Genomic DNA, 55,837 nt, shown 5'->3' with positions numbered 1-55,837 from the left:
TGTAGTGCTGCTGGGCGAGCAGGGTGGTCGGCACCAGCACCGCCACCTGGCGGCCGCTGTGCACGGCGATAAAGGCTGCGCGCATGGCCACTTCGGTCTTGCCGAAGCCGACGTCGCCGCACACCAGGCGGTCCATCGGCTTGGGTGCCAGCATGTCGACGCGCACTGCCTCGATTGCGGCTTGCTGGTCGGGGGTTTCCTCGAACGGGAAGCCCGCGCTGAACGTGGCGTAGTCGGCGGCCGGGTCGGCAAACGCATAGCCCTTGCGCGCGGCGCGGCGGGCATAGATGTCGAGCAGCTCGGCAGCCACGTCGCGAACCTGTTCGGCGGCTTTGCGCTTGGCTTTCTGCCAGGCTTCGGAGCCCAGCCGGTGCAGCGGCGCCAGGGCGTCATCGCTGCCGGTGTAGCGGGCGATCAGGTGCAGGTTGGCCACCGGCACATACAGCTTGGCGCCCTCGGCGTATTCCAGGGTGAGGAATTCGGCTGCCTGGCCGTCGATCTCCAGGGTGGCCAGGCCCAGGTAGCGGCCCACACCATGGTCGATGTGCACCACCGGCGCGCCTTCGCGCAGCTCGGTGAGGTTCTTGATGACCGCGTCGTTGGCAGCCTCGCCGCGTTTTTCGCGGCGCCGGCGCTGCATCACGCGCTGGCCGAACAGGGGGCTCTCGGCGACCAGGGCGACGGCCGGGTCATCCAGCAGCAGGCCGTCGTCGAGCGGGGCGATGGTGATCGCCAGGCGCTCGCGGCCGGTAATGAAGTCGGCCCAGCTGTCGACCGTCTGCGGGCGAAGCTTGAGGCGTTCGAGCAGCTCCAGCAGCACCTCGCGGCGGCCCGCCGATTCGGCGGTGAACAGCACGCGGCCGCTGAACTGGTCGAGGAACCCGGCCAGCGCCGCCAGCGGCTGGTTGGCCTTGGCTTCGATAGCCAGGTTGGGCAGGGCGCGTGCCGGGAAGCGTTCGCGGCCGGCCCCGGCTTCGATGTCGTCGGCACTGACCACCACCCGTGGCCACTGCTTGAGCTGGGCGAAGCAGTCTTCCACGGGCAGGAACAGTTCGGCCGGCGGCAGCAGTGGGCGTGTCAGGTCGCCACGGCGTTCTTCATAGCGCCCGCGTACGTCGTTCCAGAAGTGCTCGGCTGCCTGCTCGACGCCCGGCAGCGAGAACACCTGGGTGTCGGCGGGCAGGTAGTCGAACAGGGTCGAGGTTTCTTCGAAGAACAGCGGCAGGTAGTACTCGATGCCGGCGGGAATGATGCCGCTGGCCAGGTCCTGGAAGATCGCGCTGCGGCGGAAGTCGACATCGAAGCGCTCACGGAAGCGCGCCTTGAAGCGGGTGACCTCTTCCTTCTGCATGGGGAACTCGCGCGCCGGCAGCAGGCGGATCGAATCGACCTTGTCGATCGAGCGCTGGGTCTCCGGGTCGAATGTGCGCAGGGTCTCGATCTCGTCATCGAACAGGTCGATGCGATAGGGCAGTTTGCTGCCCATCGGGAACAGGTCGATCAGTGCGCCACGCACAGCGAATTCACCATGCTCGTAGACCGTGTCGACGCAGCGGTAGCCGGTGGCTTCCAGGCGCGTGCGCATCTGTTCGACGTCGATGGTCTGGCCTACGTCCAGCACCAGGCTGCTGCCCAGCAGAAAGCGCGTAGGAGCCAGGCGGTGCAGGGCGGTGGTGATCGGCACTACCAGAATGCCGTGGCTCAGCTCCGGCAGCCGGTAGAGGCTGGCGATACGCTGGGAAATGATGTCCTGGTGCGGCGAGAACAGGTCGTAGGGCAGGGTTTCCCAATCGGGAAACGGCAGCACCGGCAGTTGCGGAGCAAAGAAGCGCAGCTCCTGCTCCAGACGATCGGCCGCCTGGCTGTCGGCGGTCAGCAGCAGGGTGAAGCGGCCCGCGCTGCTGGCGGCCTCGGCGATGGCCAGGCTGAGGGCGGCACCGGGCAGGTTGCCCCAGGTTTGTTTGCCGGCCGTGGCCGACATTTGCGGAAGGCGCAGAACTGACACGGGAGATTGCACTCCAAGCGTTGCGGCAAAGAGGTCGATTGTACCGGTGACGGTGCCTGCTGTCAGGCTCGACAGGCCATGAACTGCGGGCTTTGCCATCGGCGACAGGCGCTCATTGCCGGTTACGCGCAGGGGCGTCATAATGTAGCCCCTTTTTTCTGTCCCTACATGTGGAAGGTTCCCGTGACTCAGAAGCCCGACCAGTGTCTTGGTGAGTGGATTGATCGTGAAGCTCTGGCTGAAGCGATGATCCCGCTTATCGGTCAGCTCTACCGCAACAACAACGTGGTGAGCTCGATTTATGGCCGCAGCCTGATCAACCGTTCGGTTATCTCGATCCTCAAAGCCCACCGCTTTGCGCGTCACCGTCAGACCGACGAGACCGAACTGTCCGTACACGAGACATTCCCCCTGCTCAAGGCCATGAGCGAGCTGAAACTGGGCGCCGCTTCGGTCGACCTGGGCAAGCTGGCCAACAAATTCAAGCAGGAAGGCAATGGCCGCACTGCCGAGCAGTTTGTCCGTGAAGAACTGGCCGACGTGGTTGGCCAGCAGAACGCTTCGGCCCGCAAGGGTACCGATGTTGTTCTGTACGGCTTCGGCCGCATCGGCCGACTGCTGGCGCGCATCCTGATCGAGAAGACCGGTGGCGGCGACGGCCTGCGCCTGCGTGCCATCGTCGTGCGCAAAGGCGCCGAGAACGACCTGGTCAAGCGTGCCAGCCTGCTGCGCCGTGACTCGGTGCATGGCCCGTTCGATGGCACCATCACCATCGACGAAGCCAACAACACCCTCACTGCCAACGGCAACCTGATCCAGATCATTTACGCCAAGAGCCCGAGCGAAGTCGACTACACCCAGTACGGCATCGACAACGCGCTGATCGTCGACAACACCGGCGTGTGGCGTGACGCCGACGGCCTGGGCCAGCACCTGGCCTGCCCGGGCGCAGCCCGCGTGATCCTCACCGCACCTGGCAAGGGCGCGCTGAAGAACATCGTGCACGGCATCAACCACGGCGACATCACTGCCGATGACAAGATCATCTCGGCAGCCTCCTGCACCACCAACGCCATCGTGCCGGTGCTCAAGGCCATCAACGACCAGTACGGCATCGTCAACGGCCACGTCGAAACCGTTCACTCGTTCACCAACGACCAGAACCTGATCGACAACTTCCACAAGGGCAGCCGCCGTGGCCGTGCCGCCCCGCTGAACATGGTCATCACCGAAACCGGCGCCGCCACCGCTGCCGCCAAGGCACTGCCAGTGCTGAAGGGCAAGCTGACCGGCAACGCCATTCGCGTTCCGACGCCGAACGTTTCGATGGCCATTCTCAACCTGAACCTCGAGAAGCCGACCACCCGCGACGAGATCAACGAGTACCTGCGCCAGACCGCCATGCACTCGGAACTGCACAAGCAGATCGACTACGTCAGCTCGCAGGAAGTGGTTTCGACCGACTTCGTCGGTTCGCGCCACGCCGGTGTGGTGGATGCCGAGGCGACCATCGCCAACGACAACCGCGTTGTCCTGTACGTCTGGTACGACAACGAATTCGGCTACAGCTGCCAGGTCGTTCGCGTGATGGAAGAGATGTCGGGTGTGAACCCGCCAGCGTTTCCACGCTGATTCGCTTGTAAGCGCATGAAAAAACGGGAACCTTCGGGTTCCCGTTTTTTTTGCCTGCATTTTTTAATGCTGATGCGATCATTGTAGGAGCGGCCTTCTGTCGCGAAAGGGCCGCAAAGCGGCCCCAGGATTGCAGCAGCGATGCATAAATTTCTGGGGCCGCCGTGCGGCCCTTTCGCGACACAAGGCCGCTCCTACAACGACCGTGTTGGCATGCAAAACCGAGATAACCCGATTGCGCACAGCCCTCCTGTTCATCCTGATGCTCCTCACCGCCTGCAACCAGGGCCCGACCCTGGAGCGCCTTGGCGGCCCGACCATGGGCAGCAGCTACAGCATCCAGTACGTCCGCGAACCCGGCGGCCCGGCACCGGTCCAGGTCCAGGCAGCGGTCGAGACTATCCTCAACGATATCGACCAGCATTACTCGACCTACCGCGGCGACTCCACGGTCAGCCAGTTCAACCTGCTGCCCGCCAACCAGTGCATGGCCTTGCCGCCCGACATGCTCGAACTGGTCGCCTTCGGCCAGCACCTGGCCGAGCTGAGCGACGGCGCTTTCGACCTCACCGTCGAGCCGCTGCTCGACCTCTGGGGCTTCGGCCCGCAGGCCCGCCACGAACAGGTGCCCGACCCACGGTCCCTGGCCCAGGCTCGCCAGCGTGTCGGCTATCACCATCTGCGTGTCGACGGCCAGGCGCTGTGCAAGGACGCCCTGGCACAACTGGACTTCAACAGCATCGCCGCTGGCCACGCCGTCGACCTGATCGCCGAGCGCCTGCGCGCCATGGGCGTGGCCAGTTTCCTCGCCGAAGCCACCGGCGAGCTCAAGGCCGTGGGCCGCAAGCCCGATGGCAGCCCCTGGCGCATCGCCCTGGAACTGCCCCGCGAAGACCGCCAGATCGCCCGCCAGATCATTCCGGTCAATGGCCTGGGGGTATCGACCTCGGGTGACTATCGCCACTATTTCGAGGAGAATGGCCGGCGCTACTCACACACCTTCGATGCCCGCCTGGGGCGCCCGGTCGACCACGACCTGGCCGCAGTCACCGTGCTCGATGCCTCGGCGCTGCAGGCCGATGGCTATTCGACCCTGCTGTTGATCCTGGGGCCGGAGCGCGGCTGGGACTTCGCCGTGGCCCATGATCTGGCGGCGGTTTTCGTGACTCGGGCCGAGGGTGGCTTCGTCTCCCGAGCGACCCCTGCATTCGAGCAGGCGCTGAAAGGCGATTGAAAGCGTTGGCAGGGATGATCGCCGCCAGGGATCGGTGAATGACATGTAGTGCAGGCAAAATTGGCCTACGACGCGACCAAGGGTTAATGTGCGCGGCGTTCACGCTTGATTAGACTGCACTCGAATTTTCTCATGACGCCCCGGCGGCATGATCGAGTCCCGCGGGTAACCGTAACCCCGGGCCAGTTCTGAAGGAGTACGCATGGCTGTCTACAACTACGACGTAGTGGTGCTGGGTTCCGGCCCGGCCGGTGAAGGCGCGGCAATGAACGCCGCCAAAGCGGGGCGCAAGGTGGCAATGGTCGACAGCCGCCGTCAGGTCGGCGGCAACTGCACCCACCTGGGCACCATCCCGTCCAAGGCGCTGCGTCACTCGGTGCGGCAGATCATGCAGTTCAACACCAACCCGATGTTCAGGGCCATCGGTGAGCCGCGCTGGTTCTCCTTCCCCGACGTGCTCAAGAGCGCCGAGAAGGTCATCGCCAAACAGGTTGCGTCGCGTACCGGCTACTATGCCCGTAACCGCGTCGATGTGTTCTTCGGCACCGGCAGCTTCGCCGACGAGCAGACCGTCGAAGTGGTCTGCCCGAATGGCGTGGTCGAAAAGCTCAACGCCAAGCACATCATCATTGCCACCGGCTCGCGCCCGTACCGCCCGGCCGACATCGATTTCCACCACCCGCGCGTCTACGACAGCGACACCATCCTCAGCCTCAGCCACACCCCGCGCAAGCTGATCGTCTACGGCGCCGGCGTGATCGGTTGCGAATACGCCTCGATCTTCAGCGGCCTGGGCGTGCTGGTAGAGCTGGTCGACAACCGCGGCCAGCTGCTGAGCTTCCTGGATTCGGAAATTTCCCAGGCGCTGAGCTACCACTTCAGCAATAACAACATCACCGTGCGCCACAACGAAGAGTATGAGCGCGTTGAAGGCCTGGAAAACGGGGTGATCCTGCACCTGAAGTCGGGCAAGAAGATCAAGGCCGACGCCTTGCTGTGGTGTAACGGCCGTACCGGCAACACCGACAAGCTGGGCCTGGAAAACATCGGCATCAAGGTCAACAGCCGTGGCCAGATCGAGGTCGACGAGGCCTACCGTACCACCGTGCCGAACATTTACGGCGCCGGTGACGTGATCGGCTGGCCGAGCCTGGCCAGTGCTGCTCACGACCAGGGCCGTTCGGCCTCCGGCAGCATCGTCGACAATGGTAGCTGGCGCTTCGTCAACGACGTGCCGACCGGCATCTACACCATCCCGGAGATCAGCTCGATCGGCAAGAACGAGCAAGAGCTGACCCAGGCCAAGGTGCCGTACGAAGTGGGCAAGGCGTTTTTCAAGGGCATGGCGCGCGCGCAGATCGCCGGCGAGCCGCAAGGCATGCTGAAGATCCTGTTCCACCGCGAAACCCTGGAAATCCTCGGCGTGCACTGCTTCGGCTACCAGGCTTCGGAAATCGTTCACATCGGCCAGGCGATCATGAACCAGCCGGGTGAGCAGAACAATCTGAAGTACTTCGTCAACACCACGTTCAACTACCCGACCATGGCCGAAGCCTATCGGGTAGCTGCCTACGACGGCCTGAACCGGCTTTTTTGAGCGGCTCCGGCCGGTGGCCTGAGCCGGTCGGGGAGACCGATTTCAGCCCTACCCGAGGGTGGTCTTGGCCAAACCGGGAAAGTCTGTAATCAGGCTGTCCACGCCAAAATCAGCGAGCCGGCGCATCAGTGCCGGTTCGTTGACCGTCCACACCGACACATGCAGACCCTGGCCCTGGGCTTTGAGCAGGCGCTCGGGGGTGCACAGAGTCCAGTTCAAAGCCAGCAGTTCGCAGCCATAGTTCTGCGCGACCTTCAACGGGTCGAGCCAGGCGTACTCGGCAACCAGTCCGCGTTTCACATCGGGTACCAGTTCCTGGGCCGCGCCCAGCACTTCCCGCGAACTGGAGGTGATGGTCACCTTGTCCAGCAGGCCGTATTGCTGCGCCAGTTCGCGAATCGCCAGCACAGTGGTGGCGGCGCGGGTGCGCGAGGCACTCTTGACCTCCAGCTGCCAATGCTCGAACGGGCACTTCTCGAACAGCTCTTCAAGCTTCGGAATAGGGCAGGGCTGCACGTGGCCCGGGCCACCCTTACGCGCATCGATCTTGATCAATTCGGCAGCCGGGTGCTCGACCACCTTGCCGCGCCGGCCGGTGGTGCGCTTGAGGGTGGGGTCGTGGATCACCATCAGCTCGTTGTCGGCCGACAGGTGCAGGTCCAGTTCGCAGCGGTTCACGCCGTGGGACAGGCACTGCTGAAAACTCTTCAGGGTATTTTCGGGGGCTTCGCCCTTGGCGCCGCGGTGGCCGTAGATCAGGGTCACGTTCGTTCCTTCAAATCAGGGGAATAGGGCTCAGGAGGCGGGGCCGTCTTGTTCCAGCTGCTGGCGCCGTTGTTGCTGTTGGCGTTGCAGGATGTAGCGGGCCAGCAGTTGCCGTTGGGCATCGGTCATGTCGGTGAATTCCGTGCCGACCTCGAAATCGCCTTCCGGGCGCGGGTCGCAGTGGGTGACCTTGCCGCGCAGCAGCAGGCCGTGGGCGCGCGGCATCAGCACCATCTTCACCTTCACCCGGGTGCCGGGGGCGATCTGCTGAGGTTGCGCGAACTCGATGCCGCCTTCGGAAATGATCACCCGCTGGGGTTGGCCGATTTCACCGAGCAGGGTTTGCGCGACCACTGCGCTGAGCAGGTCGAGGCGCTTGTTCTGCGCCCGCAGGAACGCTGCCAGGGTGCGGTCCTTCTCGCTCAGCTGGCGCAGCAGGTGCTGCGACTCGAAGTCGGACAGGTGCAGCTCGCTGAGCAGGTTGAACAGCGGTGAATCATCCTGCAACAGTTCTGCTTCAAGGGCTTCGGCCGCGCTGAGGGGGCTGATTTCCAGTGCGATCCGATCTTCGATGCGGTAGTATTCGCGGCGATCTTCTTCGTCTAATGTCGTCATGGCGAACCCATGGTTGCGGCGGTGGTCCGAGTGTAAAGCCGCCGTAGGCGCCTCGCCACAAGGACGTTCCCTTTCATCCGAACAAGCCCCGACATGTTCAGACCTCTTTTCGCATTCATCGGTACGCGTTACACCCGTGCCAAGCGCCGTAACCACTTCGTCTCGTTCATTTCCCTGACCTCGATGATCGGCCTCGCCCTGGGCGTGGTGGTGATGATCGTGGTGCTCTCGGTCATGAACGGTTTCGACCACGAGATGCGTACCCGCGTGCTGGGGATGATCCCCCACGCCACGCTTGAGAGCGGCCAGCCGATCAACGACTGGTCTGCCCTTGCCCAACAAGTAAAGCAGAATCCGCAAGTGCTGGCGGTTGCCCCGTACACACAGATGCAGGGCCTGCTGACCCATGACGGCAAGGTGCAGAAAGTGTTGCTCAACGGCATCGACCCGGCGCGCGAGCGCGAGGTGTCGATCATCGACAACTTCATCCAGCAAGGCAGCCTCGACAAGCTGGCGCCCGGCGAGTGGGGCATCATGATCGGCGACAAGGCGGCGGCGAAGCTGGGCGTCGCCATCGGCGACAAGCTGACCTTCGTCGCCCCCGAGGTCAGCGTGACCCCGGCCGGCATGTTCCCGCGCATGAAGCGCTTTACCGTGGTCGGCACCTTCCACGTTGGCGCGGGCGAGATCGACGGTTACCTGGGCCTGACCAACATCACTGACCTGTCCCGCCTGCACCGCTGGAAGCCGGACCAGGTGCAGGGCCTGCGCCTGAAGTTCGACGACCTGTTCCAGGCGCCGCGAGTGGCCTGGAGCATCGCCCAGCAGCTGGGCGACCAGGAGTACTACAGCCGCGACTGGACCCGTACCCACGGCAACCTGTACCAGGCGATCCGCATGGAAAAGGCCATGATCGGCCTGCTGTTGCTGCTGATCGTCGCGGTGGCGGCATTCAACATCATTTCCACCCTGGTGATGGTAGTCAACGACAAGCGCGGTGACATCGCCATTCTCCGTACCCTGGGCGCCACGCCCGGGCAGATCATGCTGATCTTCATGGTCCAGGGCACGGTGATCGGGGTGATCGGCACGCTGATCGGCGCCGTGGTCGGGATCGTCGCGGCGCTGAACGTGAGTGCGGTGATCGCCGGCATCGAGACGCTGATCGGGCACAAGTTCCTCAACGCCGATGTGTATTTCATCGATTACCTGCCGTCGCAGATCCAGGCCCAGGACGTGTACATGGTCTGCGGTGCGGCGCTGGTCCTGAGTTTCTTCGCCACCCTGTACCCGGCCTGGCGTGCGGCCCGCACCCAGCCTGCAGAGGCGCTACGTTATGAGTGAGTCGCGCATGAGTGATAAAGCCGTTCTGAGTTGCCGTAACCTGGGCAAGTCCTACGACGAGGGCCCGGAGTCGGTGCAGGTGCTGTCCGGGCTCAACCTGGAGCTGCATGCCGGTGAGCGCGTGGCCATCGTCGGCAGCTCCGGTTCTGGCAAGAGTACCTTGCTCAACCTGCTCGGCGGCCTCGACCGGCCGACCCAGGGCAGCGTGTGGCTGGCCGGGGAAGAGCTGTCGGCCCTCGGCGAGCGCGCCCGCGGCCTGCTGCGCAACCGCGAGCTGGGCTTCGTCTACCAGTTCCACCACCTGTTGCCAGAGTTCACCGCCATGGAGAACGTGTGCATGCCGCTGCTGATCGGTCGCACCGCCATCCCGGAGGCCCGTGAGCGTGCCGAGGCGCTGCTCAAGCGGGTCGGCCTGGGCCATCGCCTGCACCACAAGCCGGCCGAGCTGTCCGGTGGCGAGCGCCAGCGGGTGGCGATCGCCCGTGCATTGGTCAACCGCCCGGGCCTGGTGATGCTCGACGAGCCGACCGGCAACCTCGACCACCACACCGCCCAGGGCATCCAGGAACTGATGCAGGAGCTGTCCAGTGCGTCGCGTACCGCCTTCCTGGTGGTGACCCACGACCTCAACCTGGCACGCCAGATGGACCGCGTACTGAAACTCGACGACGGCCGCCTGGTGGCGATCTGACCGAGTGCACGGGGTGGCGATGCCGCCCCGTTTTCCCGTTTTAATTGGGTGTTTCCAACATGTTCAGACCCTTGCCCATCTTCATCGGCGCGCGCTACACCCGGGCCAAGCGCCGCAACCACTTCATCTCGTTCATTTCGATGACCTCGATGATCGGCCTGTCGCTGGGCGTGCTGGCGATGATCGTGGTGCTGTCGGTGATGAACGGCTTCCAGCGTGAAATGAGCTCGCGCATTCTCGGCCTGGTGCCGCATGCCTCGATCCTTGGCGTGCAGCCACTGGACGACTGGCGCAAGGCTGCCGACGCAGCGATGCAGAACCCGGCCGTGATGGCCGCGGCGCCGATCACCGAGATGGAGGGCATGCTTTCGTACAAGGGGGCGATGCAGCCGATCCAGGTCAGCGGCATCGACCCGGCCGAGGAAGACAAGGTCTCGATCGTCGGCCAGCATATCGTCCAGGGCCGCCTGCAAGACCTGCAGCCGGGCGAGTACGGCGTGGTCATCGGCGAACTGACCGCACGGCGCTTCCGCCTCAATACTGGCGACAAGCTGACCCTGATCGTGCCGGAAATCAGCAAGGAACCTGGCGGTATCACCCCGCGCATGCAGCGCCTGACTGTGGTCGGCATCTTCAAGGTCGGTGCCGAGCTGGACGGTTCGCAGGCCTATATGCATGTGGCCGATGCCGGCGAAATGCAGCGCTGGGCGCCTGGCCAGGTACAAGGCGTGCGCCTGAAGCTGCATGACCTGTATGCAGCGCCGCAGGTGTCCAAGGCGATTGCTGCCGGCTTGGGCGATGGCTACCGTGCCGATGACTGGTCGCACACCCAGGGCAGCCTGTTCAGCGCGATGAAGATGGAAAAGACCATGATCGGCCTGTTGCTGCTGATGATCATCGCGGTGGCGGCATTCAACATCATTGCCACCCTGGTGATGGTGGTGAACGACAAGGGACCGGACATCGCCATCCTCCGGACCCTGGGCGCCACGCCAGCGCAGATCATGGGTACGTTCATGGTCCAGGGCAGCCTGATCGGCATTGTCGGCACCTTGATCGGCGGCGTGCTCGGGGTGATCGCTGCGCTCAATGTCAGCCAGATCGTTGGCTGGCTGGAGCGGGTGAGCGGGCAGCACATCTTCACTTCCGATGTCTACTTCGTCAGCAGCTTGCCGTCCGAACTGCAGGGTGGGGATGTGCTGATGATCTGTGCTGCGGGGCTGGTGATGAGCTTCCTGGCGACCATCTATCCGGCGTATCGGGCATCGCAGGTTCAGCCGGCGATTGGCCTGGCAGTTTGATGTTTGCTTGAGATCTTGGGGGCGCTTTGCGCGCCTTTCGCGACACAAGGCCGCTCCTACAGGTTATGCATTCCCCTGTAGGAGCGGCCTTGTGTCGCGAAAGGGCTGCAAAGCAGCCCCAATTTCACCGAGTTTCAGGCAGTTCCATCACGAAACGCGTCCAACCGTCCTGACATTCCGCCCGAATACTCCCGCCATGGGCCTGCACGATCGACCGGGTAATCGCCAACCCCAACCCCGCATGCTCACTGCTCCCTTCCCGCCGCGCCGGGTCTACCCGGTAGAAGCGATCAAACAGGCGCGGTAACGCCGCCGCTTCGATTGCCGCTCCGGTATTGGCCACGCAGATCCGCAACCCCGGCTCCAGCGTCACCCGTATTTGCCCGCCCGCCGGCGTAAAGCGCAGGGCGTTGTCGAGCAGGTTGGACAGGGCGCGGCGCAGCATATGCCGGTCCCCCTGCAAGACCACCTCGCCTTCGCGTATCAATTGCACCTCATTGTCCTCTGCCAACGGCGCGTAATACTCCAGCAGCGCGTCCACTTCATCGTGCAAGGCCAGCGCCGCCTGCCCCGGCACCAGCAGGCCGTGGTCGGCCTTGGCGAGGAACAGCATGTCGTTGATCATCTGCGCCATCCACTGCAGTTCCTCGAGGTTGCCATGCAGTGCCTCGCGGTATTCCTCCAGGCTGCGCGGGCGGGTGAGGGTGACCTGGGTGTGGGTCAGTAGGTTGGACAGCGGCGTGCGCAGCTCGTGGGCGATGTCGGCGGAGAACGCCGACAGGCGCTGAAAGGCGTCGTCCAGGCGTTGCAGCATGGCGTTCACGGTGGTGGCCAGTTCCGCCAGCTCCTCAGGCATTTGCGCCACCGACAGGCGCGTGGTCAGTGAACGCGCTGACACGCTGGCGGCCACTTGGCCCATCTGGCGCAAGGGGCGCAGGCCGCTGCGCGCTGCCCAGGCACCTAGCAGCGCAGTGGCCAGGGCCGACAGCCCGACGGTGAGCCAGATCAGGCGCTGCATGCCTTGCAGGAAGTGCTGGTGATGGGTGATATCGAGAAACAGCGTCAGTTGCGCAGCCGTCTGATCGTCCGCGGGCACTGCCAGGCTGCGATAATCGACGCCGTCTGCGTGCAGGGTCGTCAGCCCGGGCGTTGACGGAATGCCTGGCAGGCCGTCGCGGCTGGCAAACCAGATCGCGCCGTCGTGGCCGTCGATGCGCAGCGCCAGGTCAGCCTGGTGGCTGAGCTCGTTGCGCAGGGCTGGCAAGCGGCTTTGCAGGTCGTCAGGGCCCTTCAGGCCAGCGAGCTGACTGCGAAACAGTGACAGGCGCGATTCCAGCAGTTGCTGGTCCAGTTCCACGAAATGCTGTTCGCTGGCACGGTTGAACAGTAGCCCTGCGCCCAGCGACACGGTAGCGGTACAGGCGGCAAACAGCAGCGCCAGGCGCGTGCCGAGGGAAAGCCGGCGCATCAGTCCTGGCGCTCTTCGAGCACGTAGCCCATGCCGCGCACGGTATGGATCAGCTTGTTCGGGTGCGGGTCGTCGATCTTCAGGCGCAGGCGGCGTACCGCCACTTCGATCACGTTGGTGTCGCTGTCGAAGTTCATGTCCCACACTTGCGAGGCAATCAGCGACTTGGGCAGCACCTCGCCCTGGCGGCGCAGCAGCAGTTCGAGCAGGGCGAACTCCTTGGCAGTCAGGTCGATGCGTGTACCGGCCCGTTCGGCGCGACGGCGGATCAGGTCCAGGCGCAAGTCGGCCAGGGTCAGGGTGGTGTCCTGGCTGGGGCTGGCGCCGCGACGTAGCAGACTACGTACCCGGGCCAGCAGTTCGGAGAAGGCGAAGGGCTTGACCAGGTAATCGTCGGCGCCCAGCTCCAGGCCGTGCACGCGGTCTTCGACGGCATCGCGGGCGGTGAGGAACAGCACCGGGGTATCCAGCCCGGCAGTGCGCACGGCCTGCAGAATCTGCCAGCCGTCACGCCCAGGCAGCATCACGTCGAGGATCAGCAGGTCGTGGTCGCCAGTCAGGGCCAGGTACTGGCCGGTCTCGCCGTCGGTAGCCAGTTCGGTGGCAAAGCCGGCTTCGCTCAGGCCTTGGCTGAGGTACTGGCCAGTGCGGGCCTGGTCTTCGACGATCAGCAGTTTCATGGAGCTCCCACAGGGTCGGGTGATGGCTGAAATGATACGTGACGATGTGCCTGCTCGCCCAAGCTGACAAAGTTGTAATCTTCCTGTCAGCTAACCGCCAGCTGTGCCTTTCTAGAGTGGTCTCGTCCCGCTGTGATTTTCGGAGTCATCATGAAACACCTGTTCATCGCCGCCGCGCTAGCCTTGGTCAGCTTGCCCACCTTGGCTGGCGAAGCGAAAACCTTCGCATTCGGCGAGCCCGCTCAGGCAGCCAATGCCACCCGTACCGTCGAAGTGGTACTCAAGGACATCGCCTTCGAGCCCAAGAACCTGCATGTGAAGGCGGGCGAGACCGTGCGTTTCGTGGTGATCAACGAGGGCAAGCTGCTCCATGAGTTCAACCTCGGTGACAAGGCCATGCATGCCGAACACCAGAAAGAAATGATCGCCATGCAGGGCAAGATGTACAACGCCGCCATGCAGCATGAGGGCATGGACCATTCGCAGATGGCCCATGCGCCCGCCAAACCGATGGATCACGGTGCCCATGGCCACGACGGCGGCAATACCGTGCTGGTGCAGCCTGGCCAGCGCGCCGAGCTGACCTGGACCTTCCGCAAGTCGGCGCCGATCGAGTTCGCCTGCAACGTGCCGGGGCATTATCAGGCCGGTATGGTCGGGGAGTTGACCATCGAGTGACTGGCACTCCAAGGCGGGGTGCAAAACCGGTAGACTAGGGGCAATTTCGAACCTCCAGGTCAGTTTCCATGCATCCCGCCGCCGAACATTCTCCGCTGGGCAAGTCCAGCGAATACATCGCCACCTACACGCCTTCGTTGCTGTTCCCGATCCCGCGTACGGCCAAGTGGGCTGAGCTGGGCGTGACTGCCCAGACCTTGCCGTGGCAGGGCGTGGACTACTGGAACTGCTTCGAGCTGTCGTGGTTGCTGCCCTCGGGCAAGCCGGTGGTGGCCATCGGTGAATTCGCCATTCCGGCCGATTCGCCGAACATCATCGAGTCGAAGTCCTTCAAGCTCTACCTGAACTCGTTGAACCAGACCAAGTTCGCCTCGATCGGCGAGCTGCAGGCGTGCCTGGTGAAGGACCTTTCGGTGGCCGCTGGCAAGCCGGTCGGTGTGCAGGTGCGTAACTTGGCGGAAGTGGAGGCGCAGGGCGTGGTTGCCTTGCCTGGGCAGTGCATCGATGCGCTGGATGTGGCGATCGACAACTACGAGCAGCCGCAACCTGAACTGCTGAACTGCAACCCGGAGCGCATGGTCGAAGAGACCGTGCATAGCCACTTGCTCAAATCCAACTGCCCGGTGACCGGCCAGCCAGACTGGGGGAGCGTGGTGGTGGAGTACAGGGGCAGGGCGCTGGACCATGCCAGCCTGCTGACCTACCTGATCAGCTTCCGCCAGCACGCCGACTTCCATGAGCAGTGCGTGGAGCGGATCTACCTGGACTTGAAGAACCTGCTGCAGCCTGAGCACCTGACCGTGTATGCGAGGTATGTGCGTCGTGGCGGGCTGGATATCAACCCATACCGCAGCACCGGGGCGATCAGCCCGGCGAATCTGCGCTTGGTTCGCCAGTAAGTTCCATGTAGCTGGGGCCGCAAAGCGGCCCCAGTCGTTTCAGATACCCATGCTGTGCAGCGAGTTGGCAATGCTGCGCAGGGTGGCGGTCAAATCCGGGTGGTCGGCCTCGAAGCGTTCGATCGCCAGGTTCACCCCGTCGACCACGTTGTTGTCCGGTGTGGCTTCCTCGAGCTTCAACTGCGCTTCGATCTGCCTGGCCTCTTCGTGCAGGGCGGCCAGTTCTTCCTCCGTAAGCGGTACGTTGCGGTCCAGTTGCTCGCGCAGGCTGTTCAAGCGCTCTTGCAATTCGCGGGCAGGCATTGGCTGTTCTCCATCAATGGCTTGGCAAGGCATGGACCTCAGCGAAGCGGCAAAGGTTCTCGCCTGTCTCTAGCGTAATCCACTCGCTGGCGCTTTGCATGATCCGCATCAATGGGGCTGTGTCAGGGTTTTTCGCCCTTGCTGCAGCGCAGGGCGATGTCGGCAAGGCAGGTGTCCAGTTCATCGAGGTGGTCGATCACCGAATGCACGCCCAGGCTGAACAGGGCCAGCGTGGCCTTGCCGCGGGCCAGATCCTGCTCTTGCTGGGTCATGGCCTGCCATTGCCTGGAGGAGAGGTCGCACGACGGGCTGCAGGCTGCCAGGCCCACTGTCCACAAGCCGGCGTTGAGGCCTGACTGCAAGAGCTTGGGCTCACCGCTGACCAGCACGCAACCTTCCAGGCGTTCGCTGTCCAGGCTCATCAAGGCCTGCCAGCAGGCATTCGGCGCCGGCCAGCGCACGCCGTTGACCGAGTGGCCCGGCAGCCAGTCTGGCAGCACGGTGGCCAGGCGCCTGCTCTGCAGGCTGCTCAGGTCGTCCAGCCAGATGCACGGCACCTGCGCATGGCGCAGGCCGGCCAGCGTTTCGAGGGCGCCAGGGGCGGGCAGGGGGCTGCCGTCGGTGGCCTGGACAAGGCAACCGCGCAGGCCGAACAGCACAGCGGTAATGGCGGGTGCAGCGAGCATGGTAACGTCCCTGAAATAATCCGCAGGCTATTCGACGATTGTTACCGTGCTGTGACGGGCAACAGTTGTTCACAATTTATTGAGCAAAAATGTGTAAAGCTGTTTATCAGCCTGCAAGGCTCTATACTGCCGCGGTACAGCAGCGCACCCGTTGTGCTTGCGGCCGAGAATTTCGATGGAGAAACATCTATGCGTAGGATCGGTGCCGGTGTGATCGAGCGAGTCACCCAGGCCTTTGTCTGCGCCAGCTTGCTGCTGGCGCCCATGGCAGCCACTCAGGCCGCCACCGAGGAAGATCCTTGGGAAGCGGTCAACCGACCGATTTTCCGTTTCAACGATACGATCGACACCTATGGCCTCAAACCATTGGCCAAGGGCTACCAGTGGGTCACCCCGCAGTTCTTGCAGGATGGCATCCACAACATGTTCAACAACGTCGGTGATGTCACCAACCTGGCCAACGACGTGCTGCAATTCAAGCCCCATGCAGCGGGCGTGGATACCGCGCGGCTGATCGTCAACACCGTGTTCGGCCTTGGCGGCTTCTTCGACGTCGGCACCAAGATGGGCCTGCAGCGCAACGACGAAGACTTCGGGCAGACCCTCGGTCACTGGGGCGTGCCCAGCGGTCCGTACGTCGTGATCCCGCTGCTCGGCCCGAGCACCGTGCGTGACGGTCTGGCCAAGTACCCGGACAGCTACACCGAACCCTACCGTTACATCAACGATGTGCCGGTGCGTAACTCGATCTTCGCCCTGAACGTGGTGGACACCCGGGCCAGCCTGCTGTCGGCAGAAAAGCTTATCCAGGGTGACAAGTACATCTTCATCCGCAATGCCTACCTGCAGAACCGCGAATTCAAGGTCAAGGATGGCGAAGTCGAAGACGACTTCTGATCCTTGCAGGCATGAAAACGGCGACCTTCGGGTCGCCATTTTTGTTACAGCTCAATGCATGGCCAGGATGCGCAAGCCGAGTTTCTGCTGCCCACTGGGTTGATCGGCGATCCACACCACCTCGGTGCTGGCGTGCAGGCCCTTGAGTGCCGGGTGATCGGAGTCGATGCGCACCTCCAGGTGGTCACCGACCTTGAATTGCTGCGGCGCCTGCACCTGCATGCCGCCGCTGGAAAGGTCCAGGCACACCGCCGCGATGACCTGCCCCTCATGCAGCAGGCTGACCTCGGTGTCGATGCGCATGCGGATGAAATCGCGTTTCTCGCTGTGGCTGGAGGGCGTATGAGGCATGCTGCATCCTTCCCAATAGGTTGTACTGGTTGGCGTTTTTATAACTCTCGGTGATTTACCCTGTAAAGAGCAGCGTACTCGACCGACGTATGCTTGAAACGCCTGGCGGATGGGAGTACCGTCTGCGCCTTACGAGGTATCTCGACTGGTTGCCTGGGCCGCGTTCTTGGCCTACAACTCAAGTAGAGCGTTACCACAGAGTATTCCAGCAGTTGGATGTCAGCCTTGCCGACGCCCCTGCACCCACCCAAATCGGCGCCGTTCGCCCACATGCAGAAAATCAGTGCAACGCTGCTGATCATCGATGATGACGACGTGGTCCGTGCGAGCCTCGCCGCCTATCTGGAAGACAGTGGCTTCAGCGTCCTCCAGGCCGGTAATGGCCAGCAGGGGCTCCAGGTCTTCGAAGAACACCAGCCCGACCTCGTGATCTGCGATCTGCGCATGCCGCAGATGGGCGGCCTCGAACTGATCCGCCAGATCAGCGAGCGCGCACCGCAGTTGCCGGTGATCGTGGTATCGGGTGCCGGCGTAATGAGCGACGCGGTCGAGGCCTTGCGCCTGGGCGCTGCCGACTACCTGATCAAGCCGCTGGAAGACCTGGCCGTGCTCGAACACTCGGTGCGCCGGGCGCTCGACCGTTCGCGTCTGGTGCTGGAAAACCAGCGCTACCGCGACAAGCTGGAAGCGGCCAACCGGGAACTGGAAGCCAGCTTGCACCTGTTGCAGGAGGACCAGACCGCTGGTCGCCAGGTGCAGATGAACATGCTGCCGGAAAGCCCCTGGAAGCTTGGCGAGTTCACCTTCGAGCACCAGATCATTCCGTCGCTGTACCTGTCGGGCGATTTCGCCGACTACTTCCGCGTGGATGAGCGGCGCATTGCCTTCTACCTGGCCGATGTCTCCGGGCACGGTGCGTCGTCGGCGTTCGTCACGGTGTTGCTGAAGTTCATGACCACGCGGCTGTTGTTCGAATTCAAGCGCAGCAGCAAGCTGCGCGAGTTCAAGCCTTCGGAAGTGCTCAGCCACATCAACCGCGGCCTGATCAACTGCAAGCTGGGCAAGCATGTGACCATGGTCGGTGGCGTGATCGACGAAGAAACCGGCCTGCTGACCTATGCCGTGGGCGGCCACCTGCCGCTGCCGGTGCTGTATACCCCGGGCCAGGCCCGCTACCTGGAAGGCCGCGGCCTGCCGGTTGGGCTGTTCGACGAGGCGACCTACCAGGACCTGGTGATCGAGTTGCCGCCACAGTTCAGCCTGAGCCTGATGTCCGATGGCATTCTGGACCTTTTGCCCGGGCATACGCTCAAAGATAAAGAAGCTGCCTTGCCGGAGATCGTCAATGCAGCGGGTGGTAGCCTGGATGGGCTGCGCCAACGATTTGGATTGGCTACGCTTGGGGAGATGCCGGATGATATCGCCCTATTGGTGTTGAGCAGGAACCTTCAATGAGTACCGGTAGAATCCAGTTCGCCGAGCAGAGCGGTACCTTTGTACTGAAATTCGTCGGTGAAGTGCGCCTGACCCTGTGTTCGGCGCTGGATGCGACGATCGAGAAGATTTTCACCGCGCTGAACTTCTCGACCATCGTCATCGACCTGACCGAGACCGAGAGCATCGACAGCACCACCTTGGGCCTGCTGGCCAAGCTGTCGATCTTGTCGCGGCAGAAGGTGGGGCTGTTGCCGACCGTGGTTACCACCAACCCGGACATTTCGCGCCTGCTGCAATCCATGGGCTTCGACCAGGTGTTCAACATCGTCGACCGCCCGGTGCCGCGCCCCGAGTGCCTGACCGACCTGCCGTCGCAGGATCAGAACGAGGATGTGGTGCGTTCCAAGGTGCTGGAAGCGCACAAGATTCTCATGGGGCTCAATGACTCCAACCGCGAAGCCTTCCATGACCTGGTGAATGCGCTGGAGCGTACCTGATCTTCAGCCTGTGCCGGCCTCTTCGCGGCTAAAGCCGCTCCCACAGGTACAGCACAGGCTTCAAGACGGGTGATATCCCTGTGGGAGCGGCTTCAGCCGCGAAGAGGCCAGCAAGGCCTCCACAACGCCACTAGGCCAGTCACTCTCGCTGCGCAAACTCGGTCGCCTCACTGCCATCCGCACTCAGCTGGAACACCCGCGCCGGCCGCCCTTGCTCATCGAACAGCACCTGCCCCAACCCCGCCCCATTGCACAGCCGTTCCCCGGCCTTGCTGCGACTGGGTGTGCGTGGCACCACCTCCATCTGCCGGCGCTTGGTGAACCAGTTCAGTGGTGAGCGTGGCGAATACAGCCAGCGGTTGAGCCTGTCCAGCACGTCCAGCAAGCGCCGTGGGAACTCGTTCTTGATCCCGCTGCTGGTCACCTGCCACAGATGCGGGCTGCGCTGGCGGTGGCGGATCAGCACCTCGTAGACGAACGAATAGTGCACATCGCCCGAGAGAATCACGTAGTGCCCCGGCGTGCGCGAATGGCGGAAGATGTTCAGGATCACCTGCGCCGCGCCACGGTGGGCCATCCAGTTCTCGGCATCCATCAGCAACGGGTAGCCCAGCCAGCTGAATACCTTCTGCACGGTCTCGATCAGCTTGACGCCAAAGATCGGTGCCGGTGACACGATGATTGCCGAGGGGTGGTCCAGCAGTGCCTGCTGCAGCTCGCACAGCGCTTCCCAGTCGAGCAGGCCGGACGGCTTGCCCAGGTCGCTCTCGCTACGCCAGCGGCGCGTGCGGGTGTCCAGCACCAGCAGCGGCGGCTCGCTGGGCAGGCTGTACTGCCAGCCCTGGAAGCGCAACAGCTCGCCGATCAGCTCATCCTGCTGCCGGGTTAGCGTTTGGCACTGGCCAACCAGTGTGTTGCAGGCATCCGGGTCGTTGCCCCAGGCCTGGCACAGCAGGTAGCCCAGCAACGCATTGCCGATGATTCGCCGCGAGAAGGGGTGGCCATAGGCGGTTTCCTCCCACTGCGCGGAGAGGTTCCAGTCGTCGGTGATGTCGTGGTCGTCGAAGATCATCAGGCAGGGCAGGTGGGCCATCACCCGTGCCACGTCGCCCAGGCTGGCGGCGAAGGCCTCGATCAGCGGCAGTTCCTCGCGATAGCGTGCATGGTCCTGCTGGCTCAGACCGGCAGGCATGTCCAGCTTCACCAGGCGCCAGGGCGCGGGAGCCCACACCAGCAGATACATGGCCATGACTTCGGCGAAGGTCACCAGGTGGTTGTCGGCATTGCTGGAGGAGAATATCGGCTTGCGCTTGCCGCCAAAGAAGCGTTCGCGCAGGGATTCGTTGCGTGCCTGGGCGGGAAGCAGGTCGGCGCGGTGGTAGTAGCTGGCCGGATGCCGGTAGAGCGCCTGGCTGTCGGCGACCACCGCGCCATCCAGCGCTTCGTCGAACAGCCCCAGGCGTTCGATCAGCGAATGGATGGCACGCAGCATCGGGCCGGCGACGTCGTCGGCATAAACCTGGTCGCCGGTCATCAACAGCACGGCGGGGCGGTCGTCCGGTCGTTGGCAGGTCTGTAGCAAGCGGTCGGCGCAGAGCAGGCCGTCGGCGGCCGGGTGATGCGGTTTGCGACAGGACCCGTGCAGCAACTGGTCCAGGCGGTCGCGCAGCACCAGACTGGGGCGATGCCTGCCAGGGTAGAGCAAGTGCGGCGCCCAGCCAGCGATGCCCTGGCCGTCGAGCAGCAGGTCATACTCGATGGCGACGTTGCATGGCAGAGGCTCTGCGAAGTGAATGTCCAGCAGGTGAATGAAGGCGTGCTGGCCGACAGCAACGACCTGGCAATCGACCTTGGCAGTGCCGTCGAGGATGAATTCGGGCTGCAGGGGTTGGCTGCCGACCAGCCAGATGGCCAGCCTTTGCGGCTCCAGGCGGCGCAGAACCGGGCCGGCGAGTACGAGGGGCAATGGGGATGAGGTCATTTTGCCTTTGAGTTCAGAACGCGTTCATAACCCGCTGAAACAAAACGGGCGGAAAATGCTGAACATTTCCCGCCCGTCTGGCAAACCGTAGATGTATCAGGCTTTTTCAGCCATCAACTTCTCGAGTTTTTCCTGATCCCGGGCAAACTGGCGAATGCCTTCGGCCAGCTTCTCGGTGCCCATGGCATCTTCGTTCATCGCCCAGCGGAACTGGCTTTCGTTCAGTACCTGCTTGGCTTCACCGGCATTGCCCGGTTTGAGAATCCGCGGCAGCTCGCCCTGGTCGCTGCCCAGCTTGTCCAGCAGGTCCGGGCTGATGGTCAGGCGATCGCAGCCGGCCAGCTGTTCGATCTGGCCGAGATTGCGGAAGCTGGCGCCCATGACCACAGTGTCGTAGCCATTGGCCTTGTAGTAGTTGTAGATGCGCGTGACCGACTGCACGCCCGGGTCTTCGGCGCCGACGTATTCCTGGCCGGTGCTCTTCTTGTACCAGTCGTAGATACGGCCCACGAACGGCGAAATCAGGAACACGCCAGCATCTGCGCAGGCCTGAGCCTGGGCGAAGGAGAACAGCAGGGTCAGGTTGGTCTGGATGCCTTCCTTTTCCAGTTTCTCGGCGGCGCGGATGCCTTCCCAGGTGGAGGCCAGCTTGATCAGCACGCGGTCTTTCGACACCCCGGCGGCTTCGTACAAGCCGATCAGCTGGCGTGCCTTGTTCAGCAGGGCTGGCTCATCGAACGACAGGCGAGCATCCACCTCGGTGGAAATGCGCCCCGGAATGACCTTGAGAATGCCCGCGCCCACGGCCACGGCGAACTTGTCGCAGGCCAGGTCGACATTGCCCTTGGCATCGGCCTTCACCTGCCTGAGCAGCTCGGCATAGCCCGGCATGGCGGCGGCCTTGAGCAGCAGCGACGGGTTGGTGGTGGCATCGACCGGCTTGAGGCGGGTGATGGCATCCAGGTCCCCGGTGTCGGCAACCACGGTGGTGAACTGCTTGAGTTGTTCCAGCTTGGAGGTCATGGGCGTGCTCTGTCCTGTGCATTTACTCGACATTACCCGAGGCCCGACGGGCGCTCAAGAGGCCAGTGGGGCAGGGCAGAATTGCCGAAGGTGATGATTCGAGTCAGCAGCGCACGCGAGGTTCCCCAAGCCACTCCCGATGTGGTGCGCATCCCGTGTAGGAGCGGCCTTGTGTCGCGAAAGGGCTGCAAAGCAGCCCCGGCAATCTATGCATGAGGGGCCGCTTTGCGGCCCTTTCGCGACACAAGGCCGCTCCTACAGAACGGTGCCGGGCCAGAGAGTCATCGCCCTTGCATCAACTCCGCCGCCTGGTCGAACACTTTCAGCGGCTCCGCCGCCTTGTGAATATCCGCCGACAACAACTGCCGGAACCGCCGCGCCCCTGGGAACCCCTGGCCAAGCCCCAGAATATGCCGGGTGATGTGATGCATCGCGCCACCGCTTTCCATGTGCGCCACGATATAAGGCCGCAACTGCTCCAGTGCCTCGCTGCGGCTCACCACCGGCGCTCCGCTGGCAAACAGCTGCTGGTCCACGTCAGCCAGCAGGTAAGGGTTGTGGTACGCCTCACGTCCCAGCATCACGCCATCGAAGGTCTCAAGGTGCGTCTGGCATTCTGCCAGGGTCTTGATCCCGCCGTTGAGCACGATCTCCAGGTCCGGGAAGTCCGCTTTCAACCGCGCGGCCACGTCATACCGCAGCGGCGGGATCTCGCGGTTTTCCTTCGGCGACAGCCCCTCGAGAATCGCGATGCGCGCATGCACGGTAAAGCTCCGGCAACCGGCCTCACGCACCTGACCAACAAAATCGCACAGCTCGGCATAACTGTCGCGGCCATTGATGCCGATGCGGTGCTTCACCGTCACTGGCGTGGATACCGCATCCTGCATGGCCTTCACGCAATCGGCCACCAGTGCCGGATGGGCCATCAGGCAGGCGCCGATCATGTTGTTCTGCACCCGGTCGCTCGGGCAGCCGACGTTGAGGTTGACCTCGTCGTAGCCGGCTTCCTCGGCCAGTTTGGCGCAGGCGGCCAGGTCGGCCGGCACGCTGCCGCCCAGCTGCAGGGCCAGCGGGTGCTCGGAGACGTCGTGGCGCAGGAAACGGTGGGCGTCGTTGTGGAGGAGGGCGCCGGTGGTGACCATTTCGGTGTAGAGCAGGGTTTGCTTGGAGAGCAGGCGCAGGAAGAACCGGCAATGACGGTCCGTCCAGTCCATCATGGGGGCCACGCTGAAGCGGCGGGACGGCTCATGGCGCGTGGTTTGTGGCTTTGAGGCTGATTCTAAAGGCATTCTGGTCTACGCATGTTTGTACGATTTACCGGGTTTTTGAGGCGCTTTGGTGTGACAGTCATTCACGCCTGTGTCACCGAAAATCATGGCAATGGTCAGAGCAAGGGAAGTGGCCGTTGGTACGGTCATCAATACCGTCCATATCCGACTCAAGAAAAAGGTGTCCTAGTCTACCAAGAAGACCAGATGTTCGCCTGAAAGCAGGTGGCTCAAGCTGGGCGAAGCGACGAGAGACTGAATTGGTTTACACAATGCGATCTCAATGTCGACGCCTGAACCGTTGCTGTCCTGGGTTGTGACGGTGGGGCATATGGTCTTGGCGAGCGGGGAGTAGATTGCCATTCAGAGAGACGAATGCGTCGCTAGTAGGTCCAATCCATCACAGAAAGGGCTGAAGATTTCGCGTGATTAGCAGCAACCTACACGAAGTGGTCGCTGGTACGCCCCGGGCATTCATGCGCCACATTTTAAGTTTTTTTGCATCAATGCATTCTGAAGCGTTACGCCCCGGCGGATTGGAAATCCTCGCCGCACGACATGAAAACCGTGCTGTTCAAAGAACGCTTCAGCCGTCTTGCTGACGTCTGAAGTAAGTTCATCGATGCCAAGTAACCTTGCTTCTTCATGGATACGATTCATGAGTAAAGTGCCTATTCCTTGCCGAGGGTGAGTACCCGACACAAAAAAATGGTCGATATAACCGTTCGGTTGAATGTCGGCATAGCCCACAATTTTGCCGTATACCTCAGCCACGAACGGGCGGAGGTTTCGAAGGTGCTCCGCCCATAGCGTTTGATCAAGATCGGCAGGAGCCCAAGCCTCGACTTGATCGCGAGCGTAATCACGTGACGCGATCTCATGAATGGAAGAGTAGAAGACGTCGAACAGCGCAATCTCATCCCCAGTTCTGAAGCGGCGAATCTCCATGCTTTCCCCACAAGGCGTTCGCAAAAACGAAGTGTCTGTCATACCTGCTAAAGATCGAGAATCAACGACCTAAGGTCCCTAGGCGCAACTGGATGCCTGGTTTTGGTCGTTTGTTACCGCACGGTCGTTTAGGGATGGGATAGTGGTGCAAAATTGGTACCTGTCAGCGGTCTGTGCATTTTACCGGGGTATCTAGCCTGCAGCATGCCGCCGCGAATCATCGCCTAGGTTCAATCTTAACTTCGTACCCACCCCGCCCGTATTGGCATTGCCAAAACGTTGCGATAATGGCGCTCCACCCCGTCAGTGATACGCGGGCCAATACGTTTCCAGATCGGTGAAAATCCAGAGTAAACCAAGAACGAAACAATCACCGCTCCCACCATATCGAGCGGAAAGTGTACGCCGAGGAAGACACGCGCCCAGGCGACACTGAGCCCGGTCAGCAGAATGACCACACCCCACCCAGACAACCCATCCAGCAGCAAGGTCAAGCCCATGCAGGCAAACACGGTCATATGATCGCTGGGAAATGACGAATCCGGCGCATGCAGCATCCAGTTATGCCCCAACCCGATCATGAACGGCCGTGGATGCGGCCAGGCAGCCCAGATGAGCTGATTGACGACCAACGCAATCACCGTAACCAGGGTCGCCTTGAGTACCAGCCTGCGTTCCCCACGGTGCCCCCACAGCCAGAACCCCAGCATCAACACGGGCAGCAGAAAGATCAGCCCCTTGGCAATGCCGATGGCGAGCAGGACCAGCCACTGCGGCGTATCACCGCCGCCGTTGATCAGCAGGAAGAGGGAGCGGTTGAGTGTTTCGAGTTCGCCCATGATGCATGTCCCCGCCGTGCGTTCAGACGCTGTTTCAATTCCAATTAAAGCCGCTTGCGCGCATAGCGCAGCGGCCGACAAGCAAAAAAGCCGATGGCGCGATCAGAGATATCGCCATCGGCTTTCAGACGTCAGTATCCGTCCGCGAGCTACTTCTGCTCGTTGGCCGCGGTCTGCTGAACCTGCTCCGCCTTGTCCTGCGGCAACAGGTCGAACTCATGCAACCCATCCTTGCGGTACGGGTCGCCAATCCAGCGTGGCGTTGGCGCGAACTGCGCGTTCACCAGGCTCTTGGCCGGCTCGTACTTGTCGTAGCTCAAGCCTGCCAGATCCGACAGCGTGTGAATCAGGTGCGAGCTGCTGTAGGGGCGGTTGGCCATCGACTGCAGGTCGCGTGGGTGCTCCGCTTGCCAGCTCGGTGAGGTCCACAGCAGGAACGGCACGGTGTACATCGGCCGGGTCGGCGCGCCTTCGTTGCGGCCCAGGCGGTCGTGGTTGCCGGAGCTGTACACATCTTCGCCGTGGTCGGACAGGTACAGCAGGAAGCCGTTGGGCGTGGCTGCCGAATACTGCTTGATCAGGCTCGACACCACGAAGTCGTTGTAGCGCACCGCGTTGTCGTAGAAGTTGTAGGTTTCCACCTGGTCATCGGTCAGCGCAGCCGGTGCACCCTTGCGATCAGTGAAGTGCTGATAGGCATCCGGGTAGCGGTAGCGGTAGTCCATGTGGGTGCCCAGCAGGTGGACGATGATGAACTTCTTCGGCGCCGGGTCCTTCAGGGCCTTCTCGAACGGCGGCAGCACCACTTCGTCGTACTGGCTGGCGTTCTGGTTGCGCTGATTGTTCAGATACACCGGCTCGTCCGTCTGCTGCGAGAAGGTGGTGAGCATGGTGTTGCGCTTGGTCATGGTCTGCTGGTTGGTGATCCAGAAGGTCTTGTAGCCTGCCTGTTTCATCAGGTTGATCAGCGACGGGTCGGTGAGGAAGCGGTCGGGGTGTTCTTCGTCACCGAAGGTGAGGATCTGCTGCATCACCTCGATGGTGTAGGGGCGCGGGGTGACCACGTTCTGGAACACGGTCAGGTTCTTGTCGGCGGCCAGGGCATCCAGGTTGGGGGTGGTGTCGCGGTTGTAGCCGTACAGGTGCATGTGCTCGCGGGTGGTCGATTCACCCAGCACCAGCACCAGCGTGCGCGGCGCTTCGCCACTGCTGTCCTGAAGGTTCTGCAGGGGCGGCAGGGCGGCGTTCTGGGCCAGCAGGTTCTGCATGTTGTTCAGCTGCTGCAGGTATTGGCGGTAGCCGACCACCAGCTGCCACGGCACGGCCGGTTCCATGCGCTGCTGGACCTTCTCCATGGCATCGGCGAAGTTGCGTTCCTGGGTGACCATCTGCTTGTAGAACGGCAGCACCAGGTTGGCGACCAGCAACACCACCACCACCGGGATACGGCTGCGCAGGCGCAGGGTGACCGGGCGCACGCGGGTCCAGAGCAGCACGGCGCCCACGGTGTAGGCCAGCAGGCCAAGCATCAGGCCAATGCTGAAGTACTGGCTGAAGTATTCGCCCGCTTCGGCGGTGTTCGACTCGAACATCACGAAGATGACGCTTTGCGAGAATTCCTGGTGGTAGATGCCGAAGTAGCTCAAACCCACCAGCGAGGCGGCCCACAGCACCACGCCGATGACGGCGGCGAGGGTGCGCGTGAGGCGTGGCAGCAGCAGGACCGGGACGAGCCACAGGGTGCTGAGAAACAGGGCATCGCGGAAACCGGCGAAGCCGGTGGTGCCACTGAACAGCAGAAGCGCCTGGGTGACGCCGGAGAAGTACCAGAAGAACAGCAGGAGCCAGCCCAGGCCGGCCCAGTCCACGCGCTTGGGCGCGGATGGGGATGCGGTGTTTGCCACGTGTGCCTCGTAGAACCATGGCGGCAGCCAGAAGGGGCGGGCTGCCGGAAAGGCTGAGAGGCTAGAGAGCGGGGCGTGAAAATTACGTTAACGAAAAATGGAAAAAGTCTTAACAAAACTTCCCACTACCTCGAAGACACGCTGGTCGAGGCTACCGAGTTCCTGCTCCGCGGCCTCGCCACAGCCCGGCAGGCCATCACCACGCTGCCCAAGTTACCCGTCACCGTCATGACGCTGTCGACGATCCAGGAAATGGAGGCGGTGCGCGCGTTGCTGGAGTCGGCGATCGCGCAGGTGCAGCTACAGAGGCCTCGGCAGGTGCACACGCTGCACTGACATTCAAGTAATGATCGGAACCTGAGGCCAGCGCGGTCTTTGTGGGAGCGGCCTTGTGTCGCGAAAGGGCTGCAAAGCAGCCCCGGCAATAGTAGCGACAGCGCCAAGATCCGGGGGCCGCTTCGCGACCCTTTCGCGACACAAGGCCGCTCCCACAAAGACCGCGCAATGGCTTGATATCAGCGTTTTCAAGGGGATTGAGAATGGATAAGCAACAGCCCGAAACCTCCGCCAGGCTTGGCGTCACCGTCGGCTCGGCCACCTGCCTGGAGGGCGTGGCCAAAGGCAAGCGCCTGTTCCGCGTAGAACCCGGCAACTGTTGCGACTACGCCATGGCACAGCCCTCTGTACTGATGGACTGCTCGCGCCGCGCCTCCTTCATCGGCGTGATGGACGACGAACCCGCGCTGGTCTGGGCCTCGCATTACCTGTGCGAGATGGCCAAGGCGTTGATGGATGATGCGCATCTGGGGGTGCTCAAGCGCCATTGACCCAGCATTTGGGCGTTGATACCACGTCGGTTTCAGAATGCGCCTGGTCGCTCGCACACTACCGTTTGCTGCCACAAGTGCCATGCTTAGTGGATGCCCTTGAGCCCAGTGCGCGCAGACGCACGGCCATCGGCAAGGAGGCCTCCGCGCCCACGCCAGCCGTGACGTGGCCGGTGTGCCGCAGCAGAACATGCCGGATTCCTGCCCCCACAATATTCAGGCAGGGTCCGTGATGCCGAGGTCCGCTGTATGCCTGATGAACTGCTTCACCTGCCGGTAATCCAGAACATCCTGACCCGCGAGAAGGACACCCCCGGCGCGCTGTTGCCGATCCTTCATGCCCTCCAGGACGCTGTCGGTTTCATCCCCGAAGCTGCTGTCCCTGAAATCGCCCATGCTCTCAACCTCAGCCTCGCCGAGGTGCGCGGGGTGATCAGCTTCTATCACGACTTCCGCACCACGCCGCCTGCCCGCCACACCTTGCGCCTGTGCCGCGCCGAGTCGTGCCAGAGCCGAGGCAGCGAAGCCCTGGCTGCGCAACTGCGCGAACAGCTGGCGCTGGATGACCACGGCACCAGCGCCGACGGTGCCATCAGCCTGCGCCCGGTGTACTGCCTGGGCGCCTGCGCCTGTTCGCCGGCGCTGGAACTGGATGGCCAAGTGCATGCGCGGCTTACCCCCGAGCGCCTGCGGGCGCTGGTGAACGGTTGTCTGGAGGGCGAAACATGCTGAAGTTGTTCATACCCTGTGACTCGGTTGCCCGTGCCGTCGGCGCCGATCAGGTCGCCGATGCCATCAAGGCCGAGGCCGAGCGCCGCCAGCTGCCCATCGAAATTCAGCGAACCAGCTCGCGTGGCCTGTATTGGCTGGAACCGCTGCTGGAATGTGAAAGCACCGAGGGGCGCCAGGGCTTTGGTCCGGTCACCCCGGCAGACGTGCCATCGCTGCTTGACGCCCTGGCCGGTGAGCCAGGTGGCCATTCGCTGGCGTTGGGCGCGGTCGAAGAGATCGCCTACCTGAAATCTCAGCAGCGCCTGCTGTTCGCCCGTGCCGGCATCAGCCGCCCATTGTCGCTGGACGACTACCGCGCCCACGGCGGTTTCAAGGGCCTGGAAAAGGCTGTAGCGCTGGATGGCGCCGCCGTGGTTGCCACCGTTCTCGATTCCGGCCTTCGCGGCCGGGGCGGGGCGGCGTTCCCGGCCGGCATCAAGTGGCGCACCGTGCGCGAGGCCAATGCAGGGCAGAAGTACGTGGTGTGCAACGCCGATGAAGGCGACTCCGGCACCTTTGCCGACCGCATGCTGATGGAGGGCGACCCTTTCCTGCTGATCGAAGGCATGATCATCGCCGGCCTCGCCGTCGGGGCCGACAAAGGCTACATCTATGTGCGCTCTGAATACCCCGACGCCATCCGCGTGCTGAACCAGGCGTTCGCCATCGTCCGCGACGCCGGTTACCTCGGCAGCAATGTGGCCGGCAGCGGCCAGGCCTTCGATCTGGAAGTGCGAGTCGGCGCCGGCGCCTATATCTGCGGCGAGGAAACCGCGCTGCTCGAATCCATCGAAGGCAAGCGCGGCATCGTCCGTGCCAAGCCGCCGTTGCCCGCGCTCGAAGGCCTGTTCGGCCTGCCGACCCTGGTGCACAACGTGCTCACCCTGGCCTCGGTGCCAACCATCCTGGCCGAGGGCGCGGCGTTCTACCGCGATTTCGGCATGGGCCGCTCGCTGGGCACCATGCCGTTCCAGCTGGCCGGCAACATCCGCCATGGCGGCCTGGTGGAACGCGCCTTTGGCCTGACCCTGCGCGAACTGGTGGAAGGCTACGGCGGCGGCACTGCCAGTGGTCGCCCGCTCAAGGCCGCCCAGGTTGGCGGGCCGCTCGGCGCCTGGGTACCGCCCAGCCACTTCGATACCCCCCTGGACTACGAGGCATTCGCTGCCATGGGCGCGATGCTCGGGCACGGCGGCGTGGTAGTGGCCGACGATACCCTGAACATGGCCAGCATGGCGCGCTTCGCCCTGCAGTTCTGCGCCGAGGAGTCCTGCGGCAAATGCACCCCGTGCCGGATCGGCTCGACCCGTGGCATGGAGGTTGTCGACCGGCTGATCGCGACCAGCGACTTCAGTGAACGACATGACCAGGCCCTGCTGCTGCGCGACCTGTGCGACACCATGCAGTACGGCTCGCTGTGCGCCATGGGCGGCATGACCGCCTACCCGGTGGCCAGCGCCCTCAAGTATTTCCCTGCCGATTTTGGGCTGACCACCCCGGAGGCCACGCAGTGATCAATTACTTCGACCCCGAGACTGATCTGGGTACCCCAGCCCGTCAAAGCGACGTGCAGATCAGCCTGAACATCGACGGCCGCAGCATCAGCGTGCCGGCCGGCACCTCGGTGATGCGCGCCGCCGCCATGCTCGGCACCAGCATCCCCAAGCTATGCGCCACCGATAGCCTCGAAGCCTTCGGCTCGTGCCGCATGTGCATGGTGGAAATCGACGGCATGCGTGGCTACCCGGCCTCATGCACCACGCCGGTTAGCGAAGGCATGGTCGTGCGCACGCAAACCCCGCGCCTGGCCGACCTGCGCCGCAATGTGATGGAACTGTACATCTCCGACCACCCGCTGGACTGCCTGACCTGTTCGGCCAACGGCAACTGTGAACTGCAGACCGTTGCTGGCCAGGTCGGCCTGCGCGAGGTGCGCTACGGCTATGACGGCGCCAACCACCTGGCCGAGAAGAAAGACACCTCCAACCCTTATTTCGACTACGAACCCAGCAAGTGCATCGTCTGCAGCCGCTGCGTGCGCGCCTGCGAGGACATCCAGGGTACTTTCGCCCTGACCATTACCGGGCGCGGTTTCGATTCGCGGGTGGCAGCGGCCGGTGGCAACAACTTCCTGGCCTCCGAATGCGTGTCGTGCGGTGCTTGCGTGCAGGCCTGCCCGACCGCGACCCTCACCGAGAAGAGCCTGGTCCAGCTGGGCCAGCCCGAGCGTGCGGTGATCACCACCTGTGCCTACTGCGGCGTCGGCTGCTCGTTCCGCGCCGAGATGAAAGGCGACCAGTTGGTGCGCATGGTCCCGGACAAGAACGGCGGCGCCAACCACGGCCACGCCTGCGTAAAGGGCCGCTTCGCCTGGGGTTATGCCACCCACCCCGACCGCATCACCAAGCCGATGATCCGCAAGCGCCTGGAAGACCCGTGGCAGGAAGTCAGCTGGGATGAGGCGGTGACCTACGCTGCCAGCGAGTTCCGCCGCATCCAGCTCAAGTACGGGCGCGACTCCATCGGCGGCATCACCTCCAGCCGCTGCACCAACGAAGAAGCCTACCTGGTGCAAAAACTGGTGCGCACGGCATTCGGCAACAACAACGTCGACACCTGCGCGCGGGTTTGCCACTCGCCGACCGGCTATGGCCTGAAGCAGACACTGGGCGAGTCGGCCGGTACCCAGAGCTTTGATTCGGTGATGCAGGCCGACGTGATCCTGGTGATCGGCGCCAACCCCACCGACGCCCACCCGGTGTTCGGCTCGCAGCTTAAGCGCCGCCTGCGCCAGGGCGCACGGCTGATCGTCATCGACCCGCGGCGCATCGACCTGGTCGACTCGCCCCACGCCCGTGCCGAGCTGCACCTGCAGCTGCGCCCTGGGACCAACGTGGCCATGCTCAACGCCATGGCCCACGTGATCGTCAGCGAGGGGCTGCTGGCCCAGCGTTTCATCGACGCCCGCTGCGAGACCGAAGACTTCGCCCGCTGGCGCGACTTCGTCAGCCTGCCGGAGAACGCCCCGGAAACCCTGGGGCCTGTATGCGGCGTACCCGCCGAGCAGATCCGTGCCGCTGCCCGGCTGTACGCCACCGGTGGCAACGCGGCGATCTACTATGGCCTGGGGGTGACCGAGCACAGCCAGGGCAGCACTGCGGTGATGGGCATCGCCAACCTGGCCATGGCCACCGGCAACATCGGCCGCGAAGGGGTCGGGGTGAACCCGCTGCGCGGGCAGAACAACGTGCAGGGTTCCTGCGACATGGGCTCGTTCCCCCACGAGCTGCCTGGCTACCGGCACATCTCCAACGAGGGCGTGCGTGCCGAGTTCGAGCAGGCCTGGGGCGTGACCCTGCAGCCCGACCCGGGCCTGCGCATCCCCAACATGTTCGAGGCGGCGCTGGATGGCAGTTTCAAGGCGCTGTACTGCCAGGGCGAGGACATCGCCCAGAGCGACCCCAACACCCAGCACGTCACCGCCGCCCTGCGCGCCATGGAGTGCGTGGTGGTGCAGGACATTTTCCTCAACGAGACGGCCAAGTTCGCCCACGTGTTCCTGCCGGGCAGCTCGTTCCTCGAGAAGGACGGCACCTTCACCAACGCCGAGCGGCGCATCTCGCGGGTGCGCAAGGTCATGGAGCCGCTGGCTGGTAAGGCCGACTGGGAGGCTACCGTGGCCCTGGCCGATGCCTTGGGCTACCCGATGAACTACCGCCACCCCTCCGAGATCATGGACGAGATTGCCCGCCTGACGCCGAGCTTCCACCGCGTCAGTTATGCCGAGATCGACCGCCACGGCAGCCTGCAATGGCCGTGCAACGACGCCGCCCCCGACGGCACCCCGACCATGCACATCGACCAGTTCGTGCGCGGCAAGGGGCGCTTCATGCTGACCGGTTATGTGCCGACCGACGAGAAGGTCAACAGCCGCTACCCGCTGCTGCTGACCACCGGGCGCATCCTCAGCCAGTACAACGTCGGCGCGCAGACCCGGCGCACCAGCAACACCGCCTGGCATGATGCCGACCGGCTGGAAATCCACCCCAATGACGCCGAGAGCCGCGGTATTCACGACGGCGACTGGGTGGGTATCGGCAGCCGCGCCGGGCAGACCGTGCTGCGCGCCAAGGTCAGCGCGCGGGTGGCCCCCGGGGTGGTGTACACCACCTTCCACTTCCCTGAGTCCGGTGCCAACGTGATCACCACCGACAACTCCGACTGGGCCACCAACTGCCCGGAATACAAGGTCACGGCGGTGGAGGTGGTGAAGGTGTTCCACCCGTCGGAATGGCAGAAGCGTTACCAGGACTTCAGTGACGAACAGCGGCGCCTGCTCAAGGAACGCCGTATTGCGGAAAAAGCCGAGGTGCGCCGATGAGCAGCGACAACCTGGTCAAGATGGCCAACCAGATTGCCCACTACTTCGACAGCGAGCCAAACCGGGCGCTGGCAGTGCAGGGGGTGAGGCAGCATCTGCAGAGCTTCTGGACACCGGCGATGCGCCGGCAGCTGGGGGAATGGATTGAGGCCCATGGCCAGGAAGGGCTGGATGCCAAGGTGGTGGAGGCCCTGGCCTAGCGCTCTCCTGTCCCGGCCTCTTCGCGGGGCCGGGACAGGAAAAATGAAATGTCCGTCATTTATGCAAGACGAATCCCGCCGCGATGCTACGCTCGCGGAAACACTCGTCACGGATATTTTCTATGGACATGAACTGGCACCAGGCCCTGCAAGAGAGCCTGAGCTGGCTTGCAATCGCCTCGTTCATCACCCTCATCGGCTTCACTGCCGCTGCCACCCTGGCCGTGCGCTACACGCGCTGGGGCCGGCAGTTCTGGCAGGTGGCCGGGCCGTATTTCACCTGGAGCCGCAGTTGGCGGCCGTTGCTGATGTTCGGCCTGTTGCTGGTGCTGACGCTGTTCTCGGTGCGTATGAACGTGCTGTTCTCGTTCTGGTACAACGGCTTCTACAGTGCCCTGCAGGCCCTTGATCAGACGACCTTCTGGTACCTGCTCGGGGTGTTCGCGGTGCTGGCCACCATCCATGTGCTGCGCGCGCTTTTTACCTTCTACGTGACCCAGGCCTTCAGCATCCGCTGGCGGGTGTGGCTGACCGAGCGTTTGACCCGCGACTGGATGAAAGGCGATGCCTATTACCGCGGCCGCTTCCTCGCCGAACCGGTAGACAACCCCGACCAGCGTATCGAACTGGACGTCAACGCCTTCGTCACCAATTCGGTGTCGCTGGCCCTGGGCGCGGTCAGCGCGCTGGTCTCGCTGGTGGCCTTCACCGGCATCCTCTGGGGCCTGTCGGCACCGCTGACGGTGGCGGGGTACGAGATACCCCGGGCGATGGTGTTTGCGGTATACGTTTATGTGCTGATCGCCACCTGGATTGCCTTCCGCCTCGGCCAGCCGTTGATCCGCCTGAACTTCCTCAACGAAAAACTCACGGCGAACTTCCGTTATGCGCTGATGCGCCTGCGCGAGAACGCCGAAAACATCGCCTTCTACCAGGGCGCACCGGTGGAACGGGCAACCTTGCTCGGGCGCTTCGGCGCACTGATCGTCAACGTCTGGGCGCTGGTGTTCCGAAACCTGAAGTTCAGCGGCTTCAACCTGGGTGTCAGCCAGGTGGCGGTGGTATTCCCGTTCATCCTCCAGGCACCACGCTTCTTCAGCGGGGCGATCAAGCTGGGTGATGTGATGCAGACCTCCCAGGCGTTCGGCCAGGTGCAGGATTCGCTGTCGTTCTTCCGTGAGTCTTACGACACCTTCGCCCAGTACCGCGCCACCCTCGACCGTCTGACCGGTTTCCTCGACGCCAACGACCAGGCCAGCGCGCTACCACGGGTGTTGACCGAAGACCAGCCGCGGGCGCTGGACATCACCGGCCTGCAAGTGCTGCGCCCGGACGGCCATGCGCTGATCGCCGACCTCGACCTGCGCCTTCACGGTGGCCAGGCGCTGCTGATCAAAGGGCCGTCGGGCAGTGGCAAGACCACCTTGCTGCGCGCCCTGGCGGGCCTGTGGCCGTATGCCGAAGGCGAGGTCCGGCGGCCGTTGGGCACCCAGGCGTTGTTCCTGTCGCAGCGGCCTTACCTGCCGCTGGGCGACCTGCGCGCGGCCATTGCCTACCCGGCCGACAGCCAGCCGGAAGATGAAGCACGCATGCAGCAGGCCCTGCGCGAGGTCAACCTGGCGCACCTGGCAGAGCGACTGGCAGTGAGTTGCGACTGGTCGAACATTCTCTCCGTCGGCGAGCAGCAACGCCTGGCATTTGCCCGGGTGCTGTTCAACCGGCCGCAGGTGGTGTTCCTCGACGAGTCCACCTCGGCGATGGACGAAGGGCTGGAGCATGCGATGTATGCGTTGCTGCGCAAAGAGATGCCCGAGACCTTGCTGGTGAGCGTGGGGCATCGCAGTACCCTGGCCGACTTCCATACTCATCGGCTGGAAGTGGACGGGCAGGGCGGCTGGGCGCTGCGGCAGCAGGAGGTTCTGGCTTAATCAGTAGCGACCTCTTCGCGGGTACGCACAGACCTTGAAACCTGTGCGGTTCCTGTGGGAGCGGGTTTACCCGCGAAGAGCCCGGCAATGGCAACAAAGATTCAGGGCTGATGCTCGGCATCCAGCATCACAATCAGTTCAGCCCCTTCATTTCGCACATTCCCCACGTCCTTGCCCACCGCAAACCATTCGAACGCCTCCACCGGCAGGCACTGCTCCCGCGCCAGGCGTTCGGCCTCCTCGGCAGGTACCTCAGGGTCGATCCACACACGTGCATGCTCCGGGCTCAGTACCAAGGGCCGGCGGTCATGGATATCGACCATCCCCGCATCGCTGGCGGCGGTGATGATGACGAAGCCATCCCCTTCGTTCGGCTCCAGCTCCGCATGCACCTCTGCCAGCGCTGCCATGAACATCGGCGCCTGGCTTTTCAGGCGAATGAACCAGGGCTGTTTGCGCTTGGGATCCTGTGGGTCGGCCACCCATTCATACCAGCCATCGGCCATCACCAAGGCTCGCCCTTGCGGCCAAAAGGCCTTGAAGAACTTGCCGGTGGTCACCGTCTCAACCCGCGCGGTGATCGGTACCGGCCGTTTGCCCGTGGCCCAGAACGGCGCCCACCCCCAATGGCAAGGATCGATGCGCAGGCCATCGGTGGCGTGATGCATTATCAGCACGCGGCTGCCGGGGGCGACGTTGTAGCGGCCGATCGGCACGTTGTCGTAGTCGCTGATCACGTCCTGCTCGGCGTCCAGTTCACGCAGGTAGTCGGCCAGGCCCTGATACTGGGCGAAGCGTCCGCACATGGCATGTACCCCCATTTGTCGAAAAATCCTATCTCAAGGCCGTCGCATGACTTCCATCCTGGGTCCCACATCCACCTGGTCAGGATAGACGGCGACAGCTTGCAGGGGCCGCTTACCTTCCACGGTGACCCGGCAGCCTGACCCGGTCTAGCGCAGCAGCATAACCCCGGCGAGGGTGGCACCGGCAAAGCCCGCCCCGACCAGGAAGGTCGCCTGGAACCCTGCGCCATCCCACAGCAGCCCGGCCACCACGCTGGCGATCAGCAGGGCCACCCCGGTCAGCAGGTTGAACAGGCCGAATGCCGTGCCGCGCAGATTGGCCGGCGCACTGTCGGCGATCAGCGCGGCGAAGATGCCCTGGGTGAAGCCCAGGTGCAGGCCCCAGGCCGCCACGCCCAGTGCCAGCCCGGCCCAGCCTGGCAGCAAGGCCAGCAACAGGTCGGCGGCGATCAGCAGGGCCAGCCCGATCATCAGCACGCCACGGCGGCCCACCCGGTCCGACAGCACGCCGGCCGGGTAGGCCGACAGCGAATAGGCCAGGGCCATGAGCACCAGCACCGCGGGCGCCCACAATGGTGCCAGGCCCATGTCCTGGGCGCGCAGCAGGAGGAATGCTTCGCTGAAACGGGCCAGGGTGAACACCATGGCCAGGCCGATCAATCGCCAGTAGGCCGGGCCCAGTCGTACCAGCTCATGCAGCGCCAGCGGCGAGCGCACCGGCCGCGCGCTGGGCGCCGTCTCGGGCTCGCGGACGAAGGCAACGAGAATGTACACGGCGACGAACGCCGGGATCACCGCCACCCAGAACACCGTCTGGAAATGGCTCGCGGTCAGCCACATCAGCACGATCGCCAGCAGCGGGCCGAGGAACGCGCCGACGGTGTCCAGCGTCTGGCGCAGGCCGAAGGCCGCGCCACGCAGCTCGGGCGGGGTCACATCGGCCACCAGCGCATCGCGGGGGGCACCGCGGATGCCCTTGCCGATACGGTCGACGAAGCGCGCCGCCGTCAGCCATTCCAGCCCGGAGGCCATGGGGAATACCGGCTTGGTCAACGCGCCCAGGCCATAGCCCAGCACCGTCAGCAGCTTGCGCTTGCCGAGGCGGTCGCTGAGCGCGCCGGAGAAGACCTTGGTGATCGACGCGGTGGCCTCGGCGATGCCCTCGATGAAGCCGACGGCGACCACCGAGGTGCCAAGCACGGCGACCATGTACAGCGGCAGCAGGGCGTGGATCATTTCCGAGGAAATGTCCATGAACAGCGACACGAAGCCCAGCGCCCAGACGCTGCGGGGAATCTTCGGCAGGGCCTTGGCGGTGGTGCTGTGCTCGGTCTTTTCGGCGCTGCGCATCGGGAATCTCGGCGCGGTTGTCACAGTTCGAAACTGTAGGAGTTCGTACGCAGGATGCAAATCGGATGCGTGGCGGGAGGCATCGGTGGGAGGTTGTGATTAACTGTATATAAGCACAGTATCATTGGCGCTTTCTGATGAATCCCACCCCTGTCTTTGCCCCGATCGACTGCAACAGCTTCTACGCCAGCTGCGAGCGGGTATTTCGCCCCGACCTGCAGCGCACGCCTATCGTCGTGCTGAGCAACAACGACGGCTGCATCGTCGCCCGCAGCGCCGAGGCCAAGCCGCTGGTGAAAATGGGCCAGCCGTACTTCCAGGTGACGCAGGGGGAGGGGAACGCTGCGCAGTGCCGCGGTGCCGGCGGCGGCGCAGTGGGCGATGAGGCGGGAGCTGATGAGTGCGGGGTTTACCACGCAGGTGGCCGGGTTGTGGCGGGTCAACCCTTGAGGCCATCGGGGACCGGATGACCAGGTCCGGTTGGCGCGGTCATGTGTAGGAGCGGCCTTGTGTCGCGAAAGGGCTGCAAAGCAGCCCCAGGGTTTCAGTGCAGATGTATAAATTGGTGGGCTGCTTTGCAGCCCTTTCGCGACACAAGGCCGCTCCTACAAGAGCCCGCTCAGCCCAAGAGAGGCATCGCCTGTGAAATTTTTCAGTCGAGCGCGGCGGCCTCGCGCAAGCTCAGGGCATTGGTTTCGGGGGCATACAGCCACGAAACCACCAGGCCGATCAGGGTAATCACCGCCGCCGCATACATCGTGTTGGCCACCCCCATCCCGCTGAGCGAGGCCGGCACCAGATAGGTCCCGGCAGCCGCACCCACGCGGGAAAACGACGTCCCGATCCCCACTGCCATCGAGCGCATTTCCGTGGGAAAGATCTCGTTCGGGTACACCAGCGTCAGGACCTGAGCACCGCCAATGAACAGCGCATACAGAGAGAAGAACAGCAGGATCAGCCCGCTCGAACTGCTGTTGTAGGCACCCAGGCCCAGCAACGCCATGCCGGAGAACAGGAAACTGCAGATCAGCATGTTGCGCCGCCCCACCGTATTGATCAGGCGCGTGGCGATCAGGCAGCCGATGACGAAGAACAGGGTGATGGCGACGGAGCTGAGCGAGCCGAAGTCACCGGTCAGCTTGAGCGCCGCCAGGACCTTGGGCACAAAGGCGTAGACCGCGAACACCGGCACGATCGAGCAGGTCCAGAACACCACCACGAACATCATCCGTTTGCCGTAGCCAGAATGCAGCAGGTCACGCAGCGGCAGCTTGCGCTCCTGCGCCTGCTCCGGAAGGTTGGCGAGCGAGAACGCACGGCCATAGACCTGCTTGATGATCGCCTGCGCCTCATTGCGGCGTCCCTTGCTCAGCAACCAGCGCGGTGATTCCGGGGTACCCAGGCGTATCAGGAGCAGCAGGGCACCCAATACTGCGCCACTGGCCAGTACCCAGCGCCAGGCCTGCTCAGCGTCACTGCGCAGGATCAGTTCGCTCACCACATAGGCGCAGGCTGCACCTGCAAACCACAGCAACGCCAACGCCGCCAACCTGGGCCCGCGGTACCGCCTGGGCAGAAACTCCACCAGCAGGGCGGTTGCCACCGGATACTCGATACCCACCGCCACACCAATCAACAGCCGCAGCATGAACAACGCCAGCGCCGTATCTGCCCAGCATTGTGCGACTGAGGCCAGCACGAAGATCACCGGGCCAACCAGGAACATGCGTTTTCTGCCGAACACATCCGTCAGCCAGCCTCCGATGAAACCACCGAAGAAGATGCCCAGCAGCGCCGAGGCTGCAATCATGCCTTCCCAGAACCCATCGAGTTGCAAGGCAGAGGACATCTGCAACATCACCACGCCAATGATGCTCAGGACATAACCATCAACGAATGAACCGCCCCCTGAGCGAACGGTCAGGCGTTGGTGAAAGCGGTTCAGGGGTACGTCTTCAATGGAGGTTTGCGCACGCTTCATGGTTGCCCCGCTGCCAACTGGAACATGGCGCTGAAGGTGGCCTTGTGGGCAGCGTAATAGTCGGCCACGACCTGATCGGCCGAAGTCTCGCGCGCCTGTTTCATCATCCTTTCCAGGTCCTTGAGCGGGATCTGGTAGTGGGCGAAGAATGTCGCCACTTGCGGGAAGTCCTTGCTGAAGCCCTGACGGGCAATGGCGTGAATCTGTTCGGCCTTGCCGTAGACCCCCTTGGGGTCATCCAGGTAGCGCAACGACCAGGTGGAAAACATCCAGTGCGGGCTCCAGGCATTGAGCAACGCCCACTGCCCGCGTTTGAGCTGGCGGTCGAACTCGTTGAGCATGCCGGTTTCGGACGAGGCCACCAGCTTGTAGCCGTCGAGCTTGTAGTCGGCGATGGCGCGCGTGGCGGTCTTGTACTGGCCGTTGCCGACTTCCGAGGTGAGGATCTTGCCGGCGAACTTTTCGCGGACCTCCGGCTTGTTCAGGTCCTCGATGCTTTTGACTTCGCTTTCCGCAATGCTGGTGGGTACCGCAAGGCCCAGGCGGCCTTCGTACAGTACGCCCAGGTCTTCAAGCCTATCTTTGTACTTGTCCCAGAACGGTTTGTGGCTGTACGTGAGCCACGCCATGGGGATCATGTCGACCTTGCCGGCAGCCAGCGCCTGAAACTGGATCCCGATATCGGCCATGACCAGTTTCACCGGTTGCTGGAGCTGGTCTTCCAGGGCCAGCTTGGCCAGTTTCGTGGTGATCTCGGCGTCGGCCCAGTTGACCCAGCCGACCACCACGGGTTTCTTGTCCTCGGCCTGGCCAAGGGCGGCCAGCGAGGCAAAGGCAATACCCACTGCCCATTGGCACACGGTGCGGGTTCTGACGAGATTCAGGATCATCGGGCATCTCCATTTCTTGTAATAGTCGGGTTTGGCAGATTGATGATTGGCGCTGTCGCTTGTTGTTCGTTCAGCCATCCTGGCTGGCGTGACAGTCAGAGGTACTGGTAGCGATTGACCACGGGTGTACGAATGGCCCAGAGGCCATCCACACCTTTACGGATGGTCACGTGGTTGCCGGCGGCAATGGCGACCGGGGGATTGTCAGGGCTGTAGATGACCGCCTCGCCGCTTTGCACGACGAACTGCACGTCCTGGTCGTACTGGTAGGCGAAGCGGTCGGTTTCGCCGCTTTCCCACAGCGCCCAGTTTTGGCTGGCTTGCTGCTCTTCGGCGGTGGCCTGGCGTTGGATGATGGTGGTCATTGCGTTGCTCCTGCGGCGTTCACGCCGACACCTTCTGTCGAGCGCCCTGCATGATTTGGCTGTGATAGGGCAGGGCTTCAGGCTGCAACCCCGATTTGCCCAGCACCAGGTCGCTGGCTTTCTCCGCCAGCATGATGGTGGCGGCATTGATGTTGGCACTGGGCACAGTCGGGAACACCGACGCATCGATCACCCGCAGACTTTCGATACCCCTGACCCGCAGGTGGCTGTCGACCACGGCCATGGGGTCCGTGTCGCTACCCATCTTGCAGGTGCCGCAAGGGTGGTAGGCGCTGGCGGCATCTTCGCGGATGAAGGCATCCAGCGCCTTGCCTGAGCGGATGTGGCGGCCCGGGGTATCCTCGCGATGGTTGTAGCGTTTGAACGCGGGCTGCTCGGCGAAGTCGATGCCCAGGCGCATGGCCTCGCGCATCACCCGCCAGTCTTCCTCGGTGGCCATGTAGTTCGGGTCGATGCGTAGCGGGTCGGCGACCCTGGCGCTGCGTAGCTTCACCGAGCCGCGGCTGGTCGGGCGCATGGGGCCTACGCCGATACGGTAGCCGTAGGTAGTGCTGAGCGGGATCCAGTTCTTGTCGAAGAACACCGGGAAGAAGTGGAACTGGATATCCGCATGCGGCGTGGTCGGCGAACTGTTGAGGAAGGCGCCGACGTGGCACTGGTTGACCGCCGCCACACCCTTCCTGAAGCCGAACCACTGCAAGCCGGCCCAGAGCATGCGGTGGTATTGCAGTTCGCGGTTCAGCGATACCGGTTCCTTGGTTTCCATCTGGATATGGCATTCCAGGTGGTCCTGGAGGTTTTCGCCGACCCCCGGCACGTTCAACCGGGCGGCAATGCCGTGCTCGCGCAGTTGGTCGACAGGGCCAATACCCGAAAGCATCAACAGCTGTGCAGAACCGAATACGCCGCAGCACAGCAGGCTTTCGCGCTGCGCACGGACATCGATCACACGGTTCTGGTAGACGACGCGAAAGCCAGTTGCCCGCGTGCCTTCGAAGTTGATCTTCTGTACTTCGCAGCCTAGCCAGAGGGTCAGGTTGGGGTGCTGGCCCAGCGCGTGGATATAGCCATAGGCAGCGCTGTTGCGAATGCCGTCACGCACGCTCATCTCGAAGCGCGAAACCCCTTCCTGGCGGTAGCCGTTGACGTCGTCCGTCAGACTGAAGCCCGCCTGTTGGCCCGCTTCCAGGAACGCGGCATTGAGCGGGCTCAGCTGTTCCTGGCGCTGGGCACGGATGGGGCCGCTGTCGCCACGGTGGATGCCGCCGATCGCGCTGGATTCGATCTTCTTGAAGTAGGGCGCGCAGTCTGCCCAGCTCCAGCCTTCTGCCCCCTGTGCCTGCCAGCCGTCGTAGTCGAGCGGGTGGCCACGCAGCCAGGTCATGCCGTTGATCGACGACGAACCACCGAGCACCCGCCCACGGGGTTGCTGGATCTTGCGGTTGTTCAGGTGGGCCTGTTCTTCGGTGTAGTACCACCAGTTGTATTTCGACGTCGGCTTGAACGCCGAGCGCAGGCCCGCAGGCATGCGGATGATCCACGACTTGTCGGAAGGGCCCACCTCCAGCAGCAGGACCTGGTGGCCCGCATCGGAAAGCCGACGCGCCAGCACGCAACCCGCCGAGCCAGCACCGGCAATCACATAGTCAAATTCGGCTTTCATTGTTCTTCTCCGGCACACACGGCCAAGCCAATCGGGGCATCGCTGGTGAGTGGTCACACACCGTCGACGGGCTCAATCTAGCCAAGGGTGGAGCAGGCGGATATCGAATAAAAAATAAGCTCGGCATAAAAAGAATTTAAGCCGCAAGCAACCAGTCGTTGCTGGGCCGGTGCAGGGCGCAGGCGTGTTTGACAGGCGTTTTTTCATGCCTGCCTAATGCCGGGAAGCGTTCATTTTTCCGCCGAGGTAGTTTCCGTGCGCCTTCTCGACCTTGCGTTGCTGCACAGCTTCAAGACCATTGCCGAAAGCAAGAACCTATCGGTGGCATCGCAACGGCTGCACAAGACCCAGGCGGCGGTGAGCATCCAGTTGAAGAAGCTGGAGGACCTTGTGGGCGAGCGGCTGGTGGAACGGGGGCACCAGAGCACGGTACTCACGGCCCACGGAGAGCGCATGCTGGAATATGCACGCAGGATGCTGGCGCTGAGCGACGAGGCCATGGCGCATTTCACCAAGGGTGAGGTGTGCGGCACCGTCCGCTTCGGCATCCCGGATGACTACGCCAGCGCGTTCTTGCCACCGGTCATTCAGCAGTTCAACCAGCGTTACCCGAAGGTCAGCCTGAAGATTCGCAACGACATCACCCAGAACCTGTTCACCGCCCTGGAGGCTGGCGAGCTGGACCTGGCGCTGGTCACCCAACGGGCGGCGGATGGCAATGGTGAGGTACTGCGCTGTGATCAGCTGCACTGGGTGGGGGCGGCAGGTTTCGAGCTGGACCGCAGCGCGCCGCTACCGTTGGCGCTGTACCCTCATGGTTGCGGCTATCGCCGGCACATCCTTTCGGCGTTGAGCGCCAGTCTGATCGATTACGAAGTGGCCTTCGAGTGTACGGGGGTTACGGGTGTGCAGCTGGCAGTGGAAAGCGGGCTGGCGATTGCGGCAACGTCCACGCCGTTGATTCGGCCGGGATGGCAGATATTGGAGACCGGTGACGTGGCGCTGCCGGCGTTGGGTAATGTGATCATCGAACTGCGTCAGAGCCTGGGTGAACCTTCGGCCGCAGTCCGGTTTTTTGCCGATGAGCTACGCAGGCAAGTCGTTGCGCGCTAGCTTCGAAATCGCCGGGGCTGCGATGTGGCGCGTAGCGGCATGGGCAGAGTATTCAGAGGTTCTGGGAGCCGACTTGGAACATCCGTGGGTCGTACATGAAGTCGTATATTTCAACCACCTGGATTTGATTCACTGCTGGATGGCCGGGGTTGATCACGATATTGCGCTCCAACGGCAGGATGGCAGATGGGATGATCAGCCCAAGGTGGCTGTTCGACTTCAGCCAGGCAGTGCCGAATTCCATGCTTGGGCGGTCGGCAGGCAAGCTGGCCCAACCTTCGGGCAGGTCCGCCGCATCGACGTGCAGATACAGCGAAGTCTCTGCAGGTAGCTCGAAGCAGGTGATCTTCAAGGGAACAGTGGGTTCGCCCGTCGCGTGTACAAAGGTTTCCAGGCAACAGATTGCCGGCGTCATGCCCATGTATACGGCCGGTACGTCCTGATCGTTCCAGCGCCCGCCTTCGATGGCCGCACCCTTGCCGCTCAAGTCAGTGGCGCGTCTTGCCTTCGCTATTCGCCACCCACGCATCAGGCAACCCCGCCCCATTCCAGAGCCTGCAGCACCCGGCGCACCTGCTTGGCACCGATTTCGGTTTCGCAGAGCAGGATCGGCGCAATATCACCCAGGGCCTTGTTCGGCTTCGACAGCCACTGTGCAGCAGCGTCGCGGCTCTCGAAGACTTCCTCGGCCTGATGGGACACCGAGGCAATGCGGTCCAGGCGTTCGGAGGCGACGGTATCGAGCACTTCGTGCTCCCGAACACGCCGCTCAAGCGTGGAGATCGAGGCATTGAGCAGTAATGCCAGGCTAGGTTCTTCCAGATTGAAGGTGTAGCGCACGGCGCGGAACAGCTGGGCAGAAAAGCCGCGCTTGATCTGCACCAGCCGTTCCGACTCCCTGAGTGCATAGCGGCTGGCGCTGAATGCCCAGAATTCGTCGATGCCTGAATTGCGCACATCCTCTCTGGCTTTTTCCTGGCGCCGCTGGGCGATTGAAGTGCTCATCACTCCTCCGTCAATTGACTGTTAATTTTCGTCAAATAAAGTATAGGCGTGTCTGGCACTCCATTGCACCTACCTTCCGGCAGGCGCGTGTTTTCCCGTTCGCTTATCCGCCCGTCACCCTGGCAAAGGCTTCCCGAAAGCGCAGCATGTCGTGTTCATCGCCGACACTCACCCGCACCCAGTTCGGCCAGCTTTGCCACACTCGCCCCACCAGCACGCCGTGCTGGGCCAGCCGGTCCACCACCGGCTGTGCGGGCCCGCGCATGTCGATCATGAAGCAGTTGGTCTGCGACGCCGTGCACTGCCAGCCGCGCGCGCCCAACCAGGCGACTGTGTGGTCGCGCAGGCGAGCGTTTTCGGCCTTGCGCTGGGGCACCAGCTGCGGGTCGTTCAGGCTCGCCAGCCCCGCCAGCAAGGTCGAGGCGGCGGCTACGTTGTCGCCGTCATACATCTCCAGGCGCTCCAGCAGCGGGGCCTGGCCGATGGCCAATCCGAGGCGTGCCCCGGCCATGCCGTAGAGCTTGGAGAACGTCTGCAACACCAGCAGCTGCGGGTGCTCCTTGACCAGGCTGATGCAGCTTTGCGCATCGCTGAAATGGATATACGCCTCGTCCACCAGTACCACGCTGTCGGCTGGCGTGCGCTTGAGCAGGCGCTCGATATCGCGCCGCGGGGTGAGCGTGCCGGTGGGGTTGTTGGGGTTGCACAGGTAGATCAGCCCGGGGGAGCTGTCGGCCGCCAGCATGGCATCGACGTCATGGGCATGGCGCGCATCCAGGGCCACCGCGTGTACGGCGCTGCCATGGCCGCGGGCAGCTTCGGCAGCGGCTTCGTAGGACGGTTCGGCGAGTACCAGGCTGCGTGGGCCGGTGAAGGCCATCACGGCGTGCTGCAGGGCCAGTTTCGAGCCACAGAACACCTGGACCTGCGACGGCTCCAGGCCGTGTTCGGCAGCGAAGGTGTCGATCAGGCGGTACTGCGCCTTGTACGGGTAACGCCCGCATAGCTCGATGCCGTCACGCATGGCCTGGCGGGCAGCGGGGCTCGGGCCCCAGGGGCTTTCGTTGTAGTTGATGCGCACCGGCCCTTGGTCGGTGCCTGGCGCTGCGGGGGCTTCGCCGGCCCAACCCAGTTGGCCAAGCAACGGGAGGGCCATGCCCAGGCCCACCAACGAGCGACGTGTCATATCGGTCATGAATCGACTTCCTTGTTGTCATTGGATACAACAAGTAACGAGAGCCGACACTGGCAATTCATAGTGGCAAAACGCCGAATAGCGTCTGGTCAAGGCTCTAATTCAATACATTGCGCTGGCCGAGCCACTGTTCGAAATGGGTGAAAGTGTCGATGGCGGCCTGTACCGTGGTGGCCTGTGCCGGCCCTTCAGCCGATGCCTGGCCAAGCCGCTCGAGGAAGCTGCGCCAGTAGCTGCCGGTCAGCGGCCCGTACACATCGAGAAAGGCGGCACCGCTGTCGTGGCCGATGCCCAGGCGCTCGGCCATCGCCCGTTTGAGCACCTGGCCACCCAGGGTCGAGCCCTCCAGTACATACATCACGCCCAGCGCGCTGGCTTCGTCGTGAATGGCCGGTAGTGCCTGGCACAATGGCAGCGCGTCGATGTCGGCTTCGCTCAGCTTCAGGGCCTGCAGGTCACGGGCCAAGGTCGCGGTCTTGCGGCGTTCTGGCCCCTGATAATCACTCAGGTAATGTTCCAGGGGGACATGAAAACCGTAGTAGGCCTGCAGCAGGCGACGGTAGGCAGCACTGTCGAAGCCTGGGCTGAAGAAGGGCAGGCGGGCTTCCAGCGCCTTGTGGCAGTCACGGGTGCCTTCACGCAAGGCGAGCAGCAAGGGGCTGGTTGAGGTGGCGGGCATTGATCAAGGGCTCTGGTGGCATTTCGCCTAGGTTGGAGTGGCGATGCTAACCCGGCGTTCCGCTTTGGCGTGACTTTGTTGCAGTAAAAATGCGGCTGACGTGCTAAACCAGTCGGCCTGACTATCAATGAAGAACGCCCTGGTGAAAGCCGTACGCCTGACCTTGCTCTGCCACGCCCTGACCCAGGCCCAGAAAAGCGGGCGTCTGGCGCAGCCCGACGACGGCATTTTGCCGTTGGCCGTCGAACCCTTACCAATCCCTCCCGCCACGCAGCTGCTGGCTGCGCCGGAGCGGCGTGCGGCGCAGACGGCGGCGTGGCTCTCGTCACAGGCGCAGATCGAGCCGGCCTTGGCCGATTGCGCCCTCGACCATTGGCAGGGTTTGCCGCTCAAGCAGTTGCAGGCCGAGCAGCCTCAGGCGTTGGCGCAGTGGCTCAATGATCCGTTCAGCGCGCCCCATGGCGGTGAGTCGTTTGCGCAGGTGTGCGAGCGTGTGGCGGCCTGGTTGATGGCCTTCGACAGGCCGGGCGAGTGGCTGGCGGTGACTCACCCTTGGGTGATTCGCGCAGCGCTGATGACGGTGTTGGAATGCCCACTGGCTGCCGCGCAGCGGATCGATGTGCTGCCGTTGTCACGGGTCGAGTTGAGCTTTACCGGGCAGTGGCGCTTGCGTCTGGGCTGAGCAAGCGCCAGTTGCCGGGTCAGAACGCCAGCTTGTAGCCGATCAGCAACAGCATGGTCGCCAGGCAGGGGCGCAGCACGCGGTCGGAGATGCGTCCGGTGAGGTGGCTGCCCAGGTAGATGCCGGGCAGCGAGCCCAGCAACAGGTAGCCGAGCAGCGACCAGTCCATGTTGCCCATGCCGGCGTGGCCGATACCGGCGACCAGGGTCAGGGGTACGGCGTGGGCAATTTCGGTACCGACCAGGCGGCGAGTGGCCAGGAACGGGTAGAGCAGGAACAGCGCCACGGTGCCCAATGCACCAGCACCGATCGAGGTGAGGGTGACCATCACACCCAGCACCACGCCGGTCAGCACGGTGAGGGTGTTCAGGCTGCGGTCGCTGAGGTGGTAGTGGTCACCGGCGTGACGGCTGGCGAACGCTTGCAGGCGCGACTTGAACAGGATCGCCAGGGCGGTGAGGATCAGCACCACCGCCAGGCCTTGCTTGATGATGGCGTTCAGCGCCGTGGTGTCGGTGTGCAGGGTGCTGAGGAACCACAGGGTCAGCGCTGCCGCCGGCACGCTGCCGAGGCTGAGCAGGCCGGTGATCTTCCAGTCGATGTTCTTGTTGCGCGCATGTACCCAGATGCCACCGCCCTTGGTGATGGCGGCATACAGCAGGTCGGTGCCCACGGCAGTCGCGGGGTTGATGCCGAACCACAGCAGGATCGGGGTCATCAGCGAGCCGCCACCGACGCCGGTCATGCCGACGATGAAACCCACAACCAGTCCGGCAATGGTGAAACCGAAAGATCCTACATCCATACGCTACTCGACTGCCCAGCTTTGCCCGTTATCGGATGGGTGCCAGCATATAGGGAGTTTTTATAGCCAAATAGACTTGTTCGTTATTAGGTTATAACCGGCCTCAGCGGTCGGTCATCACCACCATCACATGGGCATCGCCGCCATCTTCGCTTTCCGACAGGTAGATGTGCCCCACCTGGCTGTCGAAATACGCCGTTTCCTGTGGCCCGATGCTGACCGCCTCGCCGGTTTCGAATTCGATGCGCACCCGGCCGCTCAGCACCACCGCGAACTCCTGGCCTGGGTGGCGGATAAAATCGTCGAACTGGCCGCGTTCGCGAGCGATGATGCGGGCGTATGCAGGGGTCATGCGCCGTTCCGGGAAGGCCCCGGCGATCGGGTGGTAATCATAGGTGCCGGTGGAGTATCCGGCGGCGGCGGGCAATGAGTCGACCACCACGGTCACCGGCGCCGCCACGGCTTCCGCCACCGGGCCACTGGCCCGGAACAGGTGGGCGATGTCGACATTCAGGGCACGCGCGGCAGCGGCCAGTTTTTCGTAGCTCACCGAAACCTGCGCCAGTTCCATCTTCGACAAGGTCGACACCGGCACGCCACTGAGCTCGGACAATTGCTTGAGGGTCAACTGGCGTGCCTTGCGCACCTGGCGCAGGCGCCCGCCGACTTCGGCGCGGTCTAGCAAGGGCAGGGCAGCGGGGCGGGCATCAGGCATTCGCGAGTCTCGGCATACTTCGTGGGTCGCGCATCTTAACTCGCGCGCTTGCATGTTTCGAAATTCTCATATATTAGAATTCTCATAAATGATAATTTTCCAAGCAGGAGCGTGCATGACCCAGATCTACGACACCCTGATCGTCGGCGCCGGTATCGCGGGTGCCTCGCTGGGCTATCGCCTGGCCGGTGAACGCCGCGTGCTGTTGCTCGAACGCGAAGCGCAACCGGGCTACCACTCGACCGGGCGCTCGGCCGCGATGTTCATGGAAGCCTACGGCACCCCGCAGATCCAGGCCCTTACCCGCGCCAGCCGAGCCTTCTACGAAGCGCCGCCAGCAGGCTTCTGCGAGCACCCGCTGCTCGAGCCGCGTGGCTGCCTGTATGTCGCCAGTCATGAACAACGCGAGCTGCTTGAGCACACCCACGCGCAGAACCTGGCCAACGGCACTGCGGTCAGCCTGCTCGACCGCGACGCGGCGCTGGCGCTGGTCCCCAGCCTGAACGTCGACAGCCTGGCCGGTGCGGTGCATGAGCCGGGCGCCATGGACCTGGATGTGCACGCTCTGCACCAGGGCTTCCTGCGTGGCTACCGTGCCGCTGGTGGCGAGTTGCGCTGCAACGCCGAACTGCTCCGGGCCCGCTACATCGATGAGCTGTGGCAGGTGGAGCTGGCCGACGGCAGCCAGCTGCAGGCGCACAGCCTGGTCAATGCCGCCGGTGCCTGGGCTGACCGGGTGGCCGAGCAGTGTGGCGTGGCCCGCGTCGGCCTGCAGCCGTGCCGGCGCAGCGCGTTTACCTTCCCCGGCCCGGCCGACCAGGACTTTGCCCGTTGGCCTGCGGTGATCGGTGTCGACGAGAGCTTCTACTTCAAGCCCGACGCCGGCCAACTGCTGGGCTCACCGGCCAATGCCGACCCGGTCGAGCCCCAGGATGCCGCGCCCGAGGAGCTCGATATCGCCCTTGGCATCTACAACATCGAGGCCATGACGTCGCTGTCCATCCGCCGCCCGAGCCACACCTGGGCGGGCTTGCGTTCGTTCGTCGCCGACGGTGACCTGGTGATCGGTTTCGACCCACACATGCCGGCGTTCTTCTGGCTGGCGGCGCAAGGTGGCTATGGTATCCAGTCGGCAGCCGGCGCTTCGCGTCTGGCCGCCGACTTGCTGCTCGGGCAAGCGTTGTGCCCGAGCCTGACCGCCCAGGGGGTGGCGCCCGAGCGCCTGTCCCCGGCACGTTTCCAGTAACCCTGAAAGGAGTTTGTCATGAGCAATCAGATCCAGCGTTTCCCCAGCAGCCTGCCATTCCCGTTTTCCCGTGCGGTGAAGGCCGGCGGTTTCCTGTTCCTGTCCGGCCAGGTGCCGATGAGCACGGCTGGCGAGGTGGTGCGCGGTGACATCCAGACCCAGACCCGCGCCGCCTGCGAGCGCATCGCCGAGAGCCTGGAGGCCTGCGGGGCGCGCTTCGACCAGGTGGTCAAGGTGACGGTGTGGCTGTCGTCGATGGACCACTTCGCCGGTTTCAACGAGGTCTACAAGGCGTTCTTCGGCGCCGCGCTGCCGGTGCGCTCGACCGTGGCGTCGGCGTTGGCGCTGGGGGTTGATGTGGAGATCGAAGTGCAGGCATTCGTCGGCGAAGGTTGAGCCAGCCGCGGTTCGCGGGCAAGCCCTGTGGGGCCACAACAACAATAACCAGAGGTTCACATGCAAGAACAACTGAAGATCGCCGGGGCCTTCGTCGGCGTGATCGTGGGGGCGGGCTTTGCGTCCGGGCGGGAACTGCTGTTGTTCTTCGTCGATTTCGGCCTCTGGGGGCTGTTGGGCGCCCTGGTCAGTGCGGCGTTGTTCACCTTCCTCGGCATGGCCCTGGCCGGGCTGGGCAACCGCCAGCGCGCCACCTCGCACAAGGATGTGATCCAGGCCATCTGCGGGCGCCATCTGGGCTTGTTCGTCGATTGGCTGATCACCTTCTTCATGTTCGCCGTGACCGTGGTCATGCTGGCCGGCGGTGGTGCATTGCTGGAGCAGCAGTTCGGCATTCCGGCGCTGACCGGCAGCGTGCTGGTGACGCTGTTGGTGGTGGCGATCGTGTGCCTGGACGTGCGCAAGGTCATCGTCGCCATTGGCGCCATTACCCCGTTGCTGATCCTGGTGGCCTCGGCGATTGCCCTGTACGCGGTGTTCACCCGCGGGCAGAGCCTTGCCGCACTCGACCAGCTGGCCAGCCAGCAACAGGCGGGCACTCGGCACTGGTTGCTCGGGGCGTTTCTGTACGTGTCCTACAACATTGTTGCCGGGGCACCGATCCTGGCGATCCTCGGCGGCTCCGCCAAGGGCGAGAAGGCTGCAGTATGGGGCGGCCTGCTCGGGGGCGCTGCACTGGGCTTGCTGATGCTGGTGATGAGTGCCGGGCTGTTGTCGCGCCTGGACAGCGTGGCCGACTTGCCCATGCCGATGCTGTCGATTGCCAACGAAGTGTCGCCGCTGCTGGGCGTGGTGATGTGCCTGATCATCTTCGGCATGATCGTCAACACGGCGGTTGGCACCCTGTTCTCGTTCCTGTCGCGGTTGTTGCCAGCGGGCACGGCCAAGTTCCGCTGGGGTTCGGTGGTCACCGGGGTGGCGGCGTTCGTCTGCAGCCTGGTGGGGTTCATCAGCCTGGTGGGCGAGGTGTATCCGCTGTTCGGCTATTTGGGCTTTGTGCTGATGGCGGCAGTGTTGCTGGCTTGGGTGCGACGGGGCAGGAGCGGCCAGGCGGTGGCCGCCTAGCGCGCAAACCCCTCGTCGGCGAGCACCGACGAGGGGCGGTGCATCAGATGCGGAAGCTGCCCACCAGCTGCTTCAGGCGCCCGGCCTGCTGAGCCAGGGCATCGCAATGCTGCAGGGTCTGGTTGAGGTTCTCCACCCCTTGCTGGTTGAGCGCGTTGATCTGGGTGATGTCCAGGTTCAGGCTCTCGACCACCGCGGTCTGTTCCTCGGTCGCCGTGGCCACCGACTGGTTCATGCCGTCGATTTCACCGATGCGCTGGGTCACGCTGGCCAGGCGCTCGCCGGCCTGGTTGGCCACCTGCACGGTCTGTTCGCTCGATACCTGGCTGGTGTTCATGGTGTGCACCGCCTCGCGCGAGCCGACTTGCAGGCTGGTGATCATGCGGTGGATTTCTTCGGCCGACTCCTGGGTGCGGTGTGCCAGGTTGCGTACCTCGTCGGCAACCACGGCAAAGCCGCGCCCGGCCTCACCGGCACGGGCGGCCTCGATGGCGGCGTTAAGCGCCAGCAGGTTGGTTTGCTGGGAAATGCCCTTGATCACGTCGAGGATCTTGCCGATCTCGTCGGTGCTGGCATTGAGGGTTTCGATCTGTTCGCAGGACTCGCTGATACGCTGGGACAGCGCGGTCATGGCGTTGATCGCCTGCTCGACCACCTCACGGCCGCCGTGGGCCTGGTCACTGGCGCCGCTGGCGTGTTGCGAGGCATCGGCTGCATTGCGGGCGATCTCCTGGGTCGCGGCGCCCAGCTGGTTGATCGCCGCCGCCACGCTGTTGGTGCGCATGCTCTGTTCTTCGGAGCCGATGATCGAGGCATTGGAAGCGTTGACCACCTTTTCCGACAGATCGTGCACAAGGCGGGTAGCCGAAGACACTTCGCTGATCGAGGTATGGATACGCTCGACGAAGCGGTTGAACGAGCTGGCCAGTTCGCCGAATTCGTCCTTGTGCTGCACGTCGAGGCGGCGGGTCAGGTCCCCTTCACCTTCGGCGATGTCGCGCATGGCGCGGCCCATGGTGGTCAGCGGGCGCATCAGTACCGGGATCAGCAGGCCGAGCAGCACGGCGATGGCGACCACGGCGATGAGCATGGCGATGATCGCCGAGGTGCGGAACTGGCTGAGGGCGGCGTAGGCCTTGTCCTTGTCGATCGACAGGCCGATGTACCACTGCGCCGACGGCAGGCCGGCGACCGGGGCGAACGAGATCAGCCGTTCCTCGCCGTTGAGGGTGACGTCCTGCATGCCGGCAGCCACGTGCAGGCCGCTGCCTGGGTAGATGTCCTTGAGGTTCTTCATCAGCTGGTCCTTGTCCGGACTGACGATCACCTGGCCACTGCTGTCGGCGAGGAAGGCGTGGCCGATGCCGCCGAAGTCGACCGAGTTGATGATCTCGACCAGGGTGTCGAGGGTCAGGTCGCCGCCCACCACGCCGATCAGTTCGCCGCTGCGTTTGCTTTTCACCGGTACCGCGATGGTTACCATCAGGCCACCGACGGCACCCTGGTACGGGGCAGTGAGCACGGTCTGGCCGGCGCTGGCCGCACTGGTGTACCACGGCCGTTGGCGGGGGTCGTAGCCGGCCGGCATCTGCGTGTCAGGGCGCTGGGTGAACACGCCGTTGGCCTGGCCCAGGTAAGTGAAAAGGAAATTTCGCGTGTAGGAGGGCTGCTCGATCAGCCCGCCCAGGGTCTCTCCTGCCCCTTGTTCGGCAATGTCCTGCGCCAGATTTTCCAGTACCAGAATGCGCCCGCTCATCCAGTTCTGCACGCTGCTGGCGGTCAGCGCGCCGGCCTGCTGCACGGAAGATTCGATGTTCTGGCGAAGGGTGTTGCGTTGCAGATAATCGTTGTAGAGCGTGAACAGCGCAAAGGCCAGCACCACGACACCGCAGGCGCTGAGGAGGATCTTGTGGCGAAATTTCAGGTTCATGTTTCGAGACCTTGAGCCATGGAGGGGAGGGCGCCACGCGCTTGTGGCGCGATGGCGGGGCCTGTCTCCTGGCATATCGGCTTGACCGGTAAAAGGTTGAAACACTTACCTATTTTTTGCCGCTCCGGTCGACGGACGGTGAGCTAGCCAGCGGCCAGCAGGTCGATCAACAGGCGTGCGCCCCGGCGCAGGGGCTGCTGCTTGCGCCAGAAGGCGTGGATCGGCAGCTGAAGCTCGTTGCGGGTGTTGCGAAACTGCAGGCGCACCAGGCGCCCCGCATCGACTAGCGACGCCACCCGGGTCAGTGGCAGGTCGCCCCAGCCAAGGCCGGCTTCGACCATCTGCAGGGCCAGGTCGAAACTGTCGGTGGACCAGTGCGTGGCGCCGATCAGCGGGCGTGGGTCGAGCATAGGCAAGTCGCGACTGCGGACCAGAATCTGGCGCACATTGACAAGGTCTTCGAGGTAGTGGATCCGGCCTTCGCGCAGGGCCGGGTGGGCAGGCGCCAAAGTGGCCACCAGCGACTCCATGCCGATATGCTGGAAGCTGCGGCGGGCATCGACCTGCAGGCCGGCAAAAGCCACGCATAGGTCGGCGCGGCCGCTGTCGAGCATGTGCAGCGCTTCTTCCTGCGGGGCGCTGAGCAGCTGAATGTCGAGCAGCGGGTAGCGTGCACCGAGGCTGGCAATGGCCGCCAGCAGCGGGCGATGGTCGATATCCGGGACCACCGCGAGGGTCAGGCTGCTTTCCAGGCCTTGGGAAAGCTCCAGTGCGTGCACCTGCAGCAGGCCCAGCTGCTCGGCGATCAGCCGTGCATGGGGCTCCAGTGCAAGGGCCTGGGCGGTGGCGCGGACCTCGCGTGAGCCGCGCTCGAACAAGGTGTAGCCCAGTTCGGCCTCAAGGTTGCCGATGGCCATGCTCACCGCCGAAGGCACGCGCTGCAGGGTGCGTGCTGCGGCGGAAAACGAACCGCGGTCGAGCACGGCGAGAAACAGCTGGATGTTGTCGCTGGAAAAATTCATGGCAGCCTCCTGTCAGTCAATCTGAAAGCTGCTGACTTTTCCTGTCAAGAAGATTGAATCATCCTTGCGCCTCATCGCACTTCGACACATGAGGTAACCCATGCAGGGCGTCAAACGCAAACTGGTCTACGTGACCTTCTATGAACTGATCGGCCTGTGCATGTCGACGCTGGGGCTGGCCTACCTGTCGGACACCCAGGCTTCGCACACCGGGCCGCTGGCGGTGATGATCACCACCATCGCCATGCTCTGGAACCTGATCTACAACAGCCTGTTCGAGTACTGGGAGAGCCGCCAGGCCAAGCGTGGGCGCAGCGTGGCGCGGCGGGTGGCGCATGCCGTCGGTTTTCAGCTGACCTTGGTGGTGTACCTGATTCCGCTGATTGCCTGGTGGCTGGACATGAGCCTGGTGGAGGCGTTCCTGGTGGACCTGGCATTCATCGTTCTGATCCCGTGCTACACCTTCGCCTACAACTGGGCGTTCGACCGGATCTTTGGCTTGCCGAGTTCGGCCATGGCTGCGGCCTAAGGCAGGCGAATCAGCAGCGGCTCCTGTGCTGCCGGCGCCTGCCGCTGTTCGCTCTGCTGCTCCATCAAGGGCTGTGGCATGGTCGCCAGCAGGCTGTCCTCGACCTGCCCAGACAGGTAGTACACCCCGGCCAGTGCGCCGCTCTGGCGGTTCTCCATGAGCTCCTGCCATTCCTGGTTGAGTGCCACATTCAGGATCACCCGCAACTGCTCGATCATCTGCGGCTGATCTCGGTTATGGGCCATGATGCCGTAGCCGGTCGATACGATCGAAATCATCGCCCCGGCCACCTTGCCCACGGCGCTGGCCACGGCGCTGGCGATGCCGCGTGGGGCCAGCGTGGCGCCAATTTTTTCGCTGGCATCGGTCGCCACGGACGACAAGCCCGCGTCGGTTTTGCCGGGGCCTTTGGCGGCCTGTTTGTGCAAATGGTCGCGCAACGCCAGCCAGGCCGGTTGCTGTTCCAGCGACTTGGCGCGCAACAATTCATACAGCGAGGCATTGCGAGCGGGTGGTGGCCCCAGGTGGATAGCCGGGATGCGATTCAGGCGTTGGCTGATTTGCTCGGGGGCAGCATTGTAGCGCTGGATGATGGCGGGCAGTTGCTGGCCGAACAACTGTATATACAGCTCGCAGGCACGATCGCGGATGCCCTCGGGGTTGATCTGTTCGGCCACCGGTTCGATCACCCGCTCGTGATACTGCTCCTGCAGGTACAGCGCCAGGCGCTTTTCCGCAGGCTCGCGGCCCTCACCGCTGTCGAGCTTGTACCACGCTACCTTCATGGTCAGCCACTGCTGGGTCCAGTAGCCGGTGAACCAAGGGATGAAGTCTTTTTCGGTGCGTTGCTGCACCTGCTCTTTCCACACCCGCATCGAGCGCCGCGCATAGTCGTTTGCGGAGCCAGCGGCGCCGGCCGAAGCCTCGATCAGCTCCTGGTCGATGCGCTGCCAGGCGGCAGGGTCGAGCACCGCCGGTGGGGGCGGGGCAGGCGAACGCTTGCCGGCGCAGCCGGCGATGGCCAGCAAGAGGCACAGCATGATCAACAGGCGTGGGCTCACTCGGCGGCCTCCCGGGGGATAGAGGCTGGGTGGTTATCCGAGTATAGGGTCACGGTCCGGAGGCTGCTGTGCAGCCCATCGCCGGCAAGCGCGGCTCCCACAGGT

The 55,837-nt window shown here is 63.6% G+C and carries 53 protein-coding genes and 2 pseudogenes (1 of these 55 cut by a window edge); 25 read left to right on the top strand and 30 right to left on the bottom strand.

What is annotated here, in order from left to right:
* Positions 1-2,005 carry the 5' portion of a transcription-repair coupling factor gene (gene mfd, locus ACLEJU_RS18275; RefSeq protein ID WP_435424084.1) on the bottom strand. Its footprint begins 1,445 nt before the window's first position, so only the first 2,005 of its 3,450 coding nucleotides appear in the window; its start codon is at positions 2,003-2,005; the stop codon falls past the left edge of the window.
* A 168-nt stretch (positions 2,006-2,173) separates the two neighbouring features.
* On the opposite strand from mfd, the gene ACLEJU_RS18270 reads away from it, so the two are divergent.
* The 3 genes from ACLEJU_RS18270 to sthA all read left to right on the top strand — a co-directional run bounded on the left by ACLEJU_RS18270 (position 2,174) and on the right by sthA (position 6,468).
* Positions 2,174-3,637, top strand: coding sequence for a glyceraldehyde-3-phosphate dehydrogenase (locus tag ACLEJU_RS18270; protein WP_159409522.1), 1,464 nt, complete (start codon positions 2,174-2,176; stop codon positions 3,635-3,637).
* A gap of 235 nt (positions 3,638-3,872) precedes the next feature.
* Positions 3,873-4,871, top strand: a complete 999-nt coding sequence (locus tag ACLEJU_RS18265; RefSeq protein WP_435424069.1) for an FAD:protein FMN transferase — start codon at positions 3,873-3,875, stop codon at positions 4,869-4,871.
* Between the two features lie 202 nt (positions 4,872-5,073).
* Positions 5,074-6,468 carry a Si-specific NAD(P)(+) transhydrogenase gene (gene sthA / locus ACLEJU_RS18260; protein ID WP_116583633.1) on the top strand — a complete coding sequence of 465 codons (1,395 nt, stop codon included), beginning with the start codon at positions 5,074-5,076 and terminating at the stop codon, positions 6,466-6,468.
* Positions 6,469-6,516: 48 nt separating this feature from the next.
* On the opposite strand, the gene ACLEJU_RS18255 is transcribed toward sthA, so the two are convergent.
* Both ACLEJU_RS18255 and ACLEJU_RS18250 read right to left on the bottom strand, forming a co-directional pair.
* Complete coding sequence (locus ACLEJU_RS18255) at positions 6,517-7,233, bottom strand: glycerophosphodiester phosphodiesterase (RefSeq protein WP_435424070.1); 717 nt, start codon at positions 7,231-7,233, stop codon at positions 6,517-6,519.
* A gap of 30 nt (positions 7,234-7,263) precedes the next feature.
* On the bottom strand, positions 7,264-7,848 hold the full coding sequence (locus ACLEJU_RS18250; protein WP_435424071.1) for a PilZ domain-containing protein: 585 nt from the start codon (positions 7,846-7,848) through the stop codon (positions 7,264-7,266).
* A 93-nt stretch (positions 7,849-7,941) separates the two neighbouring features.
* Here ACLEJU_RS18250 and ACLEJU_RS18245 point away from each other — a divergent pair, with 93 nt between their 5' ends.
* The 3 genes from ACLEJU_RS18245 to ACLEJU_RS18235 are packed head-to-tail and all read left to right on the top strand — an operon-like array spanning position 7,942 to position 11,184.
* Positions 7,942-9,192, top strand: a complete 1,251-nt coding sequence (locus ACLEJU_RS18245) for a lipoprotein-releasing ABC transporter permease subunit (protein ID WP_435424072.1) — start codon at positions 7,942-7,944, stop codon at positions 9,190-9,192.
* 7 nt (positions 9,193-9,199) lie between these two features.
* The gene (gene lolD / locus ACLEJU_RS18240; protein ID WP_435424073.1) at positions 9,200-9,883 is read left to right on the top strand and encodes a lipoprotein-releasing ABC transporter ATP-binding protein LolD; all 684 of its coding nucleotides are present in this window, start codon (positions 9,200-9,202) and stop codon (positions 9,881-9,883) included.
* 59 nt (positions 9,884-9,942) lie between these two features.
* Complete coding sequence (locus ACLEJU_RS18235) at positions 9,943-11,184, top strand: lipoprotein-releasing ABC transporter permease subunit (protein ID WP_435424074.1); 1,242 nt, start codon at positions 9,943-9,945, stop codon at positions 11,182-11,184.
* A 124-nt stretch (positions 11,185-11,308) separates the two neighbouring features.
* Here the strand turns inward: ACLEJU_RS18235 and ACLEJU_RS18230 are convergent, their stop codons facing one another.
* On the bottom strand, positions 11,309-12,652 hold the full coding sequence (locus tag ACLEJU_RS18230; RefSeq protein ID WP_435424075.1) for a heavy metal sensor histidine kinase: 1,344 nt from the start codon (positions 12,650-12,652) through the stop codon (positions 11,309-11,311).
* Positions 12,652-13,332 (bottom strand): two-component system response regulator CinR, encoded by a 681-nt coding sequence (cinR, locus tag ACLEJU_RS18225; RefSeq protein ID WP_294341565.1) that lies wholly within the window; start codon positions 13,330-13,332, stop codon positions 12,652-12,654. Before cinR ends, ACLEJU_RS18230 begins: the two co-directional genes overlap by 1 nt.
* Positions 13,333-13,482: 150 nt before the next feature.
* Here cinR and ACLEJU_RS18220 point away from each other — a divergent pair, with 150 nt between their 5' ends.
* Together ACLEJU_RS18220 and queF are read left to right on the top strand one after the other, a co-directional pair.
* Positions 13,483-14,010, top strand: a complete 528-nt coding sequence (locus tag ACLEJU_RS18220) for a cupredoxin domain-containing protein (protein WP_435424076.1) — start codon at positions 13,483-13,485, stop codon at positions 14,008-14,010.
* A 68-nt stretch (positions 14,011-14,078) separates the two neighbouring features.
* On the top strand, positions 14,079-14,909 hold the full coding sequence (gene queF / locus ACLEJU_RS18215; protein WP_435424077.1) for an NADPH-dependent 7-cyano-7-deazaguanine reductase QueF: 831 nt from the start codon (positions 14,079-14,081) through the stop codon (positions 14,907-14,909).
* 39 nt (positions 14,910-14,948) lie between these two features.
* On the opposite strand, the gene ACLEJU_RS18210 is transcribed toward queF, so the two are convergent.
* A complete protein-coding gene (locus tag ACLEJU_RS18210; RefSeq protein WP_435424078.1) occupies positions 14,949-15,212 on the bottom strand; it encodes a DUF4404 family protein in 264 nt (87 codons plus the stop codon).
* A 122-nt stretch (positions 15,213-15,334) separates the two neighbouring features.
* Positions 15,335-15,898: a phosphonoacetaldehyde phosphonohydrolase-related protein gene (locus ACLEJU_RS18205; RefSeq protein WP_103449839.1), complete on the bottom strand. Its 564-nt coding sequence runs from the start codon at positions 15,896-15,898 to the stop codon at positions 15,335-15,337.
* A gap of 189 nt (positions 15,899-16,087) precedes the next feature.
* On the opposite strand from ACLEJU_RS18205, the gene ACLEJU_RS18200 reads away from it, so the two are divergent.
* Positions 16,088-16,795, top strand: coding sequence for an MlaA family lipoprotein (locus tag ACLEJU_RS18200; RefSeq protein ID WP_435424079.1), 708 nt, complete (start codon positions 16,088-16,090; stop codon positions 16,793-16,795).
* 51 nt (positions 16,796-16,846) lie between these two features.
* Here the strand turns inward: ACLEJU_RS18200 and ACLEJU_RS18195 are convergent, their stop codons facing one another.
* Complete coding sequence (locus ACLEJU_RS18195; RefSeq protein WP_435424080.1) at positions 16,847-17,146, bottom strand: PilZ domain-containing protein; 300 nt, start codon at positions 17,144-17,146, stop codon at positions 16,847-16,849.
* Positions 17,147-17,416: 270 nt separating this feature from the next.
* Here ACLEJU_RS18195 and rssB point away from each other — a divergent pair, with 270 nt between their 5' ends.
* Complete coding sequence (gene rssB, locus ACLEJU_RS18190; RefSeq protein ID WP_110632499.1) at positions 17,417-18,601, top strand: two-component system response regulator RssB; 1,185 nt, start codon at positions 17,417-17,419, stop codon at positions 18,599-18,601.
* Entirely contained in the window at positions 18,598-19,080 is a 483-nt protein-coding gene (gene rssC, locus ACLEJU_RS18185; protein ID WP_027919583.1) for an anti-sigma factor antagonist RssC, read from the top strand. Before rssB ends, rssC begins: the two co-directional genes overlap by 4 nt.
* 139 nt (positions 19,081-19,219) lie before the next feature.
* Here rssC and ACLEJU_RS18180 read toward each other — a convergent pair whose 3' ends face one another.
* The 6 genes from ACLEJU_RS18180 to ACLEJU_RS18155 all read right to left on the bottom strand — a co-directional run bounded on the left by ACLEJU_RS18180 (position 19,220) and on the right by ACLEJU_RS18155 (position 27,046).
* Positions 19,220-21,061, bottom strand: coding sequence for an alkaline phosphatase D family protein (locus ACLEJU_RS18180; protein WP_435424081.1), 1,842 nt, complete (start codon positions 21,059-21,061; stop codon positions 19,220-19,222).
* A gap of 96 nt (positions 21,062-21,157) precedes the next feature.
* Entirely contained in the window at positions 21,158-22,084 is a 927-nt protein-coding gene (tal, locus tag ACLEJU_RS18175; RefSeq protein WP_435424082.1) for a transaldolase, read from the bottom strand.
* Positions 22,085-22,365: 281 nt separating this feature from the next.
* Positions 22,366-23,376 (bottom strand): tRNA dihydrouridine(20/20a) synthase DusA, encoded by a 1,011-nt coding sequence (gene dusA, locus ACLEJU_RS18170; RefSeq protein ID WP_435425320.1) that lies wholly within the window; start codon positions 23,374-23,376, stop codon positions 22,366-22,368.
* 453 nt (positions 23,377-23,829) lie between these two features.
* Positions 23,830-24,303: a GNAT family N-acetyltransferase gene (locus ACLEJU_RS18165; protein ID WP_435425319.1), complete on the bottom strand. Its 474-nt coding sequence runs from the start codon at positions 24,301-24,303 to the stop codon at positions 23,830-23,832.
* Between the two features lie 236 nt (positions 24,304-24,539).
* On the bottom strand, positions 24,540-25,142 hold the full coding sequence (locus ACLEJU_RS18160; RefSeq protein WP_435425318.1) for a phosphatase PAP2 family protein: 603 nt from the start codon (positions 25,140-25,142) through the stop codon (positions 24,540-24,542).
* Between the two features lie 149 nt (positions 25,143-25,291).
* A complete protein-coding gene (locus ACLEJU_RS18155; protein WP_435425317.1) occupies positions 25,292-27,046 on the bottom strand; it encodes a phosphoethanolamine transferase CptA in 1,755 nt (584 codons plus the stop codon).
* A gap of 75 nt (positions 27,047-27,121) precedes the next feature.
* On the opposite strand from ACLEJU_RS18155, the gene ACLEJU_RS18150 reads away from it, so the two are divergent.
* From ACLEJU_RS18150 to ACLEJU_RS18120, 7 genes are all read left to right on the top strand, one after another.
* Positions 27,122-27,382: a hypothetical protein gene (locus ACLEJU_RS18150; protein ID WP_435425316.1), complete on the top strand. Its 261-nt coding sequence runs from the start codon at positions 27,122-27,124 to the stop codon at positions 27,380-27,382.
* Between the two features lie 203 nt (positions 27,383-27,585).
* Positions 27,586-27,873: a DUF3077 domain-containing protein gene (locus ACLEJU_RS18145; protein ID WP_435425315.1), complete on the top strand. Its 288-nt coding sequence runs from the start codon at positions 27,586-27,588 to the stop codon at positions 27,871-27,873.
* A gap of 249 nt (positions 27,874-28,122) precedes the next feature.
* Entirely contained in the window at positions 28,123-28,605 is a 483-nt protein-coding gene (locus ACLEJU_RS18140) for a formate dehydrogenase subunit gamma (protein ID WP_435425314.1), read from the top strand.
* On the top strand, positions 28,599-30,158 hold the full coding sequence (locus tag ACLEJU_RS18135) for a formate dehydrogenase beta subunit (protein WP_435425313.1): 1,560 nt from the start codon (positions 28,599-28,601) through the stop codon (positions 30,156-30,158). The genes ACLEJU_RS18140 and ACLEJU_RS18135 overlap by 7 nt, the downstream gene beginning before the upstream one ends.
* Positions 30,155-33,025, top strand: a complete 2,871-nt coding sequence (gene fdhF, locus ACLEJU_RS18130) for a formate dehydrogenase subunit alpha (protein WP_435425312.1) — start codon at positions 30,155-30,157, stop codon at positions 33,023-33,025. The genes ACLEJU_RS18135 and fdhF overlap by 4 nt, the downstream gene beginning before the upstream one ends.
* Complete coding sequence (locus ACLEJU_RS18125) at positions 33,022-33,225, top strand: formate dehydrogenase subunit delta (protein ID WP_435425311.1); 204 nt, start codon at positions 33,022-33,024, stop codon at positions 33,223-33,225. The genes fdhF and ACLEJU_RS18125 overlap by 4 nt, the downstream gene beginning before the upstream one ends.
* A 122-nt stretch (positions 33,226-33,347) precedes the next feature.
* Positions 33,348-35,153, top strand: a complete 1,806-nt coding sequence (locus ACLEJU_RS18120) for an ABC transporter ATP-binding protein/permease (RefSeq protein WP_435425310.1) — start codon at positions 33,348-33,350, stop codon at positions 35,151-35,153.
* Positions 35,154-35,254: 101 nt separating this feature from the next.
* Here ACLEJU_RS18120 and ACLEJU_RS18115 read toward each other — a convergent pair whose 3' ends face one another.
* Together ACLEJU_RS18115 and ACLEJU_RS18110 are read right to left on the bottom strand one after the other, a co-directional pair.
* Positions 35,255-35,959: an SOS response-associated peptidase family protein gene (locus tag ACLEJU_RS18115; protein WP_435425309.1), complete on the bottom strand. Its 705-nt coding sequence runs from the start codon at positions 35,957-35,959 to the stop codon at positions 35,255-35,257.
* 147 nt (positions 35,960-36,106) lie between these two features.
* A complete protein-coding gene (locus ACLEJU_RS18110; protein ID WP_435425308.1) occupies positions 36,107-37,309 on the bottom strand; it encodes an MFS transporter in 1,203 nt (400 codons plus the stop codon).
* 137 nt (positions 37,310-37,446) lie between these two features.
* Here ACLEJU_RS18110 and ACLEJU_RS18105 point away from each other — a divergent pair.
* Positions 37,447-37,632, top strand: a pseudogene (locus tag ACLEJU_RS18105) (Y-family DNA polymerase); the annotation flags it as partial.
* A 329-nt stretch (positions 37,633-37,961) separates the two neighbouring features.
* Here the strand turns inward: ACLEJU_RS18105 and ACLEJU_RS18100 are convergent.
* The 4 genes from ACLEJU_RS18100 to ACLEJU_RS18085 form a co-directional block, all read right to left on the bottom strand.
* Positions 37,962-39,290 (bottom strand): MFS transporter, encoded by a 1,329-nt coding sequence (locus ACLEJU_RS18100; RefSeq protein ID WP_435425281.1) that lies wholly within the window; start codon positions 39,288-39,290, stop codon positions 37,962-37,964.
* On the bottom strand, positions 39,287-40,174 hold the full coding sequence (locus ACLEJU_RS18095) for a glycine betaine ABC transporter substrate-binding protein (RefSeq protein WP_435425283.1): 888 nt from the start codon (positions 40,172-40,174) through the stop codon (positions 39,287-39,289). The genes ACLEJU_RS18100 and ACLEJU_RS18095 overlap by 4 nt, the downstream gene beginning before the upstream one ends.
* A gap of 101 nt (positions 40,175-40,275) precedes the next feature.
* A complete protein-coding gene (locus ACLEJU_RS18090; protein WP_435425280.1) occupies positions 40,276-40,545 on the bottom strand; it encodes a cupin domain-containing protein in 270 nt (89 codons plus the stop codon).
* Between the two features lie 19 nt (positions 40,546-40,564).
* Positions 40,565-42,229 (bottom strand): choline dehydrogenase, encoded by a 1,665-nt coding sequence (locus ACLEJU_RS18085; protein WP_435425279.1) that lies wholly within the window; start codon positions 42,227-42,229, stop codon positions 40,565-40,567.
* Positions 42,230-42,484: 255 nt separating this feature from the next.
* Here ACLEJU_RS18085 and ACLEJU_RS18080 point away from each other — a divergent pair, with 255 nt between their 5' ends.
* On the top strand, positions 42,485-43,342 hold the full coding sequence (locus ACLEJU_RS18080; protein ID WP_435425278.1) for a LysR substrate-binding domain-containing protein: 858 nt from the start codon (positions 42,485-42,487) through the stop codon (positions 43,340-43,342).
* A 52-nt stretch (positions 43,343-43,394) separates the two neighbouring features.
* Here ACLEJU_RS18080 and ACLEJU_RS18075 read toward each other — a convergent pair whose 3' ends face one another.
* The 4 genes from ACLEJU_RS18075 to ACLEJU_RS18060 all read right to left on the bottom strand — a co-directional run bounded on the left by ACLEJU_RS18075 (position 43,395) and on the right by ACLEJU_RS18060 (position 46,221).
* On the bottom strand, positions 43,395-43,871 hold the full coding sequence (locus ACLEJU_RS18075; protein WP_435425277.1) for an RES family NAD+ phosphorylase: 477 nt from the start codon (positions 43,869-43,871) through the stop codon (positions 43,395-43,397).
* Positions 43,871-44,347: a type II RES/Xre toxin-antitoxin system antitoxin gene (gene parS, locus ACLEJU_RS18070; RefSeq protein WP_435425276.1), complete on the bottom strand. Its 477-nt coding sequence runs from the start codon at positions 44,345-44,347 to the stop codon at positions 43,871-43,873. Before parS ends, ACLEJU_RS18075 begins: the two co-directional genes overlap by 1 nt.
* Before the next feature lie 103 nt (positions 44,348-44,450).
* Positions 44,451-45,542 (bottom strand): pyoverdine biosynthesis transaminase PtaA, encoded by a 1,092-nt coding sequence (gene ptaA, locus ACLEJU_RS18065; protein WP_435425275.1) that lies wholly within the window; start codon positions 45,540-45,542, stop codon positions 44,451-44,453.
* Between the two features lie 97 nt (positions 45,543-45,639).
* Positions 45,640-46,221, bottom strand: coding sequence for a biliverdin-producing heme oxygenase (locus ACLEJU_RS18060; RefSeq protein WP_435425274.1), 582 nt, complete (start codon positions 46,219-46,221; stop codon positions 45,640-45,642).
* A gap of 142 nt (positions 46,222-46,363) precedes the next feature.
* Between ACLEJU_RS18060 and ACLEJU_RS18055 the strand changes: the two genes are divergently transcribed.
* A complete protein-coding gene (locus ACLEJU_RS18055) occupies positions 46,364-46,903 on the top strand; it encodes a histidine phosphatase family protein (RefSeq protein WP_435425282.1) in 540 nt (179 codons plus the stop codon).
* A gap of 19 nt (positions 46,904-46,922) precedes the next feature.
* Here ACLEJU_RS18055 and ACLEJU_RS18050 read toward each other — a convergent pair whose 3' ends face one another.
* Both ACLEJU_RS18050 and ACLEJU_RS18045 read right to left on the bottom strand, forming a co-directional pair.
* Positions 46,923-47,708 (bottom strand): sulfite exporter TauE/SafE family protein, encoded by a 786-nt coding sequence (locus ACLEJU_RS18050; RefSeq protein WP_103448188.1) that lies wholly within the window; start codon positions 47,706-47,708, stop codon positions 46,923-46,925.
* A 103-nt stretch (positions 47,709-47,811) separates the two neighbouring features.
* On the bottom strand, positions 47,812-48,423 hold the full coding sequence (locus tag ACLEJU_RS18045) for a helix-turn-helix domain-containing protein (protein ID WP_435425273.1): 612 nt from the start codon (positions 48,421-48,423) through the stop codon (positions 47,812-47,814).
* 115 nt (positions 48,424-48,538) lie between these two features.
* Between ACLEJU_RS18045 and ACLEJU_RS18040 the strand changes: the two genes are divergently transcribed.
* Genes ACLEJU_RS18040 through ACLEJU_RS18030 form a run of 3 tightly spaced genes read left to right on the top strand, consistent with a single transcriptional unit; the run spans position 48,539 to position 51,190 of the window.
* Positions 48,539-49,669 (top strand): NAD(P)/FAD-dependent oxidoreductase, encoded by a 1,131-nt coding sequence (locus tag ACLEJU_RS18040; RefSeq protein WP_435425272.1) that lies wholly within the window; start codon positions 48,539-48,541, stop codon positions 49,667-49,669.
* An 18-nt stretch (positions 49,670-49,687) separates the two neighbouring features.
* Positions 49,688-50,065 (top strand): RidA family protein, encoded by a 378-nt coding sequence (locus ACLEJU_RS18035; protein WP_435425271.1) that lies wholly within the window; start codon positions 49,688-49,690, stop codon positions 50,063-50,065.
* 60 nt (positions 50,066-50,125) lie between these two features.
* Complete coding sequence (locus ACLEJU_RS18030; protein WP_110631572.1) at positions 50,126-51,190, top strand: YkvI family membrane protein; 1,065 nt, start codon at positions 50,126-50,128, stop codon at positions 51,188-51,190.
* 43 nt (positions 51,191-51,233) lie between these two features.
* Here the strand turns inward: ACLEJU_RS18030 and ACLEJU_RS18025 are convergent, their stop codons facing one another.
* The 3 genes and pseudogenes from ACLEJU_RS18025 to ACLEJU_RS18015 form a co-directional block, all read right to left on the bottom strand.
* Entirely contained in the window at positions 51,234-51,974 is a 741-nt protein-coding gene (locus ACLEJU_RS18025; RefSeq protein WP_371922750.1) for a methyl-accepting chemotaxis protein, read from the bottom strand.
* A 117-nt stretch (positions 51,975-52,091) separates the two neighbouring features.
* Positions 52,092-53,120: pseudogene (gene mcpA / locus ACLEJU_RS18020) on the bottom strand (methyl-accepting chemotaxis protein McpA); the annotation flags it as partial.
* Positions 53,121-53,263: 143 nt separating this feature from the next.
* Positions 53,264-54,142: a LysR family transcriptional regulator gene (locus tag ACLEJU_RS18015; RefSeq protein ID WP_435425270.1), complete on the bottom strand. Its 879-nt coding sequence runs from the start codon at positions 54,140-54,142 to the stop codon at positions 53,264-53,266.
* A 100-nt stretch (positions 54,143-54,242) separates the two neighbouring features.
* On the opposite strand from ACLEJU_RS18015, the gene ACLEJU_RS18010 reads away from it, so the two are divergent.
* Positions 54,243-54,671, top strand: coding sequence for a PACE efflux transporter (locus ACLEJU_RS18010; RefSeq protein ID WP_435425269.1), 429 nt, complete (start codon positions 54,243-54,245; stop codon positions 54,669-54,671).
* Here ACLEJU_RS18010 and ACLEJU_RS18005 read toward each other — a convergent pair.
* A complete protein-coding gene (locus ACLEJU_RS18005; protein ID WP_435425268.1) occupies positions 54,668-55,732 on the bottom strand; it encodes a hypothetical protein in 1,065 nt (354 codons plus the stop codon). The genes ACLEJU_RS18010 and ACLEJU_RS18005 overlap by 4 nt on opposite strands.
* Between the last annotated feature and the right edge of the window lie 105 nt (positions 55,733-55,837).

Source organism: Pseudomonas sp. SMN11 (assembly GCF_052041945.1).
In the GTDB taxonomy this organism is placed as follows: Bacteria; Pseudomonadota; Gammaproteobacteria; order Pseudomonadales; family Pseudomonadaceae; genus Aquipseudomonas.
Note: the sequence above shows the minus strand (reverse complement) of the source record. Positions and strands in the feature narration are given on the sequence as shown.

Bases quoted from the DNA above. Each gene is read 5' to 3' on its own strand.
- ACLEJU_RS18270 (WP_159409522.1), top strand. From the start codon at position 2,174: ATGTGGAAGGTTCCCGTGACTCAGAAGCCCGACCAGTGTCTTGGTGAG.
- sthA (WP_116583633.1), top strand. From the start codon at position 5,074: ATGGCTGTCTACAACTACGACGTAGTGGTGCTGGGTTCCGGCCCGGCC.
- ACLEJU_RS18250 (WP_435424071.1), bottom strand. From the start codon at position 7,848: ATGACGACATTAGACGAAGAAGATCGCCGCGAATACTACCGCATCGAA.
- ACLEJU_RS18245 (WP_435424072.1), top strand. From the start codon at position 7,942: ATGTTCAGACCTCTTTTCGCATTCATCGGTACGCGTTACACCCGTGCC.
- lolD (WP_435424073.1), top strand. From the start codon at position 9,200: ATGAGTGATAAAGCCGTTCTGAGTTGCCGTAACCTGGGCAAGTCCTAC.
- ACLEJU_RS18235 (WP_435424074.1), top strand. From the start codon at position 9,943: ATGTTCAGACCCTTGCCCATCTTCATCGGCGCGCGCTACACCCGGGCC.
- ACLEJU_RS18230 (WP_435424075.1), bottom strand. From the start codon at position 12,652: ATGCGCCGGCTTTCCCTCGGCACGCGCCTGGCGCTGCTGTTTGCCGCC.
- cinR (WP_294341565.1), bottom strand. From the start codon at position 13,332: ATGAAACTGCTGATCGTCGAAGACCAGGCCCGCACTGGCCAGTACCTC.
- ACLEJU_RS18220 (WP_435424076.1), top strand. From the start codon at position 13,483: ATGAAACACCTGTTCATCGCCGCCGCGCTAGCCTTGGTCAGCTTGCCC.
- queF (WP_435424077.1), top strand. From the start codon at position 14,079: ATGCATCCCGCCGCCGAACATTCTCCGCTGGGCAAGTCCAGCGAATAC.
- ACLEJU_RS18210 (WP_435424078.1), bottom strand. From the start codon at position 15,212: ATGCCTGCCCGCGAATTGCAAGAGCGCTTGAACAGCCTGCGCGAGCAA.
- ACLEJU_RS18205 (WP_103449839.1), bottom strand. From the start codon at position 15,898: ATGCTCGCTGCACCCGCCATTACCGCTGTGCTGTTCGGCCTGCGCGGT.
- ACLEJU_RS18200 (WP_435424079.1), top strand. From the start codon at position 16,088: ATGCGTAGGATCGGTGCCGGTGTGATCGAGCGAGTCACCCAGGCCTTT.
- ACLEJU_RS18195 (WP_435424080.1), bottom strand. From the start codon at position 17,146: ATGCCTCATACGCCCTCCAGCCACAGCGAGAAACGCGATTTCATCCGC.
- rssB (WP_110632499.1), top strand. From the start codon at position 17,417: ATGCAGAAAATCAGTGCAACGCTGCTGATCATCGATGATGACGACGTG.
- rssC (WP_027919583.1), top strand. From the start codon at position 18,598: ATGAGTACCGGTAGAATCCAGTTCGCCGAGCAGAGCGGTACCTTTGTA.
- ACLEJU_RS18180 (WP_435424081.1), bottom strand. From the start codon at position 21,061: ATGACCTCATCCCCATTGCCCCTCGTACTCGCCGGCCCGGTTCTGCGC.
- tal (WP_435424082.1), bottom strand. From the start codon at position 22,084: ATGACCTCCAAGCTGGAACAACTCAAGCAGTTCACCACCGTGGTTGCC.
- dusA (WP_435425320.1), bottom strand. From the start codon at position 23,376: ATGCCTTTAGAATCAGCCTCAAAGCCACAAACCACGCGCCATGAGCCG.
- ACLEJU_RS18165 (WP_435425319.1), bottom strand. From the start codon at position 24,303: ATGGAGATTCGCCGCTTCAGAACTGGGGATGAGATTGCGCTGTTCGAC.
- ACLEJU_RS18160 (WP_435425318.1), bottom strand. From the start codon at position 25,142: ATGGGCGAACTCGAAACACTCAACCGCTCCCTCTTCCTGCTGATCAAC.
- ACLEJU_RS18145 (WP_435425315.1), top strand. From the start codon at position 27,586: ATGGATAAGCAACAGCCCGAAACCTCCGCCAGGCTTGGCGTCACCGTC.
- ACLEJU_RS18140 (WP_435425314.1), top strand. From the start codon at position 28,123: ATGCCTGATGAACTGCTTCACCTGCCGGTAATCCAGAACATCCTGACC.
- ACLEJU_RS18135 (WP_435425313.1), top strand. From the start codon at position 28,599: ATGCTGAAGTTGTTCATACCCTGTGACTCGGTTGCCCGTGCCGTCGGC.
- ACLEJU_RS18125 (WP_435425311.1), top strand. From the start codon at position 33,022: ATGAGCAGCGACAACCTGGTCAAGATGGCCAACCAGATTGCCCACTAC.
- ACLEJU_RS18120 (WP_435425310.1), top strand. From the start codon at position 33,348: ATGGACATGAACTGGCACCAGGCCCTGCAAGAGAGCCTGAGCTGGCTT.
- ACLEJU_RS18115 (WP_435425309.1), bottom strand. From the start codon at position 35,959: ATGTGCGGACGCTTCGCCCAGTATCAGGGCCTGGCCGACTACCTGCGT.
- ACLEJU_RS18110 (WP_435425308.1), bottom strand. From the start codon at position 37,309: ATGCGCAGCGCCGAAAAGACCGAGCACAGCACCACCGCCAAGGCCCTG.
- ACLEJU_RS18100 (WP_435425281.1), bottom strand. From the start codon at position 39,290: ATGAAGCGTGCGCAAACCTCCATTGAAGACGTACCCCTGAACCGCTTT.
- ACLEJU_RS18090 (WP_435425280.1), bottom strand. From the start codon at position 40,545: ATGACCACCATCATCCAACGCCAGGCCACCGCCGAAGAGCAGCAAGCC.
- ACLEJU_RS18085 (WP_435425279.1), bottom strand. From the start codon at position 42,229: ATGAAAGCCGAATTTGACTATGTGATTGCCGGTGCTGGCTCGGCGGGT.
- ACLEJU_RS18075 (WP_435425277.1), bottom strand. From the start codon at position 43,871: ATGCGTGGGTGGCGAATAGCGAAGGCAAGACGCGCCACTGACTTGAGC.
- parS (WP_435425276.1), bottom strand. From the start codon at position 44,347: ATGAGCACTTCAATCGCCCAGCGGCGCCAGGAAAAAGCCAGAGAGGAT.
- ptaA (WP_435425275.1), bottom strand. From the start codon at position 45,542: ATGACCGATATGACACGTCGCTCGTTGGTGGGCCTGGGCATGGCCCTC.
- ACLEJU_RS18060 (WP_435425274.1), bottom strand. From the start codon at position 46,221: ATGCCCGCCACCTCAACCAGCCCCTTGCTGCTCGCCTTGCGTGAAGGC.
- ACLEJU_RS18050 (WP_103448188.1), bottom strand. From the start codon at position 47,708: ATGGATGTAGGATCTTTCGGTTTCACCATTGCCGGACTGGTTGTGGGT.
- ACLEJU_RS18045 (WP_435425273.1), bottom strand. From the start codon at position 48,423: ATGCCTGATGCCCGCCCCGCTGCCCTGCCCTTGCTAGACCGCGCCGAA.
- ACLEJU_RS18040 (WP_435425272.1), top strand. From the start codon at position 48,539: ATGACCCAGATCTACGACACCCTGATCGTCGGCGCCGGTATCGCGGGT.
- ACLEJU_RS18035 (WP_435425271.1), top strand. From the start codon at position 49,688: ATGAGCAATCAGATCCAGCGTTTCCCCAGCAGCCTGCCATTCCCGTTT.
- ACLEJU_RS18030 (WP_110631572.1), top strand. From the start codon at position 50,126: ATGCAAGAACAACTGAAGATCGCCGGGGCCTTCGTCGGCGTGATCGTG.
- ACLEJU_RS18025 (WP_371922750.1), bottom strand. From the start codon at position 51,974: ATGCGCACCAACAGCGTGGCGGCGGCGATCAACCAGCTGGGCGCCGCG.
- ACLEJU_RS18015 (WP_435425270.1), bottom strand. From the start codon at position 54,142: ATGAATTTTTCCAGCGACAACATCCAGCTGTTTCTCGCCGTGCTCGAC.
- ACLEJU_RS18010 (WP_435425269.1), top strand. From the start codon at position 54,243: ATGCAGGGCGTCAAACGCAAACTGGTCTACGTGACCTTCTATGAACTG.